The organism is Collimonas humicola, from assembly GCF_018304945.1.
GTDB lineage: Bacteria > Pseudomonadota > Gammaproteobacteria > Burkholderiales > Burkholderiaceae_D > Collimonas > Collimonas humicola.
On the sequence record NZ_JAGQEE010000005.1, the window covers coordinates 230,687 to 288,357 of the forward strand.

25 protein-coding genes and 1 pseudogene (2 of these 26 running past the window's edge) are annotated in these 57,671 nt (G+C 59.9%); 19 read left to right on the top strand and 7 right to left on the bottom strand.

Features of this window, described 5'->3' with window-relative positions:
- Positions 1 to 362, bottom strand: partial view of a glucose-6-phosphate isomerase gene (pgi, locus tag KHU30_RS16845; protein WP_211443779.1) — the 5' portion only. It extends 1,303 nt beyond the left edge of the window; the window shows 362 of its 1,665 coding nt (coding positions 1–362); it begins with the start codon at positions 360 to 362; its stop codon lies beyond the left edge, outside the window.
- 312 nt (positions 363 to 674) lie between these two features.
- Here pgi and edd point away from each other — a divergent pair, with 312 nt between their 5' ends.
- The 7 genes from edd (at position 675) to KHU30_RS16880 (ending at position 8,251) form a co-directional block, all read left to right on the top strand.
- Positions 675 to 2,555 (top strand): phosphogluconate dehydratase, encoded by a 1,881-nt coding sequence (gene edd / locus KHU30_RS16850; RefSeq protein ID WP_211443780.1) that lies wholly within the window; start codon positions 675 to 677, stop codon positions 2,553 to 2,555.
- Positions 2,552 to 3,208 carry a bifunctional 4-hydroxy-2-oxoglutarate aldolase/2-dehydro-3-deoxy-phosphogluconate aldolase gene (locus KHU30_RS16855; RefSeq protein ID WP_230427434.1) on the top strand — a complete coding sequence of 219 codons (657 nt, stop codon included), beginning with the start codon at positions 2,552 to 2,554 and terminating at the stop codon, positions 3,206 to 3,208. Before edd ends, KHU30_RS16855 begins: the two co-directional genes overlap by 4 nt.
- 606 nt (positions 3,209 to 3,814) lie before the next feature.
- Positions 3,815 to 4,504 (top strand): ABC transporter permease, encoded by a 690-nt coding sequence (locus tag KHU30_RS16860; RefSeq protein ID WP_407928100.1) that lies wholly within the window; start codon positions 3,815 to 3,817, stop codon positions 4,502 to 4,504.
- A gap of 38 nt (positions 4,505 to 4,542) precedes the next feature.
- Complete coding sequence (locus KHU30_RS16865) at positions 4,543 to 5,457, top strand: glycine betaine ABC transporter substrate-binding protein (RefSeq protein WP_211443782.1); 915 nt, start codon at positions 4,543 to 4,545, stop codon at positions 5,455 to 5,457.
- A 10-nt stretch (positions 5,458 to 5,467) separates the two neighbouring features.
- On the top strand, positions 5,468 to 6,121 hold the full coding sequence (locus tag KHU30_RS16870; RefSeq protein ID WP_211443783.1) for an ABC transporter permease: 654 nt from the start codon (positions 5,468 to 5,470) through the stop codon (positions 6,119 to 6,121).
- On the top strand, positions 6,118 to 7,248 hold the full coding sequence (locus KHU30_RS16875; RefSeq protein ID WP_211443784.1) for an ABC transporter ATP-binding protein: 1,131 nt from the start codon (positions 6,118 to 6,120) through the stop codon (positions 7,246 to 7,248). The genes KHU30_RS16870 and KHU30_RS16875 overlap by 4 nt, the downstream gene beginning before the upstream one ends.
- Positions 7,249 to 7,387: 139 nt before the next feature.
- Positions 7,388 to 8,251: a DMT family transporter gene (locus KHU30_RS16880; RefSeq protein ID WP_211443785.1), complete on the top strand. Its 864-nt coding sequence runs from the start codon at positions 7,388 to 7,390 to the stop codon at positions 8,249 to 8,251.
- A 112-nt stretch (positions 8,252 to 8,363) separates the two neighbouring features.
- Here KHU30_RS16880 and KHU30_RS16885 read toward each other — a convergent pair whose 3' ends face one another.
- Positions 8,364 to 9,761, bottom strand: coding sequence for a DEAD/DEAH box helicase (locus KHU30_RS16885; RefSeq protein WP_211443786.1), 1,398 nt, complete (start codon positions 9,759 to 9,761; stop codon positions 8,364 to 8,366).
- Between the two features lie 503 nt (positions 9,762 to 10,264).
- On the opposite strand from KHU30_RS16885, the gene KHU30_RS16890 reads away from it, so the two are divergent.
- Entirely contained in the window at positions 10,265 to 10,795 is a 531-nt protein-coding gene (locus tag KHU30_RS16890; RefSeq protein WP_211443787.1) for an OmpA family protein, read from the top strand.
- A gap of 94 nt (positions 10,796 to 10,889) precedes the next feature.
- On the opposite strand, the gene fabI is transcribed toward KHU30_RS16890, so the two are convergent.
- The 3 genes from fabI to gloB form a co-directional block, all read right to left on the bottom strand.
- Positions 10,890 to 11,672, bottom strand: coding sequence for an enoyl-ACP reductase FabI (fabI, locus tag KHU30_RS16895; protein ID WP_211443788.1), 783 nt, complete (start codon positions 11,670 to 11,672; stop codon positions 10,890 to 10,892).
- 220 nt (positions 11,673 to 11,892) lie between these two features.
- On the bottom strand, positions 11,893 to 13,401 hold the full coding sequence (locus KHU30_RS16900; protein WP_211443789.1) for a transglycosylase SLT domain-containing protein: 1,509 nt from the start codon (positions 13,399 to 13,401) through the stop codon (positions 11,893 to 11,895).
- A 224-nt stretch (positions 13,402 to 13,625) separates the two neighbouring features.
- Positions 13,626 to 14,447 carry a hydroxyacylglutathione hydrolase gene (gene gloB, locus KHU30_RS16905; RefSeq protein ID WP_211443790.1) on the bottom strand — a complete coding sequence of 274 codons (822 nt, stop codon included), beginning with the start codon at positions 14,445 to 14,447 and terminating at the stop codon, positions 13,626 to 13,628.
- Here gloB and KHU30_RS16910 point away from each other — a divergent pair.
- Entirely contained in the window at positions 14,446 to 15,231 is a 786-nt protein-coding gene (locus KHU30_RS16910) for a class I SAM-dependent methyltransferase (RefSeq protein ID WP_211443791.1), read from the top strand. The genes gloB and KHU30_RS16910 overlap by 2 nt on opposite strands.
- A gap of 102 nt (positions 15,232 to 15,333) precedes the next feature.
- On the top strand, positions 15,334 to 15,768 hold the full coding sequence (rnhA, locus tag KHU30_RS16915; protein ID WP_062117257.1) for a ribonuclease HI: 435 nt from the start codon (positions 15,334 to 15,336) through the stop codon (positions 15,766 to 15,768).
- A 367-nt stretch (positions 15,769 to 16,135) separates the two neighbouring features.
- Here rnhA and KHU30_RS25765 read toward each other — a convergent pair.
- Positions 16,136 to 16,363: pseudogene (locus KHU30_RS25765) on the bottom strand (transposase); the annotation flags it as partial.
- A 653-nt stretch (positions 16,364 to 17,016) separates the two neighbouring features.
- Here KHU30_RS25765 and KHU30_RS16925 point away from each other — a divergent pair.
- The 9 genes from KHU30_RS16925 (at position 17,017) to KHU30_RS16965 (ending at position 57,353) form a co-directional block, all read left to right on the top strand.
- Positions 17,017 to 33,330: an SDR family NAD(P)-dependent oxidoreductase gene (locus KHU30_RS16925; RefSeq protein ID WP_230427435.1), complete on the top strand. Its 16,314-nt coding sequence runs from the start codon at positions 17,017 to 17,019 to the stop codon at positions 33,328 to 33,330.
- The gene (locus KHU30_RS16930; RefSeq protein WP_211443793.1) at positions 33,327 to 34,376 is read left to right on the top strand and encodes an NAD-dependent epimerase/dehydratase family protein; all 1,050 of its coding nucleotides are present in this window, start codon (positions 33,327 to 33,329) and stop codon (positions 34,374 to 34,376) included. Before KHU30_RS16925 ends, KHU30_RS16930 begins: the two co-directional genes overlap by 4 nt.
- 34 nt (positions 34,377 to 34,410) lie before the next feature.
- Entirely contained in the window at positions 34,411 to 35,682 is a 1,272-nt protein-coding gene (locus tag KHU30_RS16935; RefSeq protein ID WP_211443794.1) for an aminotransferase class I/II-fold pyridoxal phosphate-dependent enzyme, read from the top strand.
- On the top strand, positions 35,679 to 35,951 hold the full coding sequence (locus tag KHU30_RS16940; RefSeq protein ID WP_211443795.1) for an acyl carrier protein: 273 nt from the start codon (positions 35,679 to 35,681) through the stop codon (positions 35,949 to 35,951). Before KHU30_RS16935 ends, KHU30_RS16940 begins: the two co-directional genes overlap by 4 nt.
- A gap of 139 nt (positions 35,952 to 36,090) precedes the next feature.
- A complete protein-coding gene (gene fabD, locus KHU30_RS16945) occupies positions 36,091 to 38,001 on the top strand; it encodes an ACP S-malonyltransferase (protein ID WP_211443796.1) in 1,911 nt (636 codons plus the stop codon).
- 305 nt (positions 38,002 to 38,306) lie between these two features.
- Positions 38,307 to 54,467, top strand: coding sequence for a non-ribosomal peptide synthetase (locus KHU30_RS16950; protein WP_211443797.1), 16,161 nt, complete (start codon positions 38,307 to 38,309; stop codon positions 54,465 to 54,467).
- A complete protein-coding gene (locus KHU30_RS16955; protein WP_211443798.1) occupies positions 54,464 to 55,411 on the top strand; it encodes an ABC transporter ATP-binding protein in 948 nt (315 codons plus the stop codon). The genes KHU30_RS16950 and KHU30_RS16955 overlap by 4 nt, the downstream gene beginning before the upstream one ends.
- Positions 55,408 to 56,484: an ABC transporter permease gene (locus KHU30_RS16960; RefSeq protein ID WP_211443799.1), complete on the top strand. Its 1,077-nt coding sequence runs from the start codon at positions 55,408 to 55,410 to the stop codon at positions 56,482 to 56,484. The genes KHU30_RS16955 and KHU30_RS16960 overlap by 4 nt, the downstream gene beginning before the upstream one ends.
- Before the next feature lie 59 nt (positions 56,485 to 56,543).
- Entirely contained in the window at positions 56,544 to 57,353 is an 810-nt protein-coding gene (locus KHU30_RS16965; protein WP_211443800.1) for a 4'-phosphopantetheinyl transferase family protein, read from the top strand.
- A gap of 286 nt (positions 57,354 to 57,639) precedes the next feature.
- Here the strand turns inward: KHU30_RS16965 and KHU30_RS16970 are convergent, their stop codons facing one another.
- Positions 57,640 to 57,671 carry the 3' end of a hypothetical protein gene (locus KHU30_RS16970; RefSeq protein ID WP_211443801.1) on the bottom strand. The gene runs 391 nt beyond the window's last position, so 32 of the gene's 423 nt are visible here — the last part of the coding sequence; its start codon lies off the right edge, out of view — the gene reads right to left on this strand; the stop codon is at positions 57,640 to 57,642.

Below are 57,671 nucleotides of genomic sequence, written 5' to 3' on the forward strand. Positions count from 1 at the left end.
GCGTGCACATCGGCGCTGACCTGCTGGCCGTCGACCACCAGCGCCGGCAGGGCCGGTGCGCGCAGGGCGGTGTGCAATACGGCGCGCTGTTCAGTGGTGTTGATCTTTTCGCCGGCAAACATCGCTGCGCGCCGGCTCTCGACCTGGCGTTCGCGCGCCAGGGCAAACAGATGCGCCATGGTGTCCGCCGTCACATTGTTTTTTGCGTAATCCAGGAACAGGCCCGCGGCCTGGAGCGAGAACTGTTCAAAGCGGGAAGGGTCGGCAGCGAACAGCTCGCGCAACGGCCGCTCTTTGACGGTTGCGTAATGTTCATGCAGGGCTTGGAAGCTGGCGGTAGTATTAAGCGCTGTCTGTGGCATATCCGGAGTCTTCATGGTAGGTCAGGAATTTATACGACTATACAACGTCGGCGGTAATTTCACTACAAATTATTTTGTAGTTTGCTGAAGCTGGAATGATTTACGTCAGCCGGGTGGTTTTTTTTCGATTACTGCCTTGCCTGTCCCTGCGCCATTGCTATTGTTCGTCGTGAGGATAAACTGGTTGTTTCATGCAGTTGCGGCCTGCTTTCAAAAAACCACAACGGCAGCAGGAATGGATTTGTAAATTATCGGTGAGCCGATAATTTGTAGTAAAATTTCAATTCGTCTACTGTTTCAAGGATTTTAATCATGTCTGTTCAAGCCAGCGTAGCCAAAGTCACCGAGCGTATTGTTGCACGCAGCCAGCCTTACCGCAGCGCCTACCTGGCGCGCCTGGAACATGCGCGCCGTCAGGATGTGCAGCGTGGCGCGCTGTCCTGCACCAACCTTGCGCACGGTTTTGCCGCATTTCCAGTCAATGACAAGTTGAAACTGAAACAGGACAAAAGTTCATCGGTTGCGATTGTATCTTCCTATAACGACATGCTGTCGGCGCATCAGCCGTTCGAGCATTATCCGCAGATCATCAAGGAAGCAGTGCGCGCCGCCGGCGGCGTCGCCCAGTTTGCCGGCGGCACGCCCGCCATGTGCGACGGCGTGACGCAGGGGCAGCCGGGCATGGAGCTGTCCCTGTTTTCGCGCGATGCGATCGCCATGGCGACCGCGATTGCGCTGTCGCACAATATGTTCGATGCCGCGGTCTATCTCGGCATCTGCGACAAGATCGTGCCCGGCCTGCTGATCGGCGCCCTGCATTTCGGCCACCTGCCGGCGGTGTTCATTCCCGGCGGCCCGATGACCAGCGGCATGAGCAACAAGGAAAAAGTGCGCATCCGCCAGCTCTACGCGGAAGGCAAGGTCGGCCGTGCGGAATTGCTGGAGGCGGAGGCGCAGTCGTATCACAGCGCCGGCACCTGCACTTTCTACGGCACCGCCAACAGCAACCAGATGCTGATGGAAGCACTGGGCCTGCATCTGCCGGGCTCGGCCTTCATCACGCCCAACACGCCGCTGCGCGATGCCCTGACCGCGGAAGCCGCGCGCCAGGCCTTGCGGATCACCGATCGCGGCAACCAGTACCTGCCGGTCGGCCATGTGGTCAGCGAGAAGAGTATCGTCAACGCCATCGTCGCCTTGCTGGCCACCGGCGGCTCCACCAATCACACCTTGCACCTGGTGGCGATCGCCAAGGCGGCCGGCATCGTCATCGACTGGGACGATTTCGACGCCTTGTCGGCGGTGGTGCCGCTGGTCACCCGCATCTATCCGAACGGCGACGCCGACGTCAATCACTTCCATGCCGCCGGCGGCACCGGTTTCGTGATCCGTGAACTGCTGGATGCCGGCCTGATGCATGAAGATGTCAAAACCATTTTGGGCGATAGCTTGCGCGCGCATTGCGCCGAGCCGTTTTTGCAAGGCGAGACGGTAGTGTTCAAGCCGGCGCCGGAAAAGAGCGGCGACGATTCCGTGCTGCGCACTGCCGGCGCGCCGTTTTCGGCGGACGGCGGCCTGCGCCTGCTGGCCGGCAACCTGGGCCGTTCGGTGATCAAGATTTCCGCCGTCAAGCAGCAGCACTGGGTGGTGCAGGCCCCGGCCATCGTGTTCCATTCGCAGGAAGCATTCATGGCCGCCTTCCGCGCCGGCGAGCTGGACCGCGATTTCATCGCCGTGCTGAGCCACCAAGGCCCGCGGGCCAACGGCATGCCGGAATTGCACGCGCTGACGCCGGCGCTCGGCATCCTGCAGGATGCCGGCCGCCATGTGGCGCTGGTCACCGATGGCCGCATGTCGGGCGCTTCCGGCAAGGTGCCGGCGGCGATCCACGTCACGCCTGAAGTGCTGGCCGGCGGTCCGCTGGGCCTGGTGCGCAACGGCGACATGATCCGCCTCGACGCCGAGAAAGGTATACTGGAAGCCCTGGTGCCGGCCGAAGAATGGGCGCAGCGCCAGCCGCGGGCGGCTGACCTGTCAGCCAACCATGTCGGCATGGGGCGCGAGCTGTTTGCCATGTTCCGCACCACGGTCAGCGCCGCGGAAGAGGGCGCTACCTGCTTCGGCCTGCCGCCGGCGATTGCAACGTCTGCAGAGTCGGCATCTTCAGAACAACCACAGAAAGCAACGCTATGACATCCTCAAATCTCTTGTATGGCAATCAGTTGTTAGACATCATGCGCGCTTCGCCGGTGATTCCGGTGATCGCCATCGATGACATCGAGCATGCAGTGCCGCTCGCCAAGGCGCTGGTGGCAGGCGGCATCCGCGTGCTGGAAGTGACTTTGCGCACTGTGCATGGCTTGCCGGCCATCCGCGCGATCGCCGAGCAGGTGCCGGGCGCCATCGTCGGCGTCGGCACGTTGACCCAGGCCGATGAATTCGTCGCCGCGCGCGATGCCGGCGCGGTGTTTGGCGTCTCGCCTGGATTGACGCCAGCGCTGGTCGCCGCCGCCAGATCCAGCGGCTTGCCGCTGCTGCCTGGCGTCATGACGCCGTCCGAAGTGATGGCGGCGCGCGAAGCCGGTTTTCGCCAGCTGAAGCTGTTCCCGGCGGTGCCGGCCGGCGGCGTCGGCATGCTGAACGCGATTGCCGGTCCTTTAGGCGATGTGACTTTCTGCCCGACCGGCGGCATTTCGCTGGAAACGGCGCCGGATTTCCTGGCCTGTAAGAACGTGGCCTGCGTCGGCGGCTCCTGGCTGACGCCGAAAGACTTGCTGAAGGCGGGCGACTGGACCCGCATTACCGCGCTGGCGGCCGCCGCCAGCAAGCTGCGCAAGGCGCTCTGATCGCATTCTCCCTCTGAGCGCGCCGGCATGGTTTTTCAGCCATGCCGGCGGGTTCGCCCAGGCCTGTGCGCCATCTTTTCTGCAAACTCCTCCTCTGCATTTCTTCTCGGATTGATCCTATATTTTTTAGTAAAAAGGCATGTTATTCTGTTCTTCAGACTTTCCGGTAATAGCTTTTGCAAATAACATTACTGGACGTCATCAAGAAAAGTTGTTAGAATAGCTGGCTCTCAACAACATCGTGCTTTCTCAACAGCACATTTTTGGGTTTCGTGGCTCGCGTCAGCGGGTTGTCTCATGCTTCGGCAACGCCGGAGTTTCATCAAGCGTCGGGGAATTCATCCTCGCATTCTGTACCGCCCCATGCGGTAGTCGGCTCGTTCAATGTCCTCCCCGCGGGAAGACCGGACGGGATCATAAAAAATTGTTTGTATGTCGCGCTGACAGGTTCCGGCTATTCCGGTGCGTGCTCGGTGGTCATTCAATATGCATCGCCAGACAAAGTCGGATTTGCGGCCACGGGCCAGGCCCGTGTACGCCGCAGACTTTTTCCGGCCATGCTTATGGAAGGGAAAAAGCATGACAAATCGCTATCGCAATGCCTTGATGGGCGCTGCCGTCACCGTCCTGGCGGTGGCCGCCATCGGCTGGTCGATCGGCCCGGCGGTGATCCGCCAATACCAGGGCGACCTGGTCTACTACACCGGCCGTCACCTGGTGCTGGTGGGGTGGTCGCTGTCGTTGTCGCTGCTGTGCGGCATCCCGGCCGGCATCCTGCTGAGCCGGCCTTACTTTGCCCGCCATGCGGAAAAGTGGATGCAGCTTTTCAACATCGGCAACACCATTCCTTCGATGGCGGTGCTGGCGCTGGCGCTGGCCTTGTTCGGCATTGGCGACAAGCCGGCCATCATCGCCTTGTGGCTGGCGGCGCTGCTGCCCATCGTGCGCAATACCTATGAAGGCTTGAAGCAGGTGTCGCCATCCATGAAAGAGGCGGCGAAAGGCATCGGCATGAAGCCGCTGCAGGTGCTGTTCCGGGTCGAGCTGCCGAACGCTTTGCCGATCATCGTCGGCGGCGTCCGCACCGCGCTGGCGATCATCGTCGGCACCGCGCCCCTGTCGATCCTGATCGGCGGCGAAAGCCTGGGCGGCCTGATCTTTCCTGGCATTTATCTGAACAACCAGGGGCAATTGCTGCTGGGCGCCACCGCCACCGCGGTGCTGGCCTTGCTGCTGGATGCGATCGTCTCTCTGGGCAGCAATGCCTATCTGAGCAAGCGCGGATTGTTGCGCTGATTGCGCTGATCTCTCCCAACCGGACAAGGAAAAACCATATGCAATATCTATCTCAAACCGCATCGCGCATCGCTGCGCTGCTGGCCGTGACGCTCGGCTTCATGGCGCCGGCCGGCGCCGCTGACCTGGTGGTCGGCGGCAAGAACTTCACCGAGCAGCTGATCCTGTCGTCGATGACCCAGCAATACCTGAGCGCCAAAGGCTACACCGTCGATCTCAAGAACGGTCTCGGCACCACCATCATGCGCCAGGCGCTGGAAAGCGGCCAGATCGATATCGTCTGGGATTACACCGGCACCGCGCTGATCGTCTATAACAAAATCGATGAGAAGCTGGGCCAGGACCAATCCTACGAGCGCGTCAAGCAGCTGGACGCCGCCAGGAACCTGATCTGGCTCAAGCCGTCGGCGCTGAACAATACCTACGCCCTGGCGGTACCGCAAAAGCGCGCCGAGGAAGAGGGCTTGAACACGATTGAGGATCTTGCCAACAGGATCAACCAGAGTCATCAGCAGAATCCGGATAAAAAATACCTGATCGGGGTCGACTTTGAATTCGCGTCGCGCCCTGACGGCCTGGAGCCATTGCAAGCTTTGTACGGTTTCGCTTTCGACCGCAGCGAAGTGAAGCAGATGGATGCCGGCCTGGTCTACACCGCCTTGCATAACGAGCAGCTCAATGTCGGCCTGACCTATTCGTCCGACGGCCGGGTGCAGGGTTTCAACCTGAAGCTGCTGGAGGACAGCAAGGGTTTCTTCCCGTTCTACAGCGCCACGCCTATCGTGCGCAAGGAAATCCTCGACGCCAATCCGCAGCTGGCAGAGCAGCTCAACGCGCTGTCAGCCAAGATCGACACCGCCAAGATGACTGAGATGAACAAGAAAGTAGATATCGACCAGTTGCCGATCGCCCAGGTGGCCGCGGATTTCCTGCGCGCCGAAGGCTTGCTATGAGGGGCGCACAATGACATTTTTTAATTACCTGTTAAGCGCCTGGCCGGAAATCCTGCATCTCGCCATCCAGCATCTGATGCTGGTCGGCATAGCGGTGGGCCTGGCGATCCTCATCGGCGTGCCGCTGGGGATCGTGATGATCCGCCATCGCTGGCTGGCCAGTCCGCTGATGGGCCTGGCGACCGTGATCCTGACCTTGCCCTCGATTGCCTTGTTCGGCCTGATGATCCCGCTGTTTTCGCGTTTCGGCCAGGGCCTGGGGCCGCTGCCGGCAATCACCGCGGTGTTCCTGTATTCGCTGCTGCCTATCATGCGCAATACCTATCTGGCGCTGGACGGCATCGAGCATGGTATCAAGGAAGCCGGCATCGGCATCGGCATGACCTTCTGGCAGCGCCTGCGCCTGGTCGATCTGCCTTTATCGGTGCCGGTCATCCTGGGCGGCGTGCGCACCGCGGTCGTCATGAATATCGGCGTGATGGCGGTGGCTGCGATCATCGGCGCCGGCGGCCTGGGCGTGCTGATCCTGCATGCCATCAGCCAAAGCAATATGCAAAAACTCGTTATCGGCGCGGTCCTGATCAGCTTGCTGGCGATTGCCGCCGACCTGCTGCTGCAATGGCTGCAGCGCCTGCTTACACCGAAAGGAATGCAAAAATCATGATTCAACTCGACCAGCTCAGTAAAGTATTCACCCAAAAAGACGGTACTAAAGTGAAGGCGGTGGACCAGGTTGACCTGACGGTTGCCGAAGGCGAGATCTGCGTCTTCCTGGGGCCTTCCGGCTGCGGCAAGACCACCACCCTGAAGATGATCAACCGCTTGATTGCGCCGACCTCCGGCCGCGTCTTGTTGAATGGCGAAGATACAACCGATATCGATGAAGTCAGCTTGCGGCGCCAGATCGGCTATGTGATCCAGCAGGTCGGCCTGTTCCCCAACATGACGATCGAAGAAAATATTACCGTGGTGCCGCGCCTGCTGGGCTGGGACAAGAAGCGTTGCCACGAACGCGCTACTGAACTGATGGCGATGGTTGCGCTCGATCCGAAGCGCTTCCTCAGCCGCTATCCGCGCGAAATGTCGGGCGGCCAGCAGCAGCGCATCGGCGTGATCCGCGCGCTGGCGGCCGATCCCCCGGTGCTGCTGATGGATGAGCCGTTCGGCGCGGTCGATCCGATCAACCGCGAATCGATCCAGAATGAATTCTTCCAGATGCAGCGGGCGCTCAACAAGACCGTCATCATGGTCAGCCACGATATCGACGAAGCCATCAAGCTGGGCGACAAGATCGCCATCTTCCGCGCCGGCAAGCTGGTGCAGGTGGATCATCCGGATACCTTGCTGGCGCGGCCCAAGGATGAGTTCGTTGCTTCTTTCGTCGGCCAGGACGCCACCCTGAAGCGCCTGCTGCTGGTGCGCGCCGGCGATGCCGCCGCCAACTCGGCCACCGTGCTGGAGGACGCCAGCCTGGCGGCGGCCTATGGCGTCATGGATGATAACGACTACCGCTACGTCACCGTGACGAATGCCGCCAATCATGCGCTGGGCTATGTGGCGCGGCGCGATGCGCGCGGCGGGCAGGGCGCCTGCAGCGACAAGATGAAGCCGTTTACGGTCAGCGCCGCACCCGATGAAAATCTGCGCGTGGTGCTGTCCAAGATGTACAAGCACAGCACCAGCTGGATGCCTGTGATCGGCCAGGACAACAGCTACCTCGGTGAAGTTACCCAAGATTCCATCGCCGATTACCTCAGCTCCGGCCGCACGCGCAGCAGGGTGGGCATGTAAGCCCCAAGCGTTGTGGGCAACAAGACCTGTCCGCGCCAAGGCGCGAACGCCGCTGAGCATTTACAATAGACGGTTTTAGCAGCTAACGCCATCAAATACATATGCTTGAGTACTCAAGGTGGTTCAGCGGGGCTAGCGCATGACGGCTGGCGTAATTGCTCTGGTGCTGTGCGCAGCCTTGCTGCATGCTTCATGGAACGCCATGCTGAAAAGCAGCGGCGACCGCCTGTGGGCCATCACCCTGATGACCATAGGCTCCGCGGTAGCCGCCTTGCCGATCGTGCTGTGGGCGCCGCTGCCGGCGGCCGCCAGCTGGCCGTATATCCTGATGTCGGTGGCGCTGCATGCCGGCTACAACCTGTTCCTGGTGCGTGCTTACCGGGCCGGCGATTTCGGCCAGTCATATCCAATCGCGCGCGGCTCCTCGCCCTTGCTGGTGTCGCTGGGAGCGGCATTCTTTGCCGGCGAACAGCTGGGGACCCTGACCCTGATCGGCGTCGCCCTGATCTCAGCCGGCATCGTCAGCCTGGCGCAGATCAAATTCAAACGGAACGGCAACCCCGTTGGCGGCTACCGCCAATGGGATGCGCCCTTGTCGGCATTTACTACAGGCGTGTTCATCGCCGGCTATACCATCGTCGACGGCCTCGGTTCGCGCCTGGCCGGCAGCGCCGCATCTTATGCCGGCTGGATGTTCCTGCTGGATGGCTTGCCCTTGCTGGTGATTTACCTGTCGCTGCATGGCCGGCTGCCGCTGGCGCTGAATACGCGCGCCAGCTGGAATGCGCTGGGCGGCGGCATGATGTCGCTGCTGGCCTATGGCATCGTGATCTGGGCGATTACGCTGGCGCCGATGGGGCCGGTGTCAGCCTTGCGCGAAACCTCGGTGCTGTTTGCGGCATTGATCGCCCGCATGTTCCTGGGGGAGGCTCTGACCCCGCGCCGGTTGTTGTCGTGCGCGGTGATTGCAGTGGGGGCGGTGATGCTGGGATGGGCAGCCTGAAGCGATATTGAGAGCCTGTCCCAATGAAAAAGGCCACTGGAATTCCAGCGGCCTTTTTATTTCTTGCGTTTCTTACGCGGCGATCATGCGATCGCCCGACTTGCCTGGCTGATTAACGATCGCCAAACGAGCGACGCGCGCCGCTGTCGTTGGAACGGTTGCCCTTGTAGCCGCCGCCTTCTTTGCGCGGTGCTGCGCCTGGCTTGCTGAAAGTACGGCCGCCCGGCTTTGCGCCGCCACGGTTGTCGCCTGGTTTCCAGCCGCCTGGCTTGTGGTTCGAGCGTGGCGCCGAAGCGCTGCGCTTTGGTTCGAAGCCTTCAACCACATCGACCGGGATCAATTGCTTGGTGAAACGTTCGATGCGCTTGACGTTGACGCCTTCAGCGTGGTTCACCAGCGATACCGCAACACCGTTACGGCCGGCACGGCCGGTACGGCCGATGCGGTGGACGTAGTCTTCCGGGAATTTCGGCAGGTCGTAGTTGAATACGTGGGTGATCGCAGGAACGTCGATGCCGCGGGCGGCCACGTCGGTAGCAACCAGCACGCGGACTTGACCACGGCGCAGGCTGTCCAGGGTGCGGTTACGCGCGCCTTGGTGCATGTCGCCATGCAGGGCAGCGGCAGCGAAACCGGCGATGTTCAGGCGGTCGGCGATGGTGTCGGCATCACGCTTGGTGGCAGTGAAAACAACTGCCTGGTCCATGGTGACGTCGCGCAGCAGGTGGTCCAGCAGGCGATTCTTGTGCGACAGGTCGTCGACGAAGTGCACCTTCTGTTGGATGTTTTCATGCTTGGTGGCGGAACCGGCGATCTGGATGATCATCGGGTTCTTGGTGATGCGCTTTGCCATGTTGCCGACCACGCCGTCCAGGGTAGCCGAGAACAGCATGGTTTGACGCGATTCAGGCGTAGCGTCGACGATCTTTTCGATGTCGTCGATGAAACCCATGTCCAGCATGCGGTCAGCTTCGTCCAGCACCAGGATCTGCAGTTGCGAGAAATCGATCTTGCCCGATTCCATGTGGTCGATCAGGCGGCCAGGCGTGGCAACCAGGATTTCCGGATTCTTGGCCAGCAGTTGCATCTGCTTTGGATAAGGCATGCCGCCCAGGATCGAGATCGCTTTGACGCGCTTCATGTGCGCACCGTACTTGTCGGTTGCGGTGGTGACTTGCAAAGCCAGTTCGCGGGTCGGCGTCAATACCAGCATCTTAGGCTGCGCCGGCTTGAAACGTGGACGCTCGCCGCGGGAACGGGAGGCTTGCATTTCTTGATTAGGGGTCTTGCCGGCAGCAGGAGCGGCTTGTTGCTCGGAAGCGAATTTGTGCAGCGCAGGCAGCATGAATGCCGCAGTCTTGCCGGAACCGGTTTGCGAGGAAACCAGCAGGTCACGGCCTTCGATAGCGGCAGGGACGGCTTGCTCTTGAACGCCGGTCGGTTTGGTGTAGCCAGCTTCGGTCAGTGCTTTGATAACGGACGTGTGGAGGCCAAGTGATTCAAAAGTCATTTTTCTTCTTTCGTAAAGTGCAGCGTCATAAGCTACAAATAATCGCGCAAACAATCGACCAGGCGATGAATGCAGCGAACGCAAAAAAGCAACGCCAACCAACGAAATGACTAAGAGACAAATACAAAGAAATTTCGGCACAAAAGCTTTGCGCCGGGACGGTGTCAGGATCGACACACAAGGCGGGAGGGCTTTTACAATGCAATGTCCTACAGAGATCAGGACACGCCTAGGCTTGCGCAGCTACATATTATTTTTACAGCAGGTTTTTACAGGGCACCGGAAACTGGATATGATCGTGATGCAGTGCACTGTCTGCGCTCGTTATTGCAACGCAGCACAGAATAATACAATACTTTCGGACTTGGTGCAGCATATTCATGCAATTGCCGGGAATATGTCTTTGATTTGTCGCTATATCGTTGTTTGCCGGTAGTGCGTATTGGTCTTTTGCGGATTCGGATACAATCGAATATTTACTAATCAACAATAGGAGTGCTTGCATGGAAAATAACGATAGCGAACAAAAGGCAGCATTGGGAATCGTCTGGGCCATCGTTGGCGTGGTCGTGGTGGCAATGCTGTTCCTGGCAGGCTACTTTGGCCTTACCTCAGGCAAGGGCGGCAGCAAGCCGGCGACAACGGTGTCGGCGCCCCAGAGTGCGGATGCCCCGGCTGTCGCTAACGTTGCTGCGAGTGCGGAACAGGCTGCTGCAGGCATTCCTGGCGCTGTCAAAATCTTCTTTGAAACAGGCAAGTCCGAAGTGCCTGCCAGCGCAGGCACCGACGTCGCCCCTATCGTCATGTATCTGAAGGCCAATAGCGCCGCGACCGTCGCCGTCTCCGGCTTCCATGACGCCAGCGGCAACGCCGATGTCAACGCCGAAGTGTCGAAAGAGCGCGCCAAAGCAGTGCGCGCCGTACTGGTCGCCGCCGGCGTGGAAGAAAGCCGCGTCGTGTTGGACAAGCCGCAAGTCTCGCTGGGCGGCAACGATGCCGATGCCCGTCGGGTCGAAGTCACTGTGCATCAGTAAAACGCGCAGCACGGTTCCCCAAAAAAAATCCCGGCGTGCATTGCCGGGATTTTTTTCGGCCTCGCGTTCCTGCGCGGCCCTGCGGGGTGCAGGATTACTCGGCGATGCCGCCCACCACGTGCGAGAAGCCGCCATCGACATAGGTGATTTCGCCGGTGATGCCGCTAGACAGGTCGGACAGCAGGAAAGCTGCCGCATTGCCGACATCTTCCACGGTCACGTTGCGGCGAAGCGGCGCGTGCTCGGCGACGAAGCCCAGGATCTTGCCGAAGCCCTTGATGCCGCTGGCGGCCAGGGTCTTGATCGGTCCCGCCGAAATGCCGTTGACGCGGATGCCTTTCGGGCCCAGGGAGCCGGCCAGGTAACGCACGCTGGCTTCCAGCGAGGCCTTGGCCAGGCCCATGGTGTTGTAGTTGGGGACAACCCGTTCCGAACCGAGGTAGGTCAGGGTCAGCAGCGCGGAATTCGGGCGCAGCAGCGGGATCGCCGCTTTGGCCATGGCCGGGAAGCTGTAGGAAGAAATGTCATGCGCGATCTTGAAGCCTTCGCGCGACAAGCCGTCCAGGAAATCGCCGGCAATCGCATCGGCGGGGGCGAAGCCGATGGCGTGCACCAGGCCGTCCAGGTGGTCCCAGGATTTGCCGAGGTCGGCAAACAGCGCATTGATCTGCTCGTCGCTGCCGACGTCGCAGTCGAAAATCAATTCGCTGCCGAATTCTTTCGCAAAATTGGTGATGCGTTCCTTGAAGCGCTCGCCTACATAGGTGAACGCCAGTTCGGCGCCTTCACGTTTGCAGGCTTGTGCGATGCCATAAGCGATCGAACGGTTGGACAGCAAACCAGTGATCAGAATTTTTTTGCCTTGCAGGAATGCCATATTGACTCCAGATGTGCGCGCCGTTTGTAGTGCGGGCGGGGGTGTGCTTGAGGTTGTTAGCGAACAGGGCAAGATTGTAGGGGTTCGGCGGGCTGAGGGCAACTATGTCGCTGCCTGGCCTGAAGTTGCGTTTTCGATAATTCCCAGGTTTTTAAAAAAGACCCGAGGCACTGGCAGGCCAGCGGCAGGGGTCTTTTGGCGGCAGCGCTGAGGATAAATATCAGCTGCGCGAGCCGCGGGATGAAGCCAGAACTACCGGCTTGCCGTTCTTTTTCACGGCGACCTTGGTTTTGCTGCTGCCGCGGCTGGCGGCGGCAGTGTGATAGCGCACGTTATGGCCGGCTTTCTTGCCGCCGGAGCTGGACGCCACCATGCGGTTAGGCACTTGCAGCTGCAGGCTCTGGCCACGGCTGACGCCGTCGTGATGCAGGCCGTTCCAGGCCTTTACCTGGCTGACGCTGACGCGGTAACGCGCGGCGATAGAGGCCAGCGTATCGCGCTTGCCGACCTTGACATAGATGCGGCGGCTTTCCGGCGCATCCGGCGTCACCGCCATGGTGGCGTTGTCGGCGACTTCGGCCGTGATGTCGCTGTTGGCTTCTTCGGTTTTCGGCACCAGGATGGTGGAGCCGGCTTTCAGCAGCATTCTTGGCGGGATGTGGTTGACTTCGCGGATCACGGCCGGCGTGGTGTCGAATTTGGCGGCAATGGTTTCAATCCGCTCGCGCGCGCTGCCGACCGTATGCGAGGTCCAGGAGGACAGCGTGTGGGTCCACTTGGTCAGGTTGTTCTTGAATTTCTCGGCATTGCTTTCCGGCAGCAGGATCTTGGTGTCGGAACTGCCGATGATGACCGGGCGGTTGAACTGCGGGTTGAGGGCCTTGAATTCTTCCAGCGACAATTCCGCCAGCTGCGCAGCGACCTTGACGTCGATGTCGCGGGTCTTGCCGATGGTGACGAAGTAGGGTTGGTTGTCGACCTTGGGCAAGGCGATGTTATACATGTCCGGCGCCGCAATGATGTTCTTGACGGCTTGCAGCTTGGGGACGTAATTGCGGGTTTCGGCCGGCATCAGCGGCGCCAGGCTGTTGAAATCGGTCGGCAGGCCGGCGGCCTGGTTCTTGTTGATGGCGCGCTGTACCGAGCCTTCGCCCCAGTTATAGGCAGCCAGCGCCAGTTGCCAGTCGCCGAACATGCCATACAGTTTTTGCAGGTAGGTCAGGGCAGCGTCGGTCGAGGCCAGAACATCGCGGCGCTCATCCTTGAACATGTTTTGCTTGAGATTGTAGTCGCGTCCGGTGGCGGGCACGAACTGCCACATGCCGGCCGCTTTGGCGCTGGAATAGGCCTCCGGGTTGAACGAAGACTCGATAAACGGCAGCAGCGCCAGTTCGGTCGGCATGCCGCGTTTTTCCAGCTCTTGCACTACGTGAAACAGATAGCGGGAGGCGCGCACCGTGGTGCGTTCAAAATATTCAGGCCGGGCGCTGTAGAAATCGGTCTGGTTGACCACCTGCTGGTTATCCAGGTCCGGGATGCCAAAACCCTTGCGTATGCGTGCCCAGATGTCGATTTGCTCCATGCCAAGCATGCCGGCGCTGGGGTCGTTCGGGTCGATCAGGCTGAAAGTGGGAGTGTAGATGGAAATGTCGTTGGCTTGAGCCAAGAGCGGAGTGCCGAAAAAAGCGAGCGCGGCAAAGGCAAATGTCTTGAGTTTTAGCTGGTACATGGGTTCAATTTATGTGACCGGGATGTCATCGACCGGTAATAATGGATTAGACGCAGTGTACGTAAGGCGGTTTTCCCCCGTCAAGCGGAAATTGCACTATTACATGCGATAAGTGATTGATTTATTAGGTATTACTTTATGGAAATCGATATGCGGAGACTATCTGACGATATCGAACGATCGATCACTACCAATCTTTAGGGCGGGCATCGCGCTTTGCCGGATTATTTGAAATCGTTTTTCCATTCCCGCAGTGCGGCGAAAGCCGCCACCGGTCCGTCTTTTTCAGCGAGGCGGCCGCTGTCTTGCAGGTTGGCAACGATGGTTGGCTGCCGGTAGCGCAGGAACGGATTGGTGGCGTTTTCCAGTGCAATGGTCGACGGCACGGTCGCTTGCTGACGGGCGCGCTTGGCTTGTTCGTTTGCCATGCGTTCAACCAGGCGGACATTGTCCGGCTCGACCGCCAGGGCGAAGCGCAGGTTCGAAATGGTATATTCATGCGCGCAATAGACCAGGGTGTCGCCAGGCAAGCCGCTCAGTTTTGCCAGTGAGGCGACCATCTGCCCGGGGCTGCCTTCAAACAGCCGCCCGCAGCCGCCGGCGAACAGGGTATCGCCGCAAAACAGCCAGGGCAGGCCCTGCGCCACATAGGCGATATGGCCGCTGGTATGGCCCGGCACGTCGAGCACCGACAAGCTCAGTCCCAGCTCCGGAAGGATGGCAGTATCGCCTTCGCGCAGCGGCGTGGTGACGCCGGCGATGGCTTCGCCGGCAGGACCGAACACCGGCACCTTATAATGCTGCAGCAAAGTTTGTACGCCGCCGACATGGTCAGCATGATGATGAGTCAGTAAAATAGCGGCAAGCGCCAGGCCATGCGCAGCAAGTACGGCCAGGATCGGCTGGGCGTCGCCGGGATCGACCACGGCGGCCTTGCGGCCATCGTGAATCAGCCAAAGATAATTGTCGTTAAAAGCCGGCACCGCCAATACACTTAGCGACTTATTTAAAGATTCATCCAGTGATTTATCGAACAAGGCAGGCATGGCAAATCCGTCAGCAGAAAAGTCCATTATAGCGCTCGGCCCCTGGCTGCAGACGCCCACCGGCAGTTACATGCTGGAATGGGAGCAGGCGCGCCTGGATGCGATGACGGCGGATATCTTCGGTTTCAATGCGATGCAGATCGGCGTGCCGCAGATCAAGGCCTTGCAAGCCAATCGCATGCGCCATAAATGGCTGACCGACAGCCGCTTGCCGGCTGCCGGCGAGTCGCAGTCCGGGGTGGTGGTGACCCACGATTTCGCCGAACTGCCATTCGCCTCGCAAAGCCTGGATCTGGTGGTGCTGCCGCATGTGCTGGAATTTGCCGCCGAGCCTCATCAGATCCTGCGCGAGGTGGAGCGGGTGCTGATTCCGGAAGGGCAGGTCATCATCTGCGGTTTCAATCCGGCCAGCCTGTGGGGCATCCGGCAAACAATGGGGCGCATGTCGGGCGCGCATTTCCTGCCGCAGAACGCCGAATTCATCAGCCTGCTGCGGCTGAAGGACTGGCTGAAGCTGCTGAACATGGAGGTCAACCGCGGCCACTTCGGCTGCTATGCGCCGCCGTACACCAGCAGCAAATGGCTGCACCGTTCCGCTTTCATGGAGAAAGCCGGCAACCGCTGGTGGCCGTATTTCGGCGCGGTATATATTGTGCAGGCGATCAAGCGGGTCAAGGGCATGCACCTGATCGGTCCGGCGTTCAGCAAGCAGGCGATCAAGGCAGGACGCGGCGTGCCTGCCACCAACAAGATCCACAAGGCGGATCAGGGCGGCGCGGAGTAAGCGCACAATAAGTACTCAATTAAGCACGCAACCACGGTTTCCAGAGAATGGCCTGCACGGCAGGCTATCCCGATAACAGAGAACAGAGTAATGAAAGACAGCATGGATAAAGTAGAAATTTTTGCCGACGGCGCTTGCAAGGGCAATCCTGGCACCGGCGGCTGGGGTGCGCTGCTGGTAGCCGACGGCAAGGAAAAAGAATTGTTCGGCGGCGAGCGCAACACCACCAACAACCGCATGGAGCTGAAAGCCGTGATCGAGGCGCTGACCGCCTTGACCCGCCCTTGCGAAGTCATCGTCTTTACCGACAGCCAGTACGTGCAAAAAGGCATCAGCGAATGGATACATGGCTGGAAAGCGCGCGGCTGGAAAACCGCGGCGCGCGAACCGGTGAAAAACGTCGACCTGTGGCAGGCGCTGGACGCCGCCCAGGCCCGGCACAAGATCGAATGGCGCTGGGTCAAGGGGCATGCAGGCCATGTGGGCAACGAGCGCGCCGACCAGCTCGCCAATCGCGGCGTCACCACGGTCGTATAAGTGCGCCGAGGGCGCCGGCAGCCCTGCCTGCGCCGTTGTCTCAAGTATTTTTTTGTTAATAATTGTTTGTATTGAAGAGTGACCATGCGACAAATTAAGTCCTTCTATATAGTTAGAAGGATTGTCAACGGTGGGTGCTTTCCCCTATGTACTGCACCTCGAGAGGCTTACAAAATTGCATGTGCTTAACAGTATTGTGTAAACAATGGACATTTTGCAGGCATAACTGTTTACACTTTTGCTGCGCCGCTGGGCAGGGGGAGCATAAAAGTACAGCACCCCAACCCAGGAGGGGCGCACTGAACGCGAGTAAAGCGGCTTAAATTCTCGATCAACCTTGGTCCAGTCCGAGGGGTTCAGTCCACTCCGCAAAGACTTTTAACCACACCTGTTTGTCCGACCAGCGCGCAAAGCGAACATGGACGCTATTTCACAAACCAAATTCCGCAGGCAAATCGCGCCATGGGCAGCCGGTGCGAGCGACCCACAATACAGCTTCAACAAACAATCGATTGTCAACACCTTTTCGACCGCTATCGCCTGGTGTGCCTTGCAGCAGTGGCGCAATCCGTTCCCACTGACCGCCTCGCAAAATAGGTCACATCCTTCGTTCCGCCCAAATTTCAGAATGTAAACACGAACCATAAAAAGTTAACAGGCCTTGGCGGCAACTATGGAAAGATTTCTTTTCGGTATGTCAACACGCCCTAGAGTCTTTATTACTTTTAGGCTTATTGCCCAAAATTGTACAAATCCTTGCGGTCACCCAAACCGACCAGCGGATCGCCAATCTTGATACGCAGGTCTTCGCGCTCATGTTCTGCAAATAGGCTGATCCCGAGCTTCATCATCGTGGGTACTCGCTGCTCTGGCTGATGCCAGAATTTTACCGAATCAGACCAATGGGTGGCGGGCTTTTAGAGGTGGCCCATAGGGCGGCAGACCAGGATGCGGACTGCCTCGATCGCGACTGAAGTTCCCTTTTATCCTCCCGTAAGAGTTTACAGGTGACACCTGTAAAGGTTTACAGGTGGTTTTCCTTGGGGAAGAGAAATATTATCTCCCGGCAGAAATAACTCTTTGACATTTTTAACATTGAAAGTCATTTGATTTAATGGCCAGAGCGTAATGCTATCGCAATAAATTCATGATTTCAGGCTGCCGCGTAGCCACTTGATTGGGGTTCATAGTATGGATGTTGCTGTTATCGGAATCGCTTGTCGTTTTCCAGGTGCAAATGATCACCATATGTTCTGGGCCAATCTGGCCGAACGCAAAGCCAGTATTTCTGTTGTGCCTTCCAGCCGCTGGGATTGGAAAGCCTACTGGGGCGATTCTCGAACCAAAATCAATAAAAGCTTGAGCAAATGGGGTGGATTCATCGAGCGCGTGGATGCGTTCGACAACCAGTTCTTCGGCGTGCTGCCCAAGGTCGCCCAAAGCATGGATCCACAGCAGCGCATCATGCTTGAGCTAACCTGGTCATGCCTGGAGGACGCCGGTATTCCGCCATCGCAGCTACGTGGCAGAAAGGTCGGCGTCATCGTCGGCGTATTCAATCACGACTACAAGGAATTGCAGGAGCGCGACGAGCCATTGATCGAGGCGCACAATTCCACCGGCACGGCGACCGCCATGATTGCCAATCGCGTGTCGCACTATTTCGATTTTCGCGGTCCCAGCATTCCGATTGACACGGCGTGCTCCAGTTCGCTCAACGCCATCCACAGCGCAATCCAGGCGATGGAATTCGGCGATTGCGAGATGGCGCTGGCCGGCGGCATCAATCTGCTGCTGACGCCTACGCGGCATATCTCGTTTTCCAAGATGGGCATGCTGTCGCCGACCGGAACCTGCAAAACCTTCGATGACAGTGCCGACGGCTACGTACGCGGAGAAGGCGCCGGCCTGCTGTTGCTTAAGCCACTGGATAAGGCGCTGTCAGACGGCGACTCTATATATGGTGTAATAAAAGGCAGCGCCGTCAATCATTGCGGCGCAACCTATACGCTGACCTATCCCAGCCCACGGGCTCAGGCGGAGGTCATTGTTGCTGCGCATGAACGGGCAGGCATTCCGGTAGATAGCGTCGGCTATATTGAAGCGCATGGAACGGGAACGCCGAAGGGGGACCCTATAGAATTCGAGGGTTTGCTGACGGCCTTTCAGACCCTGGCCGATAAGCAAGACATCCATTTGGGTAATGCGTTCTGCGGCTTGAGTTCGGTCAAGACCAATATCGGTCATCTGGAGGCGGCAGCGGGGGTTGCGGGAGCGATCAAGGTCTTGATGGCGTTCAAGCATCGCACCTTGCCGGCGCTGCACGACTTTACAACACTGAATTCGAAGATTTCGATCAACGAAACGCCGTTCTATATTCTCGGCGAGACGCGCGAGTGGGCCCAGGTAGATAAGAATAAGGATCAACCTCGCCGGGCGGGCGTCAGTTCGTTTGGCTTCGGCGGCACCAACGCCCACCTGGTGCTGGAAGAAGCGCCGCCATCGCAACATTCGCAGAAAGCACTGCCGTCGCAGTCGAAGCGTCCATCATATCTGATCGCCCTGTCTGCGAAGAGCAGCGAAGCGCTGCTGCAAAAGCAGAAAGATATCTCGGCTTGGTTGCGCGATGACGCCGGGCAGAGCGATCTGCTGGATATCAGCGCTACCTTGTTGACAAGACGCGAGCATTTCCAGCATCGGTTCTCCTGCATTGCAGCTAATGTCCAGGAATTGATCGAAAAGCTCGGCCAGTCCATCGCCATTGATGCGGGCGCCAGCAGCGTAACGGGCCAGGGCCAGAAGTCGCCCGCACCCGATGCGGTTCAGGCGGGACAGAAGTTGCTCAAACAGCTCAGCGCCAAGCCAAGATTGAAGGGCGCAAAATACCCGGCGGCGCTGCAACAGCTCGCAGACCTGTATGCCGAAGGCGTCGACCTGCCGTGGGTTGCGCTGTTCGGAGAGGCTGTTGTAAAGCCTGTTTCGTTACCGACTTATCCCTTCTCGCGCGATAGCTTCTGGATCGCGGAAAGTGACGACAGGGGCGATGCGGACCAGCGGCAGGCGCTGCATCCGGCGTTGCAACGTAACGTTTCCATGATTGGAACGCAACGTTATGCATCGACCTTTACCGGCAAGGAATTTTTCCTGGCCGACCATGTGATCAAGACCCAGCCGGTGTTACCGGGCGTGGTGTATCTGGAGATGGTCCGGGCCGCGATTGTCGATGCGCTAGGCGCAGACGCCGGGTCGGTACAACTTTCCGATGTGCTGTGGATGCGGCCGCTTGAGGTCGGAGGCGAGCCGGTTTCGGTGCATGTGAAGTTGTGGCCTGAGAGCGCCGACTCCGCCGGCGTTGGCCGACAGGGCGGCACCGGCCTGGCGTTCCAGGTGACGAGCGCCGAGATCGGCGCACTCCCGCAGATCTATTGTCGCGGTAGCGTCGACATCGTGTCCGCGGCAAATCTCGCGGCGCTCGATATTGCAGCGCTGAAACGAGCTTGTGACGGACAGGTGTATTCGGCAGAGCAGTGCTATCGATCGCTGGCAAATCTCGGTTTGAATTACGGTCCTGCCCAGCAGGCAATAGCTCAGCTTCACAGCGGTACGCATCAGTGCATCGCGCAACTATCTCTTCCGGCGCAGCTGGTCGCAGGCAGCGAGCCCTATGTCATTCATCCCAGTACAGCGGATGCGGCGCTTCAGGCTGCGGTGGCGTTCGTCGCTGGTGTTGAGATTGGCGATGCCTCGGCTACGACGTTTTTACCCTTTGCCCTGGATCGCCTGGATGTTTACCACCGCTGCACGTCCGCCATGCACGCCTGGGTGCGCTATGCGCCGGGTCATTCCGCTGACGCATCCAGCAAGAAGATCGACATCGATGTGATCGATGCGGACGGTTCAGGCCAAGGACGTATATGCCTCGCGTTTCGAGGGCTCAGCATCCGGCCGATGGCGGCCGATGCTTCATTCGCGCCGCCCACGGCGCCGTCTTTCGAGGCACGCCTGTCGCCAGAGCTCCAGCAGAGCTTGTACACCCCGGTCTGGACCACGCAGCCGATCGCTGGCGCAGCATCCGAGGAGGCCATCGATCATTTGCTCCTGGTGGGCGATCCCAATGATGCAAGCTGGCTGACACAACAGCTGCGGACTTCTTCGCAGTTTGCGTCGACTCGGATCGAGCATTTGTATTTCGGCTCCGAGGTTGCCGTGGAAGATGCCGGCGCACTGCATGTCAGGCCGGGCCGGCTGGAAGATTACGAGGCGGCTGTCGCCGCATTGGCGTCCAGGGGCGGCAAGCTCGATCATGTACTGTTGATTGCGCCGCGTTTGACCAGCGATATTGCGCAAATTGCATCCGATAGCCCGGATTCGCCGGTTGGCAAGATCGCTCAAAACCTGTTTGCCCTCGTCAAGGCGATGATGCGTGGCACCAAGCGCGCAAAATTCCTGCACTTGGTTTCCAGGCAGCCGCAGCGTCCTGAATACCAGGGCCTGAGCGGACTCTATAAAACCTTGAGAATCGAGAAACCCAGCTATAGCGGCCGGGTTGTGCAGTGCGATCTGGCCGAGTTGCCCGCGCAGCGCCTGGCCGAGCTGGTTTTTAAAGAATTTCACGCTGCCGATAAAGATGTCGATGTCAGCTACAGCGACGATGTCCGGTCAGTCAGAAAATTTCGCCAGCTCGACGCCAATTCTTTGCCGCCGGCTACCTCTGCCGACTTGAAGGCCAGCTTGCGCAAAGAAGGTGTTTACCTCATTACCGGGGGTATGGGCGCGCTGGGCCTGCTTTTTGCGCGCCATTTATGTGAGCGCTATCAGGCAACCGTGTTCCTGACCGGCCGTTCCGCCCCCACCGAGCAGCACCGCCTTACGCTCAATGAGCTGTCGTCGCTGGGCGGTCACGCCTCGTTCCTGACCTGCGATGTTGTTAACCGTGACGATGTACGTCGCGCGATCGACAGCATTCATGCGGCAGGCCATCAACTCAACGGCGTGATTCATTCCGCCGGTGTCATCGAGGATGATTTCATCCTTCGCAAGAGCCCGGAATCGTTTGCACGCGTGGTCGCGCCCAAGACGCTGGGGACTTGGCATCTTGATATCGAAACGCGAGATGAACCGCTGGACTTCTTCGCGCTGTTTTCTTCCGTCACCGGCGTGCTGGGCAACATCGGACAGTGCGATTACGGTTTCGGCAACGCCTTCGAGGACTATTTCGCGCACCAGCGCGACACCTTGCGCCGGCAAGCATCGCGTCACGGCAAAACCCTGTCGATCAACTGGCCGTACTGGAAAGAAGGCGGCATGCGGCTGACCGATAAGGAAGAAGAAAACCTGCATCGCAGCTTCGGCCTGGTCCCTTTGCTGAGCGCACAAGGCATAGAGATATTCGAATACGCTCTCACCCAGCCGAATAGCCAGCTGGTGGTAATGCCGGGCGACGCCGCCAAAGTACAGGAAGTGCTGGGTGTCGTTGCCACGGCGATGCCGGTTGCCGCTGTGGTTGCTGCTGCCATGCCTGCAAAAATGCATTCCGCGCCATATGCACACAGTCAATCCCCGGTAGCCGCAGGCGATTTGAGCACTGCAGTTGCGCGTTATCTGGCAGCGCTATTCGCCGCGCAGCTGCAGATTTCTTCGGATTTCGAGCTGACCCGTTCGTTCCGGGAATACGGCTTCGATTCGATCGTGATGATCGACCTGGTCAATTCGATGGAGAAGAAATTCGGGAGTTTGCCGAAGACATTGTTTTTCGAACACCAAACCTTGGGTGAACTCACGGCCTTCTTCATCGAGCATCACGCCGAGTCATGCCGGGCTATCGTGCAAGCCGAACTGGGTGGGAAAATGATCGACGCCGCCGGGCCGGTACGGTCCGAGAGCGCTGCCATGGATGCGCCGGCGACGCTGTCGGCTGCCGACAGCACGTTTTCAGCCGCTGCTGAACATGACGACGTTGCCATCATCGGCTTGTCGGGACGTTATCCCGAGGCTGAAAGTCTGGAGCAATTCTGGGAAAACCTGAAATTCGGCCGTGACTGCGTGGTGGAAATTCCGTCCGACCGTTGGGATATCGAGACCACGTTCCAGCCTGGACCGGCGGTGATCGGCAAGACGTACAGCAAGTGGGGCGGCTTCCTGAAAGGGGTCGATCAGTTCGATCCGCTGTTCTTCAATATTTCGCCCAAAGAGGCGGAGAACATGGATCCGAACGAAAGGCTGTTTCTGGAGACGGCTGCGCTCACCATCGAAGACGCGGGTTACACCGCGGATAAGCTGGTTTCACCGTTAGGGGTACGAGAAAATCCGGTCGGCGTCTATGTCGGCCTGATGTGGGGCGACTACCAGCTCCATGGCGTGGAAGGGCAGCCGCACACCTGGGCCACACCGCATTCGTTCTACTGGGCGGTGGCCAATCGGGTTTCGCACTACTTTAATTTCTCCGGTCCCAGCATCACGATCGACACCGCATGCTCGTCGTCGCTGACCGCAATCCACCTGGCGTGCGCGGCAATCCGCGCCGGCGAAATCGGCGTCGCTATCGCCGGCGCGGTCAATCTTTCGCTGCATATCAATAAATACAACCTGTTGTCGGATATGCATTTCCTATCTACCGACGGTCGCTGCCGCAGCTTCGGCGAGGGCGGTGACGGCTATGTGCCGGGCGAGGGCGTCGGCGCAGTGCTGCTCAAATCACTGGCGCGGGCGCGGGCCGACGGCGACCACATTTACGGCATCATCCGAGGCACTTCGGTCAATCATGGAGGCAAGACCTCGGGCTTTACCGTGCCCAATCCGAAACGCCAGGCCATGCTGGTCCAGGATGCGCTGCAGGCAGCGGGCGTGAATCCGCGTCATATCAGCTATCTGGAAGCGCACGGCACCGGCACCAGCCTTGGTGATCCGATCGAGATCGCGGGTTTGAACAAAGCCTTCGCGCAACAGGAGCACCAGTATTGCGCCATCGGCTCGGTGAAGTCGAACATCGGCCACCTGGAGGCGGCGTCAGGGATTGCCGGATTGACCAAGATCCTGCTGCAAATGAAGCACCGCACGCTGGCGCCTTCGATCCAGTCGGACGTTCTCAACCCGTACATCGATTTCAAAAACTGTCCCTTCCGCGTACAGCGTACCTTGCAGGAATGGAGTCGTCCGTGGCTCGACGTCACGGATCAGGACGGCAGCACCCGGCGCATGGAGCTGCCGCGCCTGGCGGGTATCAGCTCATTCGGTGCGGGTGGCAGCAACGCGCACTTGATCGTCGAGGAATACACCGAATCGGAAAGCGCGAACGATCAGGATCGCGATCGCCCGGCGTTGATCACGCTATCGGCAAGAAAGGAGGCTGCGCTGAAGGCGATGGCCGAGAATCTCGCGGCCTTCGTCGAGGCCAACCCGGAGCTATCGCTGCAAGACGCGGCTTACACCCTGCAGACAGGTCGCGTCGCCATGGAGCACCGGCTGGCGGTGGTGGCCCTGCGCGGGGCGCAACTGGTCGCTGCGCTGCGGGCATATGTTAACAGTAGCAGTAGTGGCACAGACACCGACTTGTTCAGCGGTCATCGCGATCAGGCCAAAGCTGCCGCATCGGCGCCGCCGGTGGCGCAGTGGCTGGCTCAAGGCGATCTGCCTCAGCTCGCCAAAGCCTGGGTCAGCGGCCATGCCGTCGAATGGGCGCAACTGCACGCGCCACAGGCGCGCAAGCGTTTGTCGCTGCCCGGCTACGTGTATCAGCGCCAGCGCTATTGGGTCACCAAGCCCGGCGTTGTGGCCACCAGCGCGGCACTGCATCCGCTGATCGACAGCAATGTTTCGACCCTGGAAGAACAGACATTCCGCAAGACCTTCCGTGCCGAGGAATTCTTCCTGCGCGACCATCAGCTCGGCAGTAACCGCATCCTGCCTGGCGTGGCCTATCTGGAGATGGCGCTGGCCGCCGGACGGCTTGGCAGCAGCGAACCGGTGTGCGCCTTGCGTGATGTGCAATGGCTGAAGCCGATCTTCGTCAACGAAGGCAGCAGCAGCTTCGACATCGGTCTGATCCCGGCCGCCGACGGCGTCCATTTCGAGATTTATCAAGCGCATGGCGATACGCGCCAGATCTATTCGCAAGGCATGCTGGAGTTCGGGGCGTCGCCCCTGTCTACCTCCGCCGGCATGGTCGATCTGCACGCCATTATCGGCCGTTGCCAGATGCAGAGCCGCGAAGCGATTGCCGCCGCGTTCACCCAAATGGGTTTCAACTTCGGCCCCAGCTTCCAGGTATTCGACGTTCTGCATTTCAATGCGGACGAAGCGCTGGCGCAGCTAAGCCAGCCGACGCAGCTCGCTATGCCGGCTGTGCAGGGGTTCACGCTGCCGCCTGCGCTGTTGGACGGCGCAGTCAGGACGGCATTGGGTATCGGCGGTCTGGGTTTTGCGTTGCGGGGCGTGCATGCGCCGGTACGGTTGCAGCGCATTGAAGTGCTGCTGCCGATCGTCGGCAGTTGCTTCGCCCATGCGCGTCGCGCCAATGTCGAGGCGCGCCACGCCGATCAGCACAGTTACGACATCGACCTTCTGGATGCTGCCGGCCGGGTGCTGGCGCGGATCGAGCAACTGGTGATCCAGGCGGCGCCGTCTCTCGGCCTCAGCCGATCCCCCGCCAAGGTCAGCGAACCTGTGCGGCGCGCGGCTATCGCGGCGATCACCGCTGCCACGCCAGCTTCGGCGCAGCCGCGCCTGAGCGTCGCCACGAGCGGCTCGGACAACCCGGAAGCACTGCAAGCCGCCGTGGTGACTCACCTGGTCGGCCTGTTGTCGACGGTGACGAAGGTTCCGGCCGAGCAGATCGACCCGAAAAGTGCACTGGAAAATTACGGCATCGATTCGGTGATGATTCTTGCCCTCACCGAAAAACTGCATCCGACCTTCGGCGAAGTGCCGAAGACCTTGTTTTACGAATATCAGGATCTGCACAGCCTGTCGGAATACTTCCTCGACAGCCATACGGAGCAAGTACGCGGTCTCGCGGCGGTCTCGCCAGTCCTCGCTGCGGCGCCGGCTTTGCAACTGACTCCACAGCCGATGCCGCAACCGATCGACGCCATAAGCGCTCCGGCCGGTCAGGAAGCGCAGCAGGCTGCCGTGGTGGCCCATCTGGTCGAATTGCTGTCGACGGTGACGAAGGTTCCGGCCGAGCAGATCGACCCGAAAAGTGCGCTGGAAAATTACGGCATCGATTCGGTGATGATTCTTACCCTCACCGAAAAACTGCATCCGACCTTCGGTGAAGTGCCGAAGACCTTGTTCTATGAATATCAGGATCTGCACAGCCTGTCGGAATACTTCCTCGACAGCCATGCGGAGCAGGTGCGCAGCCTTGCCGCGACATCGTCGAATCATCAGTCGGCGCCAAGCCCGCAGCCAGAAACTATAGTGGTTGAGGTCGCCGACCTCGGGCCGGCAGCGCTTCGCTCGCGCCTATTCGTCTGCCTGCGGGAGACTTTGGGCGACGATGCGCGGAATTGCACGGACACAACAGCACTTGCCGAATGGCCGATCGATCCGATTAGCCATGTCCGGCTGATGCATGCGTTGCGGCAGGAGTTTGGCGGCATCGATATCGGCCCCATGTACCGCCATGCAACGCTGGACGATTGGGCTGCGGCGATCTGGGCAGCAGCGCCGCAGCCTGTCGGTCGCGCCGTGACAGCCACGGTGGGCGTGAGTACCGACGCCGACACCGCAGCACCGCCGAGCGCGGTGCGCACGACGGGCACGACGGGCACGACAGCGAGCGCGCCTGGCTTTTCGCGATTTTCTACACGATTCGCGCAGGCGGGCGGTACGGCGATGTCGGCCAGCCATCAGGATCAGGAGATTGCCATCATCGGTCTCAGCGGCCGCTATCCGGGCGCCCGCAACGTCGAGGAATTCTGGCAGAACCTCAGTGCGGGCCGGGACAGCATCACCGAGATTCCGTTATCGCGCTGGGATCACCAGAAGCACTACCACCCCGATCGCAATGCCAAGGGGCAGGTATATAGCAAGTGGGGCGGCTTCATTGACGATATCGATCAGTTCGATGCGGGCTTCTTCAGTATTTCCCCACGTGAGGCGGAGATCACCGATCCGCAGGAGCGCCTGTTCCTGCAGACCGCCTGGGAATGCCTGGAAGATGCCTGCTATACCCGGCAGGCGTTGAAGGATCGCGATGTCGGCGTGTTCGTCGGCGTGATGTGGGGACACTACGAAGCCATCGACGTGTCTGAGCAGCAGCGCAAGTATGGCCGGCCGGCGGCGTTGTCTTCCTCAATCGCCAATCGGGTGTCTTATTTCCTGAATCTGAACGGCCCCAGCGTAGCGCTGGACACGATGTGTTCGTCCTCGCTGACCGCTATCCATCTGGCCAGCCAGGCGATCCGCAATGGCGATTGCCAAATGGCGATTGCCGGCGGCGTCAACCTGATCGTCCATCCGCTCAAATATCAGTTGCTGGCGCAAGGACAATTTCTCTCCACTGATGGACGCTGCCGTGCATTCGGCGACGGCGGCGACGGTTACGTACCGGGCGAGGGTGTCGGCGCCGTGCTATTGAAGCCGCTCAGGCAGGCCATCGAAGACGGCGACCAGATCCACGCTGTCATCAAGGCCTCTGCCGTCAATCACGGTGGCAAGACCAACGGCTACACCGTGCCCAACCAGGTCGCACAGAGCAATGTGATCGGCAAGGCGTTGCGTCGCGCCGGCTGGCACCCGAGTTCGATCGACTACATCGAGGCGCACGGCACCGGTACTTCACTGGGCGATCCGATCGAAATTGCCGGCCTGTCGAAAGCCTTCAACTCTGCCGCGCAGGACATGGAAAAGCAGGCCCGCGGTGGCGATGTTGGTGATGGCGGGAGCTCGGTGACAGCGCAGTCCTGCCGCATCGGTTCGGTGAAAACCAATATCGGCCATCTGGAATCCGCCGCCGGCATGGCGGCGTTGACCAAGATCCTGCTGCAAATGCGTCATCGGCGCATTGCACCGTCGCTGCATTCGACGCTGTTGAACACGAATATCGATTTCGCCAAGACCCCATTCCGTGTGGTGCAGGCGCTCGAAGACTGGCATGCGCCAGCCCGGCCCGGCGCTAGCGGCAAGCCGGCAAGCAGGCGCGCGGGCATCAGCTCATTCGGAGCGGGCGGGGCGAATGCGCACGTTCTTATCGAAGAATACGAGGCTGCGGCTGCGATTACGATGCAACATGTTCCGGCATCGCTGCCGCAGCCGTTGTTATTCGTGCTGTCGGCCGACAGCGAGGAACGTCTGACGCTGTACATCGACCGTGTGCTGGCGTTCCTGGTCCAGCACCAGCAGGGCGGCAGCACGCTGGATTTGCGCTCCCTGGCCTATTCGTCGCTGATAGGACGCGAGGCCATGAACGAACGGCTCGCTGTCGTGATCTCGAGCCTCGACGACCTGATCGACGCGCTTGCCCAGTATCGGCAGGGCGTCGTCGTGAACCAGGTGCAACGCGGCAGCGTCAAGAAACACAGCGAAAAGCTCGACGCCATCCTCGATGAAACACAGCGCGACGCGATGGTGCGATCCCTGTTGCAGGATAAACGGCTGCCACAACTTGCCAAAGCCTGGGTGTCGCTGCTGGATATCGAATGGAGCCGCTACGCCGATCTGTTGTTCGCCGCCGATCCGGCTTCGGCCCGCAGTACAAGTACAGCGTCAGTCCGCCGCCTCTCGTTCCCGGTGATGCCGTTCTTGACAAAACGGCACTGGGTGGAAGAGAAACCTGCCGCGACCGACGCCATCCGTCACGATGCGCTACATCCTCTGCTCGACCGCAATGTATCGACATTGACGCAGCAGCGCTATGCCAAACTCTTGACCGGCCAGGAGTTCTACCTGCGCGATCACATCGTCGAAGCGGGCCAGAAGCGGGTGATCCTGCCTGGCGTCACCTACCTTGAAATGGCGCGCGCCGCCGGTGAGTTGGCGATGGGCGAGGAATGGTCGGTGGACCGGATACGCAATCTGATCTGGATCCAACCGGTCGAGATCAAGGATGCTCCTGAAGAAGTGACGGTGACGCTCACGCAAGTCGACGATGCGGTGGAATTCGACATCACCCGCAGCGCGACCAAGGACGTCAGCGTCGAAGGAGAATTGCATTATCGCCGCCGTGACGAGGCAGTGGCGGATGAGTGGCTCGACCTCGATGCCCTGCGCAGCCGCGGGGTCATAGAGGCAGACAAGCAAGCAATCTATGACAGCTTCCGTCGCATGGGTTTCCACTATGGCAGCAGCTATCAGGTTACCGAGACGCGCTATCGCATGACAGACGGCGCACTCAGCCGTCTCAGGCTGCCGGAGTTTCTGTGGCATGACGCCATGGCTTTCTGTCTGCATCCTTCGCTGTTCGACGGCGCGCTGCGCACTTGCCTCGCCATCGGTTCGGAGTCGCTGGATGCGACGGTGCCGTTGGTGCCGTTCGCGCTGGGCGAACTGGAGATTCGGCATCCGCTCACCGAGGAATGCTATGCCTACGCGACCGCAGTCGTCGATGCTGAGATGCAGGCCGATCCTCACAGCGGCCTGCGCAAATACAACATCGTCGTCACCGATAGCGATGGGCGGGTGCTGATCAAGCTTTGGAATTTCTCCGCTCGGCAGTTGATCAAGGCAGAGCCGCAAGCCTCGCGTGCTTTGCAGTACTACGGCTATGATTGGCTGGAGACATCGGCGCTGCCTGCGCTAGCGTCCACGCTCTCAGGCCGGACCATTTTGGTGATCGCCGACGATACCTCGCTGGCCGAAACATTGTCGCTTCGCTTCGCATCATCGGCCAATGTCGTGCTGGCACAGCCCGGCGCTGCATTTGCCAAGCTGGGCGAGCGGCACTACCGCTTCGATCCGGCCAGCGCTCACTCTTATACGGAACTGCTGACGCATCTGGCCAGTCAGGATCTCCGGCCGTCACACATTGCACATTACTTGCAAGATGTGCAGGACTTCACTGCGGCAGTCGATCATGACGACGTGCAGAGCCTGCGTCGCGGGATATTGTCGATGCGTCACCTGTTCAATGCACTTGAACAGGCGATGCTCGGCCAGAGCGTGCGTTGCGCCTACGTATTCGAGGCCACGCGAGAAGCGATTCAGCCGCAGCACGATGCGATCTCCGGCTATGCCAGATCGCTGCTGACCATCAATCATCGCTTCGAATTGTTCACGCTCCGGTCCGATCATGCTGAAACGGCTGAACTCGCGGCCGCGTTGCAGAGTGAATTCGATGCATCCGGGACGCTTACCGGCCTGGAAATCGCCCACTGGAATGGCCGCCGCTACCTGCGCAGCCTGACGCCTTTCGATCCGTCCGGCATGGGTATGGCACAGAATGCGCTTCCGCTGAAATCGCGTGGCGTGTATCTGATCACTGGCGGCGCCGGCAAGCTTGGCCTGGTGCTGGCCCGTTACCTGGCTACGCACTACCAGGCAAGATTAATACTGAGCGGACGCAGCGAGCGGCTGCACGACGAAGCACTGGCGCAGATCGAGGCGTTGCGCGCTGTCGGTGCAGAGGTGCATTACCACTGCTCCAATATCGCCCAGGCCGGGCAAGCCGATGCTTTGCTGGCTGTCGCCAAACAGGTTTATGGCCGGCTCGATGGCGTCCTGCATTGCGCTGGGGTGGCCAGCGACACGCTGATTACCCAGTTGGATGAGATGGCCTTTGCCGACTTGCTGGCGCCGAAGATCGACGGCCTGTTGGCCCTGGACCGTGCTACCCGGAGTGAACCGCTGGACTTTTTCGTCAATTTCTCCTCCGTCTCTGCGATGCTGGGCGATCTGGGCTCCGGCGCTTATGCCGTAGCCAATCGCTTCATGGATAGCCACGCCGTGTGGCGCGATGCGCTGTGCCGGCAAGGTCAGCGTTTTGGCAAGAGTCTCTCGATCGGCTGGCCTTTGTGGGCAACTGGCGGCATGAAGATTTCACTTGAGGATGCATCGCTATTCAACTTCTCGGGAATGTCCGCACTCACTGAGGACGAGGGTATCGAAGCCTTTGAACGTCTGTTGCGTGGCGATATGCAGCAGGTGCTGCTGGCCGTGGGCGACGCCGCGAAAATCGGGCGCGCGCTGCGGGTGCAGGGCGCCGTCGGTTCGCACGCCGAACCGGCGCCGGCCATTGCTCAGGCAGCGCCGAGGGCGTTGCCGATCAAGACGGTTTTAACGATGGCGTCAACAACGCGTACGGTCGGAGACCATAATATGACGGCCTTGCCTTCCGGTTCATCCTCCGGTGCAATAGTGGTCAATACATCAGATCAACAAGGCCGCGCCGAGCACTATATTAAGGAGCGACTGGCGATTGTGGTGAAGGTGGCGGCAAGCGATATCGCTGCGCATACCACCTTCGAGCAGCTCGGCATGGACTCTGTGATGCTGATGGAGTTGCGCAATAGCCTTACGCAGGATTTCCCCGGCCTGCCTAAGACCGCGCTGTTTGAATACGACACACCGGCGCGTCTGGCGCAATACCTGATGCAGCAGCACGCCGACGCCTTGCGGACCTGCCTGGGCGGTTTAGCGCCTACGGCGGCCGATGAGACGATTGCCACTTCGCTGGTGAGCGTGTCAGCCTCGGTTGCCGCAGTTGCATCAGCTGCGTCAGTTACATCAGCCGTCGCGGGGCCGAGGCCTGCTGCGCTGCCGGTTTCCGGCAAACGCCGTGCTACGACAATTGGCGCAGCGGCTGCCGCGGACGATGCGGTCGCCATCATCGGCCTGGCGGGTCAATTCCCGCAGGCCGCTGATCTGGGCGAATTCTGGAGCAACCTGCAACAGGCCAAGGACTGCTTGTCGCCGATTCCTGAAGATCGCTGGCCGACGACGGCCAACGGCCAGCGCGATGCGCGTCGCGACTATTGCAACAAGGGCGGTTTCCTGAGTGATGCAGACCGTTTCGATCCCGCATTTTTCAGGATGTCGCAGAGCGAGGCGGCAAAGACCGACCCGCAATTGAGAGTGCTGTTGCGCGCCGCATGGCATGCCATCGAGGATGCCGCCTACACGCCGGAGGCGCTATTACCGGAGCGTGTCGGCGTTTATGTCGGCGCCATGAACGAAGACTTCACCTGGATCATGTCGGAGTTGTACGCTCGCACCGGCGAGTATCAGGGGCCGGGTTCGGTGGTCAGTGAACTGGCCAACCGAATTTCCTTCCTGATGAACTTCCGCGGCCCCAGCCTGACTGTATCCACGGCGTGTTCGTCCTCGCTCACGGCGGTGCACATGGCGCGGCAATCGATTCTGGGCGGCGAGTGCGATATGGCGCTTGCCGGCGGTGTCAACCTGAGCCTGCATCCCAGCAAGTACCTCATGTTGCAGGATATGAAAGTGTTGTCGCCGGATGGCCAGGAGCGCACCTTCGATGAGGCGGCCAACGGCCTGGTGCCGAGCGAAGGTGTGGGGATGGTGCTGCTCAAGCGCTTGAGCCGCGCGCTGGCGGACGGCGACCAGATCTACGGCGTGATCCGTGGCTCCAGCATCAGCCATGCCGGCACCGGCGCCGGTCAATACCTGCCCAATCTCAAGGTTCTTGAGGAAACGGCGGTGCGCAGCCTGCGCGAATCCGGCCTGCGTGCCGAGGACTTGTCTTACATCGAGAGCCACGGCACCGGTACTGAACTGGGCGATCCTATCGAACTCAAGGCGTTGGCCAACGCGCTGCGGCAGTCTACTTCGGCGGAACGGTTCTGCGCGATAGGCACCAAGGCCAATCTCGGCCACATGGAGGCAGCCTCGGGCGTCTGCTCGCTGATCAAGGTGCTGTTGAGCATGAAGCATGGCCATCTGTCGCCGTGCGCGAAGTTGACCTCGGTGAATTCGTCGTTCGAACACGAGTTCTCGCCATTCCACTTTCCGCGCGAGCCGCAGCTATGGAATGTGAACCAGCGCGGCACGCGCGCGGCCGGCATCAATTCCTTCGGCATGGGGGGATCTAACGTGTTCGTGGTGCTTGAATCCCGGGATCCGGCTACATCCAGGCAGAACCGGGCGGGCGCTCAGGTCGAGCCGTCAATCGTCGTGCTGTCGGCGAAAAGCGAAGATCGCTTACGGGCTTATGCAAGCGCATTGCTGGCCTTCCTGGCACATGGCGACTGCGAAGCATGGTCGACTGCGGATTTTTCCGATATGGCGTATTCGAGCCAGATCGGAAGGTCAGCGTTCGAGCATCGCCTGGCAATCGTCGCGACCGATCGACTGGAACTCATCGCCAAGGTAAACAAGTACCTTCAATCCGGGCCTGTCGCAGCGCTCGGCATCTTTGCCGACGGCGCTCGCTCGCCGGACGGGTTGCCGGATCTGCTGGCAGGGAATGCCGGCCGGGAATTTATCGATGCGCTGCTGCAATCGCGGCAATGGGACAAATTAGCCTCGATCTGGACGCGTGGATGCGCCGTCGACTGGCCGCGCTTGCACCTCAATGCAAGCCGGCGGCGGGTGTCCTTTCCGGCGTATCCGTTCGATACGATTCGCTGCGACTTAGGTGACGCAGGCGCACGAGGGGAGCATGGGAAGCGTCAGGTAGCGCTCGAAACCGGCACTGCCGCCTCGTCTTCAGTTGAAGTGGATGCGCTGCCCCAGAACGCTGCGGCCGAGGACGAACTGCAAGGAAACCAAGAGTGGTTCAGTCTGGAGGCTACGCCGAACCAGGCGCTGCAAGACGCTGAGGGCAGCGCTGACGAGGGCGATGAAATGGCCAGGCAGTACTGGATCGGCCATCTGCAAGACATCGCCGACTCTAGCTTCCTGCTCGCGCCGGCGCTGTTGCCCGAGTATGTCGGACAGGATGCCGCCGAGGAGCTGCCGGCACACTTCGTCTCCGATTCGCTCGGACGCGAGTTGACCCGCTCCCTGCAACGCTGCACCCAATTGCATCGGATTGAAGTGGAAACCCTGATCGCGGCGGCCTGGGCCATCCTGATCAACCGTTACACGAAGGTGCGTTGCTCTCAATTCGGTATCTTGAAGGCATTCACACCTGGGCCGAACGCCGCCACAGGGTCCGATGCAGACAGCCATGAGCCGTTGCACAATTTTGTGCCGGTCAGGATCTGCACGGCCGGTCGCGAAAAAATTGCGGGCTGGCTGACCGGTTTGCAGCGCAATCTGAATCGCAAGCGTATTTACGCCCATGTGCCGATCCATCGGATTGAAAGCTGGATCGGCGTCGAGAGCCTGTTCGACAACGCGATTGCCTTCGAGAAGAGCCACGGGCCGCAAGCCGATGCGACTGCAGTTGCAGCGCTTGCAACTGTGAGCCGAGCGCCATTGCCGGCCTGCGTCGCCATGAAGCTGACGGTAACTATCCACAGCGACGCGCTGGACTTTAACCTGACTTATCGCTCGGCAAAAGCGGAAGACGAAAAGCTCAGCACGCTGCTCGATCATTTTCAGGTGCTGCTGGAAGGTCTGGCCGCTAATCCGGAAAAGACCCCGGCAGCCCTGACTATGCGCACCAAGCGCGAGAGCCGGGAAACTTTCTGGAAAACCATGGACAAGGTGAATCGATGAATAGGAACGGAATGCATGTGTTCATGACGGGGGCGAACGGTTTCGTCGGTCTCAATATCGTCGCCGCGCTGGTGGCGGCAGGGCATCGCGTCACTGCCTTTGTCCGGCCTGGATCGAACGTTTCCTATCTGGAGCCGTTCGGCGCCGACGGTGGCGGCAGCGTCGGCAGCGTTGATATCGTGCGCGGCGAACTAAGCGATCTCAGCGCGGTGGTGAAGGCGATGAGCGGCGCCCAAGGAGTGATCCACACCGCCGGCAACACCAGTTGCAACAAGCGCGACTGGCCGCTGCTGCAGGAGGTCAATGTGCAAGGCACACGCAACGTGGTCGACGCCGCTATCGCCAATAAGGTCCAGCGCATTGTGTATACCAGCACGACTTCCACCATCGGAGCCTTCAAGGACGAAGCGCAGGTTGCGAATGAAGACACGGTGCTGAAGGGTTTCCGGGCGCGCAGTCCTTACGGGATCAGCAAGCAGATGGCCGAACAGGCTGTGCTCGATGCGCAGAAGCATGGCGTGGAATGCGTCATCCTCAATCCTGCCGAAGTGCTGGGCGCCTTTGATTACTCGATGCAATGGGGGCGGATGGTGCTGGCGGTATATCACAACCAGGTGCCTTTCATGCCGCCCGGCGGCGGCACCTTTTGCAGCGCCGCCGAAGTCGGACGGGCACACGTCAGCGCATTGACGCAGGGACGTTCCGGCGAGCGCTACATTCTCGGCGGCGACAACGTCAGCTACGAGCATTTCCTGACAGCCATCGCCAAGGTTCTGGGCCAGGTTTTCGACAAGCCGGACGTCAACTACACCTGGCTGTATGTCAAATCGGTTTTGCAAGAGAAGTTTCCATTGTTATTGTCCGGCAAGCCCATCGTCGAGCCTTACCGGATGCGGGTTTTCGGCGGCACGTATTATTTTGACAGCGCCAAGGCCGAGCGTGAGTTGTCTTATCGGCCGGTTTCACTCGAACAGATGCTGCATGACTGTGTGCAGTGGTACCAACGTCACGGTTTCATCAGCAGACCAGCAGCAGTGATTAATTGAACATTACCAACATCATTGAAACAGGGGAGACACGATGGATTCCAGAGCGCTAATCGAACTCGAACGGCAGCCATTCAAACAGCGGCTGGCCCAGCAGTATTCGGTTTACTTAAATGAAGTGGAGCAGGGCTTGATGTCCGGTCGGGAGGGCTTCGGTCCGGTCGATCGCCGGATGAAATACAAGGACTTGCACAGCGAAGTCTTTCACGACGTACTTATCTTCGGCTCCAATAGCTATCTCGGCTTGTCGAACGATCCTTATGTGAAGCGCAAGGTGAAGGAGGCCGTCGAACAATACGGCATCGGCTCGGGCGGTTCGCCTGCCTTCTCCGGCTACACCAAACAACACAAGGATCTCGAAAAGAGACTGGCCAGGCTGGCGGACCACGAGGACGCCGTGCTGCTCCCAGGCGGCTATATGGCAAACCTGTGCTGGGTCAACGGTTTGATGAACCGTAACGACGTCATCGTCTACGACAAGAACAGCCATGCCAGCGTCATCAATGCGATCAAAATGACGAGTGTGCCGTTTTATACATTCGATCCCGAGAAACTCGATGAATTTGAGACGCTCCTGAAGCGGATCAAACAGCGTTCGAAGGCGGACGTGCAGATTTTCTCGACGGTTGAAGGGGTTCGCTCGATCGACGGTTCGATCATCGAACTGAAGCGCTATATCGAGATTTGCAAGGCCCATGACGTCATCACCATCCTGGATGACGCTCACGGACTGGGTACGGTCGGCAAGTACGGTCGTGGCACCCTGGAATACCTGGATCTTCTGGGTCAGGTCGATCTGCGCATGTCCACCTGCAGCAAGGCAATCGGCGCGCAGGGTGCTTTCGTCTCCGGCAGCAAGGAGCTGATCTTCTTGTTGAGGAATTTCTCCTATCCCTATTTATTCACTTCGGCGATGGCGCAGCCGACCATCGCAGCAATTTCCGCCTCATTGGACATCATGGAAAACGAACCGGAACGCATCGAGATGCTGCATAAGAACGTGCGCTATATGCAGGATCAACTGGAAGCGGCGGGACTTCGCATCATTCGCGGCAAGTCAGGAATCATTCCGGTGTTCTTCGATGAGGATGGCGTGGTGCGCAAGATCAATCGCGCCCTGTACCGGCGCGGACTGTTCGCCAACATCATGGAATACCCGATGGTGCCGCCCGGACTGGAGCGCTTGCGACTGTCGGTGATGGCGACCCACACGCGCGAGGAAATCGACACAGCCGTATCGCTCATTGTGGAAACGGCATGTGAATTTGGCGCTTTGCAAAATAACACCACTTTGGAGAATGCATGATGAGCAAGAAAGAAGAAGTGTTGGAAACGCTGCTGGATGTCATCAACAACATCAAAAAAACCGGATTCACACGCGACTCGGTGGAGCCGGACTTCTATCTGGGCGGCGATCTTGGCGTCGATTCGAAGGAAATGCTTGAAATCTGGTACGAGCTCGAACAGCGCTTGAATATCCGTGTGCAGGATGCGGAAAAGCGCGATCTGTACACCCTGGATGAGGTCATCAATCTTCTGGAAAGCAAACTGGTCCCGGTAGCGGCAGCCTTGTGATGCGATGCAGGCAGGCGGTTCTCTAACCGCCGCCTGCCTGCGGCTGTAGCTAGCCACTACGGCAATCCGCTACGGTAATCCAGTACAGCAATCCAATCCGGCAGACGCCATCGAAGAATCAAAACATGAGAGTGACGGCATGACATCAGCGTGGGTATTTCCAGGGCAGGGATCTCAGTATAAGGGCATGGGCGCGGAGCTATTCGCGCGCTTTCCCCAGCTCGTCCGCGAGGCGGATGAGGTATTGGGGTATTCGATTCGCGAGTTGTGTCTGGACGATCCGAAGAATGTGCTCAACCAGACCGAGTACACCCAGCCGGCGTTGTTTGTCACGTCGGCACTGTCTTTTCTGGCCAGGCGCGAGCAAGGCGATGCGCCGCCCGCTATCTACGCGGGACACAGCCTGGGTGAATTCAACGCCATCTTCGCCGCCGGCGGCTTCGATTTCAAGACCGGCGTTGCCTTGGTGGCGGAGCGTGGGCGCTTAATGTCGCAGGCGACGCGCGGCGCCATGGCGGCCGTCATCGGCCTGGATCAGGACAAAGTGCGCGAACTGCTGGCGTCTTTGCCTTTCGGCCAGATCGACATCGCGAATATCAATTCCTCAGAGCAGATAGTGATCTCGGGCGAGGAAGATGAGATTGCGCGCTGCGAAGCACTGTTTGCAGGGGCCGGCGGCCGTTATGTGCGCCTGAATGTCAGCGCCGCTTTCCATTCCAGATTCATGCGCGACGTCGAGCAGCAGTTCGCCGCTTACCTTGCGCGCACGCCCTTGCAGCCGCTGAACGCGGAAGTCATTGCCAATTGCACGGCGCAGTCCTATCCGATGACTGGCTATCAGGATTTGATGGTGCGGCAGATCACCCATCCGGTGAAGTGGTACGAGTCGATCTCGCGGCTGCTGTCGCGTGGTGAGGTGGCGCTGGAAGAGGTCGGGCCGGGCGATGTGCTCAGCAAGCTCTTTTTCAAAATCAGGCAGAAGCCGATGCCGCTGCCCACGCCGCTGAGCGATAGCGCAGACGAATCTGCCGCAGCAGCGGCGCGCAACAGCCAGGCAGTTGCCGACCACAAACCTGCCGATGGGCCGGCACCGCCTTCGCGGCGTACCGTGTTCATGTACTCGGGACAGGGTTCCCAGTATTACTTGATGGGCAAGGAGCTGTACCAGCACAGCGCGCCGTTTCGCGAAGCGATGGACGCTTGCGATGCGCTGCATCGTGCGCACACTGGTCGCAGCATGGTGGCGGAGTTGTACGACGACACCAAGCGGCACCAGGAGATGACGGATGTGCTGTTGGCGCATCCGGCACTATTCAGCCTGGGCTACAGCCTCACCCAGGTGCTGCGGCAAGCGGGTATCGAGCCGGACGGGGTGTTGGGTTACAGCCTCGGCGAGTACGTCGCGGCGACGGTTGCGGAAGTGGTCTCGCTGGAGGATGCGATGGCCATGGTTATTTGCCAGGCGCGCTTGCTCAGCGAACAAACCTCTGGCGGCGGCATGCTGTCGGTATTGACGCCGGTGGAGCATTTTGAACGCCATCCCGATGTGTACCGGGGCGGCACGCTGGCGAGCGTCAACTTCAACGACAACTTCGTGGTCAGCGGGGACCAGCGGACACTGCTCGCGATCAAGGAACGGCTGGACGCGCAGGATATTGTATCGCTGCTTCTGTCGGTCGATCACGGCTTTCATTCAGCGGCGGTGGAGCCGATAGAGACAGAGTTCCGCCGCTTCTTGCAAAAGCTCCCACGACAGGCGCCGCGCCTGCCGATCTACTCAGCCATGCATGGCCGCGCGATCAATGTGATCGATGCATTTGACGATCAGTACTTCTGGGATGTGCTGCGGCAGCGTGTCGATTTCCACAAGCTGATGGGCTCGTTGAGCGGACAGGAAGGCGTCCGCTTCGTCGATCTTGGGCCGACCGGAACCTTATCCGGTTTCATCAAGTACGGCTTTGGCAATCGCGTCGATCACGCTGTATCGATCAATCAATTCGGAAAAAACATGGAAACAGTGTCCAAATTGCTGACCAGGCTTTCCGCTTAGCGGATAGGTCGCCGGAGCTGAAACCGGTGAAAGGCGGGCAGCACGGATGAATCGTTATTGAAGATCATGGAGAAAAAATGTTATCAGGACAAGAATCGACGGCCGGTTTGAGCATGCGTCATAGTGGTTATGGGATGGAGTTGTCAAGCTCGCTGAACGACGGTATGGCCAGTGCAAAATATGAAGGCCAGCGCCGGATGCTGGAGTGCATGCCGTTCCCTTTCCCGTGCAATGCCGATCTGCCCCTCTGCGTGGCCGCATGGCATGGCGTTCTGCATTGGCTGAGATACAACGACGAACCCGTAATGACCTGTCTTTTGGGCGCTCAGGCCGAGAAATGTTGGCCACTGGTCACAGCGATCAGCGAGCGCACCTCCCTGGGCGAACTGCTGGCCGATGTCAGACAGCAATGGGTGGACAACGAGAGCGATTGGTTCGATTTGCATGATCCGAATCATCCCGGCATGACCGATCAGTTGCGCTGTCACGCGATCTGCCTGCATGGTGTCTCGGAAGAGGCGAGCGAGACAGAGTTCACGATCGTGCACGATTGCGAGGCATGGTTCGTCGATTGCGATGCCAGCCGCTTCAGCGAATCCTATCAGCGTTCCGTGATGGCAATGTGGGCCCACCTGGTCGCCAGGATGCTGGAAAGCCCGGCATCGCGCTTGTCGGATGAGCACCGTTTCGACGGTCTGGATGCCTATGCGCCGTCGCAAAACGATATGACCGGGCCGGCGAAGTCAATTGCAGGCAATCTGCCCGGACGGTTTGCCGCCCAGGTTTCCGCCGAACCGCATAAGATCGCCGTCATCGACGCCGATGGCGCCCTGAGCTACGCTGAGCTGGACGCCTTGTCCGAACGCTGGGCACAGGCCTTGCACACGGCAGGCGTGGTCCGCGGCGACTACATCGGCGTTGCATTCGACCGCAGCCATCGCATGATTGCGGCGCAACTGGCGGTGCTGAAAGTCGGGGCGGTGTTTGTCCCCATGGACGCCGCCCAGCCGGCGACCCGCCTGCAGGCGATGGCCGACGACGCCGAGATGCGCGTCGCCTTGACCGACGCATCCTGGATGCCGTTGATGCGCGAAGCCTTGCCGGCCGTGCTATGCCTGGATGTTGCATCCTCTGCCGCAGCGTCTTCCTCCGACCTTGTCATCGATCCTGCCTCGCATCGTCCACAACTACTGGATGTGCTGAGCACGGACGATCTGGCCTACGTGATCTTTACGTCGGGCTCGACCGGCCGTCCGAAGGGTGTCAAGGTCAGCCATGGCAACCTGCTCAATTTCGTCACTCATCTGAAAGAACTGATGAGCGCGCACGAAATCGTGTCGCAGTTTGCCCCCGCCACATTCGATGCCTCAGTCGGTGAAATCCATTCGGCCCTGCTGAACGGCGCCACGCTGGTGATCCTGCCGGCCGAATTGATCGACAGCCCCGACCGGCTGCAGGCATACATGAGCGAGCAACGGGTGACGTTTGCGGCTTTTCCTCCGCAATACGCAAAATATCTTTGGCCCGAGAAGCTGCCGCAACTGAAGACCCTGCTGACTGCGGGATCGGCGCCCGATCACGAACTGGTGCGGCGCTGGCAACCGCATCTGCAGTACGTCAATGCATACGGTCCGACGGAGACCACGATCCTGTCGACACTTTGGCAGGCCAGCCGTCAGGTTGAGCAGCAAGAGCGCTTGACTATCGGCTTTCCGATCATCAATACCGAGGTCCGTGTAGTCAATCGTTTCAACCAGCCATTGCCGCGCGGGGCCATCGGCGAACTGCTGATCGGCGGCGCGGGTGTGACGCACGGCTATCTCAAGCGCGAAGAAATGACGCGCGATAAATTCATTACGACAGATCTGACGCGCTGGTACCGCAGCGGCGATCTGTCCTGCTTCGACGATCAGAACCGCTTATTCTTCGCCGGCCGCGTCGACAATCAAATCAAGCTGCGCGGGCATCGCCTGGAGCCGGGCGAAGTGGAGACAGCGCTGTTGACCTTGCCGGGGATCGAGCATGCTGCTGCCATCGTCGTCGAGGTTCAGGCGGTCAAGCAGCTGGTGGTGTTCTGCGTCGGCCAGCCACAGCCGGAAGAGGCGATCCGGGCCGGTTTAGCCGAGGTTCTGCCGGCCTGGGCCATGCCTAACCGGATACTTTGGTTGGCCGAACTGCCGCTGACGGTGAACGGCAAGACCGATTATCGCGCGCTGCAAGCGCGGCTACAGCAGAACGATGCGCCGTTGCAGCCAGTGGACTACGCCGACGAATTGGAAGCGCAGGTCGCCGATATCTGGCGCAACGTTCTACAGCAGCCGAATATTTCGCGCGAGGATAACTTCATTCATTTGGGCGGCGATTCGCTGACCTCGCTGGCGGTGATGTCCGCGCTGAAACGGCTGGGCTACCAGATCACTTCGTCGCAACTGCTGTCGCATCCATGCCTGGCCGATTTCACCGAACTGCTGCGCCACTCCGAGCGCCTGATGCAGCGCGACTATGCCAGCCGCCAGGGGATTGCGCCGCTCAGCCCGATTCAGGGCTGGTTCTTTCAATTGCAAATGGCGCGGCCGGGTGCGTTCTGCCAAGCCTTGTCCTTCGAGACCGAAGAAAGCCTCGACGCCGAGCGCTTGCACCGGGCTTTTTCGCGTCTGGTTACCTACCACGATCAATTGCGGGCCCATTTTGTCCATTCCGTCCATGCTGAAATGGCTGTGCAGGAGCCTTTGGCCTGGCGGCAGGAAGTCGCCGGTGCGGCGCTGGAGCTGCCGCCGATTGCCTCCATCGACGTTGCCGAAGCAGAACTGGAGCAGGCCAGCGAACAATGGCGCGACATGCTTGCCGCGCAACTGCGTATCGAGCAGGTGCCTCTGTTTCGCATCGTTCTGCTGAAAACACCGAGCCGCTCGCGCGTGGTGTGGGTGCTGCATCACTTGATTGTGGATACCATCAGCCATGGCATCCTGCTGGACGATCTGCGTCATCTTTACGTCAGCGACGAGAGCAGCCTCGAAGAGGTATTGCCAGGCAAGAGCATCAGCTACCTGGACTGGTCGGAAAAATTCCATGCGCATATCGCCGAACGGCCGAACGCACTGCTGGACGACTGGCTTCCTGTGCTGCGCGCCGTCGAAAGCGCGCAGGCGCTTCCGCTTGTGGGGAGTGAGGCAGTGGGGCGCTCGATTGCGATCGGGCAGTACAGCCTGTCGCGGGAGGATACCGCGCGCCTGCTCGGATCAGCAGCAGCCTGTTACCGCCAGAGCGCAGAAGAGTTGCTGCTTGCCGCGACTTATTTGGCGCTGGCGCGTAGCTGCAAGCTGGAACGTATCTGCTTAGACCTCGAATGGCATGGCCGGGACGAGGCATTTGCCGGTTCGCAGGGTCTCGATCGCACGGTGGGCTGGTTCAGCAGCGTGCATCCCCTGTGTCTGACAGTGCCGGCGCAACCGGACCTGGGCGCGTGGCTGATCGAACTGAAGGAGCGCCGTGCGGCGATTCCGCAACGCGGGCGGGATTTCTACGCGCTGCGCTACCTGAGCCGCGATCCTGCCGTGCGTGAGCAATTCGACCGTTACCGCTCGCCGCAAGTGCTGTTCAACAACTTCTCCGGCGTGGTGCAGCGCAGCCACGAGAGCTGGCGCACGGTGCCGATGACCGCCGGCGAAATGGGAGAGAGCGGCGCCAGCCCCTACGCGCTGTCGGTGGAAAGCCAGATCCTCGACGGCGAATTGCAGGTCAGTTTGTCTTTCGATCCAGCGGCATGGGCCGATGGCATGGCCGAAAACCTGGGACAGAGCTTGATCCAGTGCCTGCGGGAGGTGATCGATCATTGCGTAGTTGACGCCAACCGTCGCTGGACGCCCTCCGATTTTCCGTTCGTATCGCTGACACAGGCGCAAGCCGATGCGTTGCCGGTAGCGGTAAAGGCGATTTATCCATTGACGGACATGCAACACACCATGCACCGGCACAAGGACACTTATCAGGTGCACATGTGCTATCGCATGCCGCGCGCGCTGGACCAGCCGGCCTGGCAGCAGGCGGTAGCCGACTGGATTGACCGGCATGATTGCCTGCGCACCGTCATCAAGGAATGGCACGGCGGCGAAATCCATCAGGTCGTGCTGACGACGATCGCGGCGGCGACACGCATACACCAGGTACAGCCCGGCCAGGGCGCAGCATTCGCGGAGCAACTGATCGGACACGCGCGCAGCAAGCCGGTGCAACTCAGCCAGGCGCCGTTGTTCGATCTGCAGGTCGTGGACGAAGCCGGCGACAGCTTCCTGGCCGTGCTGTCCATCCATCACATCATCCATGACGGCTGGTCGATCAAACTGCTGTTGAGCGATCTTCTGAGTACCTATCGCCACTTCCTCGGGGAAGACGAATCCAGGCCGAACGCGCCGCTTGCCAACATGTCTGACATCGTGGCGCAGCAGCGCCGCCTGCTGGCCAGCGATGAATGGCGAAAATACTGGACCGAGTTGCCGTGGGAGCGTAGCGCCAGCCAGCTGCCTTGCGTGGCGCCGCTTAATGGCTACACTAACGGTCATAATTCTGAGCAGCCGGGAGCGTCGAACACACGGATTTATCTCAGCAGCATCGAGCGCGAGCTGGAGGTGGATGTGCGCGCCAGGGCCGCTGCGCTCGGCGTCACGGCCAACAGTTTGTGGCTGACCGGTTACGCCTGCCTGCTGCGTTATCTGGGCGGCCAGGCGCAAGTGCGCTGTGGCGTCATCCAGAATGGACGAATGGAAGAGATTCCCGGCTTCGAAACCATCACCGGATGTTGCGTCAACACCTTGCCCCTGGTGCTGAACATCGAAGCATCAAGCACGCCGGCCGCTCTGCTGGCCAGTGTCAACGCGCAACTGGAAGCAATGCGCACCTGCGCGGCTTTCCCTTTGTCGCATATCCATGAAACCGTCAAATCGCGGCTCGACGACGAGCTGTTCAGCAACTTGTTCAATATCGTGAGCCAGCGTTACGGCGAGCACAATGCGCAGTTGCATCCTGTCCTGGAGTCGGGTTACGAGTCGACCAATTACCGCTTCATTTTCGGCCTGATCGAACAGGATTCCGGCGCCGAAGGATCCGGAGCGGCGTCAACCGTGCCCCACTATGGCGTGAGAATAGGCTATGACGCCGATCTGTACGATGAGGCATCCGTCGCTATGTGGCTGGATATCTATGCCCATTGCATGCGTCAGTTGATCGCCCATACGGATGCCGCCTGGAGCGAGTTGCGGCTGCTGCCGCCGGCATTGAAGCAACAATCGGTGTCTGTATGGAACCAGACGGATCATGCCTACAGCGACAACCGTTGCATGCACGAATTGTTTGCGGAGCAAGCCGCAAGAACACCGCATGCCGAAGCTCTGGTCTGCGAGGAAGAACGCTTGAGCTACCGCGAACTCGACCAGCGCAGCAACCGCCTGGCGCAGCATCTGCGCAGCCTGGGCGTCGGCCCCGATGTGGTGGTGGGGCTGTGCGTCGAGCGATCCACGGAGATGGTGGTCGGACTGTTGGGGATTTTAAAGGCTGGCGGCGCCTATGTACCGCTGGACCCCGAACTGCCGCCGCAGCGGCTGGCCGGTATGGTGGCCGATATCGGCGTGAATCTGGTGCTGACCCAGGCACAACAGTTGGCTGGCCCCCTATCGCAAGTGGGCGCAGAGGTGCGGCTGTTGCGTCTGGACGCGGATTGGGCGCAGATGGCGCAGTATGAGGCCACAGCGCCTGTGACCGGCGTCACGCCCGCGCATCTGATCTACGTGATCTTCACTTCCGGCTCCACCGGCAAGCCGAAGGCCGCGATGAACCAGCATGGCGCGTTGGTCAATTACATCCAATGCCTGCAGGCCGGCCATGGCCTGGATGCGACCGACCGTGTGTTGCAGAAAACGCCATTCTCGTTCGATGTCTCGGCGCGGGAGTTCTTCTGGCCGTTATTGACGGGTGCGACGTTGGTCATGGCCAGGCCGGGCGGTCATCGCGACCCGGCCTATCTGAGCCAGGCCGTCCGTGAGCACGGCATCACCGCGCTGAGTTTTGTGCCTTCGATGCTGCAGATTTTTGTCGACGACGGCGAGCTGCATTCGTGCAGCAGCCTGCGTCGCATGTTCGTCAGCGGCGAGGCGCTGCCTGGAGCACTGGCAGCGCGTTTTCTAGCCTTGTCGAAGGCGCGGATGTACAACCTGTACGGCCCTACCGAAGCTGCGGTCGAAGTTAGCTGCCATGAGGTCACGTCCGCCGATGGCGCGACCGTGCCGATCGGCCGGCCGCACTGGAACACGCGCTTATATGTGCTTGACGAGCGCATGGAGCCGGTTCCGGCCGGCGTCGGCGGTGAGCTGTATATCGGTGGCGTGGCGGTCGGTCGCGGTTATCTTGGCCGCCCTGAGCTGACGGCCGAACGCTTCGTCGACAGTCCCTTTGAGCTGGGAGAGCGGCTGTACCGCACGGGCGATCTGGCGCGTTGGCGAGCCGACGGCGAAGTAGAGTACCTGGGTCGTCTCGACCATCAAGTCAAGATTCGCGGCTTCCGCATAGAACTCGGCGAAATCGAGCACGCCTTGTCCGCGCACGAGAACGTCAAGCAGGCGCTAGTGATCGCCAGAGCGGATGGCGAGCATAAGCAATTGGTCGCCTATATCGTCGCCAAAGAACCGGCGCTGGAGGATGAACACGCCAATGCACAGTTAATCCAGTCGTTCAGGGAAAAACTGCAAGCCGAACTGCCGGAATATATGGTGCCGGCGGCATTCGTGCTGCTGGAAGCGGTGCCTTGCAACGCTAACGGCAAGGTCGATCGCGCCAGCTTGCCCGAACCGGGGCCGTCCGCTTATGTACACGCGGCCTATGTTGAGCCAGGCAATGATCGCGAGCGAAATCTGCGGGCGATCTGGGGCGACGTGCTGCGTACCGAATCCTTTGGCGTGACCGACAATTTCTTTTCCATCGGCGGCGATTCCATCCTCGCAATCCAGGTGGTGTCGCGCGCAGCAAAGCAGGGCATTACCCTCACGCCGCGGCTGATCATCGAGGAAAAGACTATTCGTAATCTGGTCGCCAGACTGGTGGAGAAAGAAGAATCCACGGCCACTGCTGCTGCCATTGCTGAGTCGGCGCATGAGCTCCAGGCATGCAAGGGCGAGCAGCGCCTGTTGCCCATCCAGATCAGATTCCTGCAGGACGATGGCGTCGATGTGAATCATTACTGCCAATACGCCGCAGTGAACTTGCCTCCCCAGGCAAATCTGGCTTTGCTGAAGACGGTGCTGGCCGCGATCGTTGCACGGCACGATGTGCTGCGCCTGAAATTCCGGCAGACGCCAGCTGGCTGGATTGCGCTGTATCGTCCTGAGTTGCTATCCGACCTGGCGAGCGTGCTCGATGAGATGATCGTCGAAGTCGATGCCCGGGATACCCTGAAAAACTCTGCCGACCGGCAGGCCCGCATCCGGGCTGAAATGGAACTGGCGCAGGCCGGGCTCGATATCAAGCAAGGCAAGCTCTGTCGCTGGGTCTGGCTGCGCGACGGCGATCAGTCGCAATTGATCTGGGTCATGCATCACCTCATCGTCGATGTGGTTTCGTGGCAAGTGTTGCAGGATGATTTGAACATGGCGCTGGCGCAATGCAGCCGCGGCGAACCGCTCAGGCTGGCTCCCAAATCGAGTAGTTACCAGGAGTGGGCGGCGCGTCTGCATGACTATGCCTACAGTGCGCCGCTTGAGAGAGAGAGAAGCTATTGGCTGCAGCAACTGGAAGCACCGGCGGCAGGCCTGAGGTTCGACCACGAGGTTGACCGTGAAGCGACGCCGGAAGACTCCCGCGATCTTGATTTTCCGATTCAGGAAACCACAGAACAGGTAGTAGTGAGTTTGAGCCGCGAGGAGACCGCTTTGCTGCTGAGCCGGGCCAGCACTTTCTTCGAGGTCCGGACTCACCAGTTGCTGATTGCCGCGTTGAGCCGGACCTTGGGCGGCTGGCTCGATGCCGATGACATCCGTATCGATCTTGAAAGCCACGGCCGCGACGACATGGCAGGAGAAGCGGCATTCGAGGGTGTCGATCTCAGCCAGACCGTTGGCTGGTTCACTGCACTGTATCCCGTCCATGTGGCCGGCGTTAGAGGCGATCTGGTCGAGCACATCCGCCGCACCAGGCAACATTTGGAAGCGGTGCCGCGCAACGGCATCGGTTACGGCGTACTGACCAGCCTGGCGCATGACGAGGATCTTGCTGCCGCCAGCCAAGCGCTGGGCGGCCGTACATCCGAAGTATTGTTCAATTATCTGGGACAGGTCGACCCGGAGCTGCAAGGCGGCGGTTTCGTCAGCCCGCGCAGAACCAGAACTCATGCGCTGAATATCAATGGCATGATCGGCGCGGGTGTGCTGGCCTTGCATATCGATTACAGCCGCCAGCAGTTCAGGCGCGAGACGATGGAGGCTGTGGCCGCGCGCCTGGTCAGGGTGTTGCAGGACATGCTTACTTGCGACGGAGGAGGAGGTGGTGGCGGTGAGGCCGGTCCTGGCTTCGGGGCCGAGTCATCGCAGTTTCCATTGGCCGGGATCGGGCCGACCGATCTGAGCGCCTTGCAAGCGAAATACCCCACGCTCCAGGATCTGTATCCCTGCACGGGAATGCAGCAGGGCTTGTTGTTGCTCGCCGACCGTGCCTCGAAAGACGGACTTTATCTCACCCAGCTGCGGATGCAATTGGAGGCGGTCGATCCGGCGCGCCTGCGCCAAAGCTGGCAGGAATTGGTAAAACGGACCCCCGTGCTGCGCACCGCCTTTGTCGACGTCGGGCAGGATGAACTGCTACAGATGGTGATGGCCGAGGTCGACCTGCCGTGGCGCGAAGCAGACCTCGGTACAGCGGATGCTGCGAACAAAGTGCAGCAAGGGCTGGAACAGTTGCTTTCTGAGGAGCGCAGCAAGCCTTTCGATCTTGGCGCCGCGCCGCTGATGCGCTTGCTGCTGGCGCGCACCGGCGAGCGCCAGCATTGCCTGATCTGGACCCACCACCATGCCCTGATCGACGGCTGGTCGATGGGGCTGCTGGTCAAGCAATTGTTTCAGATCTATGCCGCACCGCAAACGCAAGCTCAATCGCTGCCGGCGCCCGAGTACAAAAACTACATCGCCTGGCTGCGTTCGCAAGATAAGGATGCTGCAGTGCGCTACTGGCGTGCTTACTTCGACGGTTTGCCGCTTGCCGCCAGTGCCAGCCTGCCGTTAGTGGCGGAGCCCGAGGACAGTGCCGCCGCCGAGCAGTCTGGCAGCGGGGAACAGAAAGCACATTCGATCGAGCTTTCGACGGCAGCCACGGCGCAGTTGCGGCGGCTGGCGCAGGCTGAGGGCGTCAGCCTCGGCACGCTGATTCTGGCCGCGTGGGGACTGTTGCAAAGCAAATACAGCGCCGAGCCGGAAGTGCTGTTCGGCTACACCACCAGCGGTCGTCCGGCTGCCTTGGAAAGCATCGAGACCATGGTCGGGCTGTTCATCAATTCCTTGCCCATCCGTTTAAAGATCGTCGCGGATCAGAGCCTTTCTTCCTGGCTGCAAGATATCCAGCGGATACAGCTCGATCACGAGGATCACGGCTTTCTGCCGCTGGCGGATATCCAGCGCTGCAGCGGCGCACGCCTCGGCCAGGCGCTGTTCAACGCGCTGGTGGTGGTCGAAAATTTCCCGCTCGACCGCGCGTTTCTGGCCGCCGAGGCGGCCGATGGCCTGCGCGTGGTTGACGTCCAGGGCGTCGAGCGCAGTGATCTCGGCTTGAGCCTGATCGTGTATCCCGGCAAATGCTTGACGCTCAAACTGGCCTATCAGTCGAAACAGTTCGACGACGCCTCGACGCTGCTGTTATTGCAGCGCCTGAGCCAGTTGCTGACGAGTTTTGCCAAAGGCGGCGCACAGCCGATTTCACAGCTGTCCGTGCTGAGCGAGGCAGCGCGCCAGCGCGCCATACGGGACTGGAACGCCACCGATGCCGCCTATCCTCTCGATCGCTGCGTGTACGAATTGTTTCAGATACAGGCTGACGCGCGCGGGAGCGAAACCGCAATCGTCTCGGGAACTGAACGCTGGTCTTATCGACAACTGGCCGAACGGGTGCAGGTGATCTCGTCATGGCTGACCGAGAGCGGGGTCGAGCCGGGCGAGCGGGTCGCACTAAGTCTGGGCAAGGAACCCGACCTGATCGCCGCCATGCTGGGCATCATGCGGGCCGGCGCCGCCTATGTACCGATGGCGCAGGATTGTCCGCCGGAGCGCGGCAGCTTCATGGCGGAGGATGCGGGCATCAAACGGCTGGTGACTCGACGCGCTCATCAGGAGCAGGCGGACGGCTGGGGCGTAATGCCCTTGTTTCTGGAAGATTGCCCGCAAAACCGGCATGCCGGGATTTCCGCGTCACGGGTGCCAGACCCTTACTCGACCGCTTACGTCATTTACACCTCGGGGACGACCGGCAAGCCCAAGGGGGTATTGGTCAGCCACCGCAACCTGGTCAATTTCTGCTGCTGGTTCGGTCAAACCGGCCTGTCGCGGGCCGGCGATGGCTTTTCGCAGTTTGCGCCGCACACCTTCGATGCATCGGCAGGAGAGATCTTCGGCGCTTTGCTCAACGGCGCCGAGCTGCATCTGCTCAGCGGCGAACTGATTCAGGAGCCGCGCGCTCTGGCCGAGTACCTCAGCGGGCAACGGATTCGTTTCGCCGCCTTCCCGCCGCCTTACTTGCTGCAGATGGACCCCGACCTGGTGCCGCAGGGCATGAGCTTGCTCACCGCCGGTTCGGCGCCGACCCCTGAGCTGGTGCAGCGCTGGAGCAAGCACTGCCGCTACGTCAACGGTTATGGACCGACCGAGACCACCATCCTGTCCTCGGCCTGGATGGGCGAGGATGACAATTTCGACGGCAAGCTTTCAATCGGCCGTCCGATCTCCAACACGACGATGTATGTAGTGGACAGCGTGGGCCAGTTGTGCGCACCCGGCTTGCTTGGCGAGATATGGATTGGCGGCGAAGGCGTAGCGCAGGGCTATCTCAACCGGCCTGACCTGAGCGCTCAGCAATTCATCGCCGACCCCTGGCGGCCGGGTAGCCGGGTCTACCGTACCGGCGACCTTGGCCGCTGGCTGGACGATGGCCGCATCGAGTGCGTCGGCCGGCGAGACCGTCAGGTCAAGCTGCGTGGCTTCCGCATCGAATTGAACGAAATCGAGAACCGGATTCGCGAATATCCGGCAATCCAGGATGTCGCAGTGCTGGTGCGCGGAGACGAGGACGACAAGCGCTTGATTGCCTGGGTCGTGCAGCGCAATGAAGCCACTACAGCCACTGCGGAACCGACCGAAGCCGCTCAGTTCCTGGCGCCTCTGCGTGATTTCCTGCGACGTTCGCTGCCGGAATACATGGTGCCTCAGTACATTGTGCCGATGGACCGGCTACCGCTCACCGCCAACGGCAAGCTTGACGACAAGGCCTTGCCGCAGCCCGACCTCGGCGTCGGCCTCGAAGCGGCTTATGTTGCGCCGCGTACTGCGAACGAAACCGTATTGACCGAGATCTGGGCATCGGTGCTGAAACTGCAACCGGGACAGATCAGCGCCACCGCCAATTTCTTTGAGTTGGGCGGTCATTCGCTGTTGGCGATGCGCGCCATCACGCGCTTGCGTGAGCAGCTTGGCGTGGATCTTGGCGTGGTTGACTTGCTGGCAAGTCCGGTGCTCGCCGATCTGGCTGCGCTGGTGAAAAACTCTAGCCGCCACGCATTGCCGGCCATTGTGCCGGTCGACCGCAACGGCAGCTTGCCCTTGTCGCTGGCACAGCAACGGCTGTGGCTGCTGTCGCAGATGCCAGGCGTGAGCGAGACTTACCACGTACCCGGCGTGCTGCGTCTGCAGGGCAGACTGGATCGCACGGCGCTGCGGCGTGCGCTGGATCGGATCGTGGCCCGGCACGAGGTGCTGCGCACCCGTTTCGAGCTGGTCGATGGCGAGCCGTACCAGCGCATTGCCGCCGCCGATCAGGGTTTCGCCCTGATCGAGCACGACCTCAGCAACGAGGCCGATGCTGCGCAACGTCTATCGCTGCTGATCGAGGAGGAGAGCAGCGCAGCGTTCGATCTGGCCGCTGGTCCGCTGCTGCGCGGCCGCCTGGTGGCGCTGGGGGCGGAGGAGCATGTGTTGCTGATCACGCAACACCATATCGTGACCGACGCCTGGTCGCTGACGCTGATGGTGCGCGAGCTAAGCATTATTTATAACGCTTACCGCATTGGCGCGGAAGATCCGCTGCCCGCGCTGTCGGTGCAGTACGCCGATTACGCGGTCTGGCAACGCCAGTGCTTATCGGGAAGCTGGCTGCAGGCACAGACCGACTACTGGCATGGCAATCTGGCCGGCGCGCCGGCATTGCTGGAGTTGCCGACCGACAGGCCGCGTCCGGCACAGCAGAAATACGACGGCGATGTGGCGGCATTCACCTTGGATGCGGAGCTGACGGCGGCCTTGAAAGAGCTGAGCCGCCGTCACGACACCACTTTGTTCGTGACGCTGTTGACGGGCTGGGCTATCGTGCTCAGCCGCTTGTCGGGCCAGCAGGATCTGGTGATCGGCAGCCCTGTGGCAAATCGCATGCAGGCGGAGCTGGAGCCGATGATCGGCTTCTTCGTCAACACGCTGGCGCTGCGGATCGATCTGTCGGGCGAGCCGACGGTGGCTGAATTGTTGCAACGGATGAAGCAACAGACGCTGGCGGCGCAACGGCATCAGCAGATGCCGTTCGCGCACGTGGTGGAGGTGCTGCAGCCGCCGCGCAGTATGGCGCATGCGCCGATCTTCCAGGTTATGTTCAACTGGCTGAGCGAGAATGTCGCCGACGCGATCGACCTGGATGGCTTGCGGATCGCACCGGAGAGTGCGCCGCGTGTCTTGTCCAAGTTCGATCTCACGCTCGATCTGGCCGAAGCCGACGGCTGCATCAGCGGTGTTTTGGAATACGCAACCGCGCTGTTTGAACGGGAGACGGTTGAGCGCTGGAGCGGTTATCTGGAACGCGCATTGCGGGCGATGGTGACGCAGGAGCAGCAGTGCGTGCGGCAAATGGATCTTCTGGGGGCGGAAGAAACCCGCCGCTTGCTGAGTTTCAATGACACCTATCGGCCGGACTTGATCGACCGTACCTGGCCTGAGTTATTTGCTGCCCAGGCCTTGCGCACGCCTGAGCGCATGGCGGTGCAATGCGAGACCACGCAACTGAGCTATGGCGAGTTGCACGAGCGCACATCGCGGTTGGCGACAACCTTGCGGGAGCAGGGCGTGGTGCCGGGACAGACCGTTGCCCTGCTCGATAACCGCGGCACCGATCTGCTGGTGATGATTATCGCGGTACTCAAGGCGGGCGCCGTTTATTTACCGATCGATCCGACCCATCCGACGCTGCGTTGGCTAGATATCCTGCAGGAAGCACAACCTTGCCTGCTGGTGGTCGGCGACACCCTGGCCGAGCCGCGCCGCTGGCTTGAGGATCATTGGCCGGCCGAACGTCTGCGTTCGATGGCCGAGTTGCTTGCTGTCGCGACCACGACCACCGAGCTGCCGCCGCCAAGCCTTGACGATCTGGCCTATCTGCTTTTCACCTCGGGTTCAACAGGCAAGCCTAAAGGCGTGATGATCGAACATCGCGGCATGATCAACAACATGCGCTCCAAGGTCGCGCCGCTGGCTATGTCGGCGGACGACGTGATCGCCCAGACTGCGCCGCAATGCTTCGACATCTCGGTGTGGCAATTCCTCACGGGCCTGCTGCTGGGGGCGAAGGTGTTTATCGTCGCCAACGACATCACCCGCGATCCGCAAGCGCTGCTGGAATGCCTCGACCGCCAAGGTGTGACGATCTGGGAACCGGTGCCGTCGTTGATCCAGGCGACATTGCCGTACAGCCGGCCGCTGCCCCATCTGCGCTGGGTGATCTCGGTCGGCGAGGCCCTGCCGCGCGAACTGGTCGAGCGCTGGTTCGAGCAATACCCGGACTTGCCGTTGATTAATCACTACGGCCCGGCCGAATGTTCGGACGATGTCACCTTCCATCCAATCCACGCTCCGGTTGAGCGTGTGTTGATCGGCGCGGCCCTGCCCAATGCGCAAATGCACTTGGTGGACGACCAGCTCCGGCTGCTGCCGCTAGGCGTGGTTGGCGAAATCGCTGTGTCCGGCGCAGTGGTCGGTCGAGGCTATCTCAACCGCAGCGAGGAAACCCAGGCCAAGTTTCACCTCAATCCGTATGCCCGCCATGCGACTGAACAACGCCTTTATCTGACCGGCGACCTTGGCCGTCGCCTGGCCGATGGCACGGTGGAATACGTCGGGCGCAAAGACTTCCAGGTCAAAATCCGCGGCTTCCGGATTGAGCTGGGCGAGATCGAGAGCAGCTTGGTCAATCATCCTGATGTACGTGAAGCGGTGGTGGTGGCATACGAACTGGGCTCCGGCAATCCGCAACTGGCAGCGTATGTCACGCTGAAAAGCGCCGTGGCGGTAGATGACCTGAAAGCGCATCTGCGCATAACGCTGCCGGACTACATGATCCCGGCGGCGATCATGGTGCTCGATAGCTTGCCCTTGAACGGCAATGGCAAAGTCGATCGCAAAGCGCTGCCGGCGCTCTCCGCCAGCGCATTTCAGCAAGCGGCATACGAACAACCGGAAGGCGCCGCCGAGCGACTGATTGCCACGACCTGGCAAGAATTGCTCGACGTCCCGCAAGTCGGCCGTGGCGATAATTTCTTCGATCTCGGCGGTAGCTCGATTCTGCTGGTGCGCATGCTTGGCCGCTTACGCGAACAAGGTCTGTCGTTGAGTGTCACCGATGTGTATCAGCAACGTACGCTCGCGAAGCTGGGGGCAGTGTCTTCGTTTAGCGGCCTCAGACTGGGCGACTGGCTGGAAAGCCGCCGCTGGACATACAAGAACATGGCGCTGGAGGTCGATGGGAAGAGGGTTGCCGTGCTGCTGGTCGAGCAGGTCGAGCCGTCCAGGATAGGTGAGCTAAAAAGCAAGCTGAGTCTGATGGCAAGCGATGACCGGCCGGATTTCATCCGGATATGCGACGACGTCGAAGGTTCCGCGCTGAGGTTGGAATCCCAAGGTGCAAGCGCGCTGGGATTAAGTCCGATCAGGCCGGCGCCGATTGCTTACGAAACGCAATTCGCCAGCTATCTCGATGCCATTGCGGCCGCGCCGCGGGAGGAAGAGTTCCCATTCAGTGCGGTGCAGCGCGGCATGCTGGAGTGGGACGAACACGATAGCTTCAGCACGATAGAGATCGCAGGCTGGCATACGGCAGAGGAACTGCAGGATGCTTTCGGACGCCTGACTCAGGAGCAGGAGTTGCTTCGCGCAGCGCCCGATTATGACCGCAGGCATTGGGCCTTGCTGGCTGAGGCGGCAATGACAGTTGCGCCGATAGTCCATATCGATTTGAAATCCGCTGGCAAGGACGAGCTGAAGCGCCAACTGGCCTCTCTCGGCAGCATCTTGCGCGATGCCAGGAAACGGACGCCGCTAGCATACACGGCGGCATGGGTATCGGCATCGGACACCCAGCATTTCCTGCTGCTGGCGCTCGATCACCTGATCTGGGACGACATGTCGCAAAGTAGCGCTCAGCGCCGCTTGACCGAACTGTTGAAACCCAAGTCCAAACCGATTGCGCGCTCGTATCGGGATTATTTAGGCGATGTTCAGCGCAAGTGCGACATCGCGGCTCGCGATGTCGCAGACCAGGTGCTGGGCTATGCCGAACTCTCGGCGGTCATGTCGGCAACCCGCAACGCACTTGAAGCAAGACGCCACCGGCCATTGCAAATCGTCGACTTCGAGGTGGCGCTGAATGTGCCAGGCAGAGGAGGCGAGCAGGCCTTTGAGATATTCAAGCGCTGGATCATGCAGGCCACCGGCCTGGCGCGGGTCGGCATGGTGCTGATTCATCATGGGCGGGAACTGGGCGAGCATACGTACTTCGATCAGATTGGCTTGTTCCTGGACACGATCCCGTTCGTCATCGCGCCGGACACGCCGTTGGCGGAGATGTCGGCCAAGGCGGCGTACTTGCAGAAGCAGGGCATTCATTACGCCAGCCTGGATGACGCAGCAAGCACTGAACGAGCGGTCGCCTTGCCTGGTTTGCTGCAAGAGATATTGTTCAATTTCCAGACCGTAGGATCGCCGCAGTCACAGCAGCGATCTACTACGGATAAGGCGCAGCATCGCAAGGAGCTTAAGGATTACTACGGGCTGTTGTTGGAAGCCTATGTAGCAGATGGCAAGCTGTCAATTCATTGCGTTTTCAGGGGAGACGATGCGGAAATTGATAGTTTCCGACAAGTTTTCGCGGCCGATTGCCAGTCAATCGACAACACCGCAGAGATTGGAAACCTATGACCTACTCGCTGGAAATAAATGACGTCCGCAAGCGCTATGGCGATTTCGAGGCCGTCAAAGGCATGAGCTTTCGCGTAAGGAAAGGAGGCTGTTTCGGCATCCTGGGGCCCAACGGCGCCGGAAAAACTTCTTTGCTGGCGATGATCGAGGGCCTCACTTCGATTACCTCTGGCTCCATTTCCGTGCTGGGGATGGATGTCGCCACGCAGATACGCCAGGTCCAGCCGCGCATGGGGATACAGCTGCAACAGAGCAACTACTTCCGCTTCCTGACCGTGGCGCAACTGCTGAAGTTTTATCAGGAGTTGCGGGTGGCAGGCAGCGGCAAGCGTAATGGCAGGCCGGTCGCCTGGTTGCTGGATCGGCTCGGCTTGAAAGACAAGCTCAACTTCAAGGTGGAGGAGCTCTCCGGCGGACAGAAGCAGCGGCTATCGATCGCTGTCGCGCTGCTGGACGATCCGGATGTCATCTTTCTCGATGAACCCACCTCTGCGCTCGACCCGCACAGCCGGCTCTATACCTGGGAGTTCATCGAGCAACTGAAGCAGGATCCCGACAAGACCGTCATTCTCACCACGCATTACATGGAGGAAGCCGAACGCTTGTGCGACGAGATCATGATCATGAACGACGGCAAGCTGATCGCCCAAGGCAGCCCGTCGGAACTGGTGCAATCGATGCAGGCACACCATTCCATCCAGTTCCGCTTCGCCAAGGGCAAGTTCAAGCTGGAATTCGTCAAGGACCTGGTCGGCGTCATCGACCTGCAATGGGATGACAAAACCGATTGCCTGCGCGTGCAGACCAGGGAGGTGGCGGACACGCTGCGGGAAATTCTCGCGGTAAGCGAAAACAAAAGCATTGATGTCATCAATTTCGATGTCAACCGTCCGAATCTGGAAGACGTGTTTCTGTCGCACACTGGCAAGGAAGAGCGTGTATGAAAAAGACTTGGGTATTCTTCAAACTGCGCATGCTACAGCTCAAATCGGATAAAACCGCATTGTTCTTCTGTTACGTATTGCCGGTGATTCTGCTGCTGGGAGTCGGCTATCCGCTGCAAATGCGCGACGATGCGAAGATCGCCGTATGGTACTCCGGCGTCGCCGCCGAGCCTTCAAGTGCTGCAATGGCCGCCTATCTCGGCAAGCACAAGCTGATCAATCTGCAGCCGTATGCCGACACCAAAATATCGCCCAAGGCAGCACTCGAAAGCAACCAGATCAAGCACTACCTGGAGTTTCGCGACACTCGCTCCAACAGCGATCCAAAGTACCCCGGGATCCAACTGTACGCCAACACCTTGCCGGAGAACCGTATTGAAAATGTCGCCTTGCAGGGAATCCTCGACGATTACTTCCGAGGGCCGGTAACGGCTGCTCCGCAACAGCAAGAGATAGCGACCAGCCGCAACGCCTCGTACCTGATGATCTTGCTGCCGGGCGTCATCGGCATGACATTGCTGATCATCGGCCTCAATGGCTTCGGCGCCGTGCTGATCGAAGAAGAGCATCGCGGCTTGTTCAAGAATATCAAGACCATCGACGCTTCGCCGGTGCCTTTCCTTGCCGGGCTGTTTATCTCAAGGATGTTGATCGCCTACAGTGTTGTGTTCGCGCTATACATGCTAGGCGTGCTGGTGTTCGGCATTCCTCTCAATGTGAACTATTTGTTGATGCTGCTCGTCATTACGCTGGGTTGCGTGTCGTTCCTGGGTCTGGGCCTGGTGCTGGCGACAGTCAGTCCCTCGGTGACGGCGTTCAACGGCATTGTCAACTTCGTGCAGATGCCCTTCATCATTCTGGGAGGGGTCTTCTTCTCTGTCAGCGCCTTTCCCGAATGGTTGCAGGCGGTCGCCGGACTGATGCCGCTGACGCAGTTGAACTTTGCGATGCGCGAACTCTTGTTCAACTCGGTGGGATTTGGCGACATGTCCAGGCTATTGCCGCAAATAGCTGTCCTGAGCGGATGGTCGCTGCTTGCGTTCATTATCGTCAGGTTACGGTTCCGATGGTAGCCGGACGGATACTGCCATGCATTGCGGCAGAGCCGGCCATTTGAAAAGGCGCGGCGACCATGGCTGATCTCGATCCGCAACGCATAGACCTGTGGCTGACCCCGCTTGACGACCAGAGGGATAGTCAGCTTCTCGAAGCCTATCGGCAGCTGCTCAGCGCAGAGGAGCGGCGTCGCCTCCAGCGTTTTCTGCGCGAACCGGATCGGCATCGCTATCTGGTCACGCGGGCACTGGTGCGCACCGTGCTGGCGCGCTTCACAGGCGTCGCCCCGGAATGCCTGAGGTTCAAGGAAAATCGCTATGGCAAGCCGGCGCTTTGCGGCATGGATGCAAATAACCGGACGCTGTCGTTCAATCTATCGCATTGCGGCGACATGATCGTACTGGCGTTGACCCGGGATCGCGAGCTTGGCGTGGATGTGGAAAACATCGCACTGCGGCCAGCGCCGATCAATATCGCCAAGCGGTTTTTCGCGGAGGTAGAGGTGATTGATCTGGAGGAACTGTCGACTGCTGCGCAAAGTGAACGTTTTTTCGAGTTGTGGACGCTCAAGGAAGCCTATGTCAAGGCACGTGGAATGGGGCTTTCCATACCACTTGACCAATTCGGCTTTCGTTTCGGCGCCTGCGGTCGCCTGGCGATGTGGATGGAACCGGATTTAGGTGATTGCCCATCCCGCTGGCATCACTGGCAAATCCGGATTGCCTCGAAATATCTTGTCGCCGTTTGCGCCGAACATCGGACGGCTGCTTCGTCTCCTAGCATCACTGCGACCCGGATCATTCCACTGATCGGTGACGAGCCCATCGGACACCTGCAATTGCGGACTTGTGAATGGCAGAGTCGCGCTGATTTCGGTGTAGGGTGATGCGCTGCTGGACGCGGAGCGCCGTGAAAAAGAACAAAACGTTCTTGTAGCAATAGCCTTGCCGGACTGCTGACGGCTGAATAAGCCCATCCCCTCGAATATGCGCTGCAAAGCATATTCGAGGGGATGGGCAATAACAGTCAACGACACTTTAAATGCAATTAAGTGGTTAACTGTATTCAATATGGTTACTAGTGTGCACCAGGCAATTGGGGGGAAGTCAAATGAAAATAGGTGGTCAATCGTACCAGATTGTCTGTCGCCATCTGCCGCTTGCTCTTCCGGTTCATTGCCCCTTCTGACTTTTTTTCTTCTCAG

What these genes read in the sequence shown, in the direction of transcription:
- gloB (WP_211443790.1), bottom strand. Translation starts at nt 14,447, where the DNA reads ATGCCTGCCTTGTTCGATAAATCACTGGATGAATCTTTAAATAAGTCG.
- KHU30_RS16925 (WP_230427435.1), top strand. Translation starts at nt 17,017, where the DNA reads ATGTTCTGGGCCAATCTGGCCGAACGCAAAGCCAGTATTTCTGTTGTG.
- KHU30_RS16890 (WP_211443787.1), top strand. Translation starts at nt 10,265, where the DNA reads ATGGAAAATAACGATAGCGAACAAAAGGCAGCATTGGGAATCGTCTGG.
- edd (WP_211443780.1), top strand. Translation starts at nt 675, where the DNA reads ATGTCTGTTCAAGCCAGCGTAGCCAAAGTCACCGAGCGTATTGTTGCA.
- KHU30_RS16900 (WP_211443789.1), bottom strand. Translation starts at nt 13,401, where the DNA reads ATGTACCAGCTAAAACTCAAGACATTTGCCTTTGCCGCGCTCGCTTTT.
- KHU30_RS16935 (WP_211443794.1), top strand. Translation starts at nt 34,411, where the DNA reads ATGGATTCCAGAGCGCTAATCGAACTCGAACGGCAGCCATTCAAACAG.
- KHU30_RS16910 (WP_211443791.1), top strand. Translation starts at nt 14,446, where the DNA reads ATGGCAAATCCGTCAGCAGAAAAGTCCATTATAGCGCTCGGCCCCTGG.
- KHU30_RS16855 (WP_230427434.1), top strand. Translation starts at nt 2,552, where the DNA reads ATGACATCCTCAAATCTCTTGTATGGCAATCAGTTGTTAGACATCATG.
- KHU30_RS16950 (WP_211443797.1), top strand. Translation starts at nt 38,307, where the DNA reads ATGACCTGTCTTTTGGGCGCTCAGGCCGAGAAATGTTGGCCACTGGTC.
- fabD (WP_211443796.1), top strand. Translation starts at nt 36,091, where the DNA reads ATGACATCAGCGTGGGTATTTCCAGGGCAGGGATCTCAGTATAAGGGC.
- KHU30_RS16870 (WP_211443783.1), top strand. Translation starts at nt 5,468, where the DNA reads ATGACATTTTTTAATTACCTGTTAAGCGCCTGGCCGGAAATCCTGCAT.
- KHU30_RS16865 (WP_211443782.1), top strand. Translation starts at nt 4,543, where the DNA reads ATGCAATATCTATCTCAAACCGCATCGCGCATCGCTGCGCTGCTGGCC.
- KHU30_RS16940 (WP_211443795.1), top strand. Translation starts at nt 35,679, where the DNA reads ATGATGAGCAAGAAAGAAGAAGTGTTGGAAACGCTGCTGGATGTCATC.
- KHU30_RS16860 (WP_407928100.1), top strand. Translation starts at nt 3,815, where the DNA reads ATGGGCGCTGCCGTCACCGTCCTGGCGGTGGCCGCCATCGGCTGGTCG.
- KHU30_RS16930 (WP_211443793.1), top strand. Translation starts at nt 33,327, where the DNA reads ATGAATAGGAACGGAATGCATGTGTTCATGACGGGGGCGAACGGTTTC.
- KHU30_RS16965 (WP_211443800.1), top strand. Translation starts at nt 56,544, where the DNA reads ATGGCTGATCTCGATCCGCAACGCATAGACCTGTGGCTGACCCCGCTT.
- KHU30_RS16880 (WP_211443785.1), top strand. Translation starts at nt 7,388, where the DNA reads ATGACGGCTGGCGTAATTGCTCTGGTGCTGTGCGCAGCCTTGCTGCAT.
- KHU30_RS16955 (WP_211443798.1), top strand. Translation starts at nt 54,464, where the DNA reads ATGACCTACTCGCTGGAAATAAATGACGTCCGCAAGCGCTATGGCGAT.
- KHU30_RS16875 (WP_211443784.1), top strand. Translation starts at nt 6,118, where the DNA reads ATGATTCAACTCGACCAGCTCAGTAAAGTATTCACCCAAAAAGACGGT.
- rnhA (WP_062117257.1), top strand. Translation starts at nt 15,334, where the DNA reads ATGGATAAAGTAGAAATTTTTGCCGACGGCGCTTGCAAGGGCAATCCT.
- fabI (WP_211443788.1), bottom strand. Translation starts at nt 11,672, where the DNA reads ATGGCATTCCTGCAAGGCAAAAAAATTCTGATCACTGGTTTGCTGTCC.
- KHU30_RS16885 (WP_211443786.1), bottom strand. Translation starts at nt 9,761, where the DNA reads ATGACTTTTGAATCACTTGGCCTCCACACGTCCGTTATCAAAGCACTG.
- KHU30_RS16960 (WP_211443799.1), top strand. Translation starts at nt 55,408, where the DNA reads ATGAAAAAGACTTGGGTATTCTTCAAACTGCGCATGCTACAGCTCAAA.